Here is a 57,671-nt window from a genome sequence, read left to right as displayed (position 1 = left end):
GTCGGCAACGCGCTCTACCTTCAGGGCATCGTCATCCTCGTCTCGGTGGGCGGCCTCGTGGCGTGGACGCGCGTCGTCGCACGCCGTGGCGCCCTGTGGACCTGGCGGCTCGCCTTCGCGGTCCTCGCGGCCAGCTTCGCGGCCCTGTTCTTGGCCACCGACCTCGTCACCGCGATCGCCGCCGGGGTGCTCGTCGGGGCCGGATGGTCGGGAATGCTCGCGACGAACGACCTCATCGTCGCGCGTGTGCTGGACGCCGACGCGGCGCGCAACGGCGCGCACCGCGAAGGGCTCTTCCTGTCGGCGTTCGGCTTCTTCACCCGGCTGAACGGGATCGTGACCGGGCTCGCGCTCACGTCGCTGGGCGTCTTCTTCGGCTACAACTCGGGCGACGACCCCGGCGCCGACCCCGGGCTCGCGTTCCGGGTGTACTTATGCGTCTACCCGTTCGTGCTGACGACGATCGGCGCGGTCGCGGCGCGGCTCATCTCGGTCCCGATCGAGACGCCGCCCGAGGTGGAGCGCCCCTGACGGGCCCTATCTTCCCGCCATGCCGGTCAGCATGATGCCCCTGATGAAGTACTTCTGCGCCGCCAGGAACACCACGATGACCGGAATCAGGGCAAGGATGGACACCGCCATCATCAGGTTGTAGTCGTCGGCGTACTGGCCGCGGAACAGCGAGATGCCGAGCGGGATCGTGTAGTTCTCCGTCGACCGCAGATAGATCAGCGGGTCGATGTACTCGCCCCACGCCCCGACGAACGACAGCAGCGTCACGGTCGCGATCGCCGGTTTGGACAGCGGGATCATGACCCGCCACAGGATCCGCAGCTCCCCGGCGCCGTCGATGCGCGCCGCCTCCACCAGCTCCTGCGGAATCGTGGTGAAGAACTGCCTGAGCAGGAAGATGTACAGCGCGGTGCCGAAGAAGTTGGGCAGGAACAGCGGCCAGAAGGTGTCCACCAGGCCCAACTCGGAGAACAGGATGAACCTCGGCACGATGACCACCTGCGCCGGGATCATCATCGTGCCCAGCATCAGCGCGAAGGCCACGCCGCGCATGCGCGAGCGCAACCGCGCGAAGGCGTAGGCGGGCAGGATGCAGGAGATGAGATTGCCCACGATCGACAGCGCGGTCACCACCGTGCTGTTGAGCAGGAAGGTGTTGAACGGCAGGCCCATCCACGCGTCGGGGAAGTTGGACCAGGTGAAGACCTCCGGCCAGAACCTCGGCGGGAACTCCAACACGGCACCGGGCGGTTTGAGCGCGGTGGTGAGCATCCACAGCAGCGGAAGCAGACTGGCCGCCGAGCCCAGGACGAGAAGCGCGTAGGCCGTCATCCGCTGGATCCTGCGGATCCGCTCGGCCTGGTCGGGGGTCACGGGCCGCTTCTCCACCGGGCGGGCCTGTTCGGGCAGGACCTTGATTGCCATCTCGTGACCTACTTGACCTCGTAGTGGACCCAGCGGCGGGCGAGCGCGAACTGGATCAGGGTGAACACGATGACGAGGAAGAACAGCGCCCAGGCGATCGTCGAGGCGTAGCCCATCTCGAAGTACTTGAAGGCGTAGCGGTAGACGTACAGGCCCAGGACCAGGGTGGAGTTGGCCGGTCCTCCGTCGGTCATGAACAGGATGAGCTGGTAGGCCTGCAGGCTGCCGATGAACCCGACCACCAGGTTGAAGAAGATGACCGGCGAGACCATCGGGACCGTGACGTGCCTGAACCTGCTCCACCAGCCGGCGCCGTCGAGGTGCGCTGCCTCGTACAGCGAGACGGGCACGCCCTGCAGGCCCGCCAGAAAGATGATCATCGCGTTCCCTGTGGTCCAGGTCGTCATGATGACCAGGCCGGGAATCGCCCAGCTCGCGTCGGTCAGCCACCCGGGCCCCTGCACGCCCAGGAGGCCGATCAGGTAGTTGATCAGCCCGTAGTCGGGATGCAGCACGTGGATCCAGAGCAGGGCGGTGGCGATGCCCGAGATCACCGACGGCATGTAGATGATCGTGCGGAAGACCGCCTGCCCGCGCACCTTGAGGTTGAGCAGCAGCGCGGCGGCGAGGCTGTAGGCGACACCGGCCACGGCGGAGGCGGCGCCGAAGTACATCGTGTTCCGCGTCGCCATCCAGAAGTCGGGGTCACGCAGCAGTTGCACGTAGTTGTCCAGGCCCACCCACTGCGGGGACTCCAGCAGTTCGTAGCGGGTGAAGCTGAGCACCAGCGACACGATGATGGGCCCGCCGGTGAAGAAGACGAAGCCGATGCTCCACGGCAGGGCGAACAGGTGGAACCGGCGGGCCTCGCGCCGGACGAGCGGGGAGACGGCCATGATCAGGCGTTCTCCGCCAGCATCGGCGTGACGCGCTCGCTGATCTGTTTGAGCCCCTCGTCCACCGACAGCGACCCCGTCATGACCTGCTCCCAGATCGGCTTGGTCATGTCCTCGAGCTTGGGCGTCGCGGGCTGCCTGAGGACTCCGTCGCTGGTGCCGTACTTCTGCAGCGACTCCTTGGTGGTGTCGATGATGTCCTGGTCGAGCTTGAGGTCCCGGAGATTCTCCTCGAACGCCGACTGCCGCGACGGCGGGGTGTCGAGGAAGAAGCGGTGGCCGGCGTAGGAACGCAGGGAGTTGAGCACGATCCACGCGGCCTCGGGGTCGCGTGCCTTGTTGGTGATGCCGAAGGAGCTGCCCAGGATCGGGGTGAAGCGGCCCTCGGGACCGCTGGGCACGGTCGTCACGCTCCACTCGAACTGCTCGTTGGCCGGCAGGGTGAGCAGGTGGAGCAGGTTCCACGCACCGCCGACGTACAGGGCGGCCCTGCCCAGCATGAACGGGTCGATCTTCGCCGTCGCCTGCGTCTCGGCCAGGTCGGGCATCGCCTTGTCCTTGATCAGCAGGTCGATCCAGCGCTTGAGCACGTCGCGGCTGGCCGGCTCCTGGATCACGCACTTCCTCTCGTCGGCCGTCAGGTAGCGGCCGCCGTGGGGGAGCAGGAAGGAGGTGGTGAGGTCGGTGGTGGGTTTGGGCAGCGGCGTGAACCCGAAGATCTTCTGCGCGCCCGTGCCCGAGACCATCCCGCGTGCGGCCTCCATGAGCTTGTCCCAGGTCCAGGAGGAGTCGGGCACCTTGGCGCCCGCCTTCTCGAAGACCTCCTTGTTGTAATACAGCAGCTTGGGCGCCGAGTCGGTGCCCAGCGCGTAGAGCTTGCCGTCACGCTCCCAGTAGCTGAGCGCCGCTTCGGAGAAGTCGGCGCGGTTGAACTCGGGCGTGGCCGCGATGTAGTCGTCCAGCGGCAGGTACAGGCCGCTCTTGATGAAGCTCTGCCCCCACTGGAACTGCGAGTACATCAGGTCGGGCAGCACGCCGCTGGCGGCGCCCGTCAGGTACTTGGTGCGGAAGTCGTCGAACGGCGTGACCTCCACCTTGATCTCGATGTTGGGGTGCAGCTTCGGGAAGAACTTGGCGAACTGGGCCTGCCGCACCTCGTGCCGCTGACCCGGGATGATCGCGACGGTGACGGTGACCTTGGATTTGGGTTCCGGCACGTTGGTCTTGGGCCACGACAGCGAGTCGAAGAGCTTCTCCGCCTCGTCGTAGGGGAACAGCGCGCTCTCCGGCCGGTTCGGGTTGATCACCGCCGAGTCGCTCGACGCCGAGGAGGTCGGGCCCGCCTGGCGGGTGCGCTCGCCGCTCCCGCAGGCGGTGAGGGGGACGGCCGCCGCGGCCATGGCGGCGAGGCTGAGAACCTGGCGCCGGCTCAGGCCGGTGGTGTCCAGGCCGCGCAGGGGGTTGTGCATGGGGGGTATCGCCTTTCAGAGGAAGAGCTCGATCACCGGGACGGCCACGTCCGGCGGCTGAACGGGAAGCTCCAAGGTGAGGGTGCCTTCCGGGAGCGTGAAGAAGTTCACGTTCCCGTTGTCGACCTTCGGGTCGGGCGCCCACATCGAGATCTCTGACCCGTCGTTGAGCAACTGCGCGTAGCGGACCTTGCCCGCCAGCCCCGGCAGGTGCAGGTGCCGGTACGGCCAGGAGAAGACGTGCACGTAGAGCCGGTCGCCGCGCTGGGTGTAGCGGCAGTCCTGGGGAGCCTGGAACTGGCTGGATCCCGCGCCGTGGATCGACCGGCCGTGCAGCCGCATCCAGTCGCCGATCTCCCGCAGCGTCTCGAGCGCCCGAGGCTCGAACTCGCCCCGGCCGTTGGGGCCCACGTTGAGCAGGAGGTTGCCGTCCTTGGAGACCGAGTCGACCAGCATCCGGATGAGCATGCCGGGCGACTTCCAGGTGTGGTTGTCGCGGTGGTAGCCCCAGCTTCCGTTCAGCGTCTGGCACGCCTCCCAGAGCGTCGACAGCGGGGCGGGGGGCTGGAACTGCTCCGGCGTGGTGAAGTCGCCCGGCAGCTCCAGACGGTTGTTGAGCAGGATGTCCGGCTGGATGCGGCGGATCTTTTCCACCAGCTCTTCCGAACGCCACTCGGCCTTGCCCTTGCCGCCGAAGATGCGTTTGCCCTGCTTGATCCGGTTGGCGTAGGAGAAGTCAAACCACAGTGTGTCGAGGGGGCCGTAGCGGGTGAGCAGCTCCTCGACCTGCCCGTGCAGGTAATCCGCATATTTCGTGACATCTCGGTCGGGGAATGTGCCGCCCTCCACGTACGCCGGATGCAGCCCGTCGATCGGGAAGTCCGGGTGATGCCAGTCCAGCAGCGAGTAGTAGAACCCGACCCCGAGCCCTCTGCCCCTGAACGCATCGACGAACGGGCCGATCAGGTCCTTGCCGTGCGGCGTGCCGCTCACGCAGTAGTCGGTCAGAGCCGAGTCCCACAGGCAGAAGCCGTCGTGGTGCTTGGCGGTCAGCACCGTGTAGCGCATCCCCGCCCGCTGCGCGGCCTCCGCCCACGCGTCGGGGTCGTACAGATCGGGGTCGAAGCGCTCGAAGTAGCGCTGGTACTGCTCGTCGGTGAGGTGTTCGCGCTGCTTGACCCACTCGTGGCGGGCCGCCAGGGCGTAGAGCCCCCAGTGAATGAACAGGCCGAACCTGCGCTGCCGGAACTCGTCGATGCGGGAATTCGTCATCCGTGACACCCTCTGTCCTATGGGGCTAGCGCGAAAAGTTTCGCAACTCTCGACTTGCGGGTAACGTAGGCGAAACATCGGATGTGGTCAAGGGTTCTTGAGCCGGAGATCGGCTGACCTGCCCCGGCTTCCCTCCGCCGTCCTGGCATGGATTCGGCTGTTAGGGGCATACAGGGCAGAGCGGCTGCGCGATGTCGCCAGGTGTCCTGCGTCGCGCAGCCGAGTGTTGTACTAGCGGAATGACATCCGATGTTTCTGGTGTCAACGGGCACGGCAAGGTCGGCGGGATGATGCCCCGGGCCGGCCGTGGTATTCCGCCGGCTACCGGAAAACGGCACGCCGGATCGGTCCGAGCTTTACGGCGAAGGTCCCGTCAGGGGCCGGGTCGAGGCGGACCATTCCCGGCCCCGAGGAAATGCGCCCGCTCGCATTTCAGCGACGGGCGGGGAGGTTCACGCACCGCTTCCCCGGATTCGGACTCCAGGCGCGTGCGGGCTGCTCGGGGCGCCTTCGCCGCTGTGGCGGGGCGCGAATCCGGACTCATCTGTCTTTGACGGGAAATATGGCGGCGAGAGGATTAAGGATTCCGCCCGGGGCCGCGTTTCCCGGGCGGAATGATGTGGTCAGCCGTTCATGGTCTTGGTCAGGGAACGAGGACGCAGGTCGGTCCAGTTCTTCTCGATGTAGTCCAGGCAGGCGGCACGGGAGTTCTCGGGGAAAACGACGGTCCAGCCGATGGGGACGTCGGCGAAACAGGGCCACAAGGAGTGCTGGTTCTCGGCGTTGACCAGGACCAGGAAACGGCCCTCCGCGTCGTCGAACGGGTTGGTGGTCATGCTCGGTCCCTTCTGGGTTTGCGGGGTCGGCGGCCGGAGACCGGGTGACGCGTCACCGGGCCACGGCCAGACGGTAGGTCTCGTCGCTGGTGAGCAGGTTGCGATGGGTGTCCTCCGCGGTGATGACGCCGCCGTCCAGGACGAGGACCCGGTCGGCGGCGTCCAGGAAGGCCGGGCTGCTGGTGAGCACGATCGTGGTGCGGCCCCTGCGCAACTCGGCGACGTTGCGCGCGATGAGCTGTTCCGTCACCGCGTCGACGGCTGTCGTCGGGTCGTGCAGGACGAGGATGTCGGCGTCGGCGGCCAGGGCGCGGGCCAGCGACAACCGCTGGCGCTGCCCGCCGGAGAGGTTCGCGCCTCGGTCGCGGACGCCGTAGTCGAGTCCTTCGTGGTGGAGGGCGACGACGTCGGTCAGCATGGACGCCTCCACGGCCTCGGGGATCATCCGGCCGGCGCCCGCCGGGTCGATGTTCGTGCGCAGGGTGCCCGCGAAGATCTCCCCGTCGTACGGGTTCACCAGCAGGCGCTCGCGGACCGCCTCGATCGACAACTCCCGCGTCTCCTGCCCGCTGACCCGCACGACACCCTCATACGCGCCAGGCGGGACGTTCACGGCCAGGATCGAGGCGAGGTCGGCCGCCGCGCCCGGCTGGTAGGCGGCGATCGCCACGAACTCGCCCGCGGGCACGTGGAACTTCAGCTCACGCAGGGACCCGTACCGGACGCTGTCGACCTCCAGGTCTCCGCCCGCGGACGGACGCTCCCGCCCCGGGGTCATCACCGGCGGCGCGGCCAGCACCAGCGCCATCCGCTCGGCCGACGCGCGCGCGATCATCACGTACTTCGGCATCTCCGAGAACAACTTCAGCGGTTCCATGATGAACTGCGCCAGCCCCACGGCCATGACGAGCTGCCCGATGGTGATCCGGCCGTTGAAGGCCAGCCAGCCCGCCGCCAGGGTCACGGCCGTGGCGAGGACCGCGTTGAGCGCCAGCGCCGCGCCGGCGTAGGCGCCGTTCACCTTGGCGACGGTGACCGCCTGGCTTCTCGCCTCCGTGCTGACCTTCCGGTAGGACAGGAAGGCCGCGTGGTTGCCGCCGAAGCCGTGCAGCGGGCGCAGACCGGTGATCAGGTCGGCGACCTTCGCGCCCGCCCGCGCCACCCGGGCCTGCTGCTCGCGGGTGCCGGAGCCGATCCGTCTGGAGATCACGCTCAGGATCGACAGGATCGCGACGGTTCCCACGATCACCAGCAGGCCGAGCCACACGCTGGCCATGCCCAGCGCGACTGCCGTGATCAGCACCGCGACCAGTGCGCTGATCAGCAGCGGCACCACCTCGATGATGTCGGCGGTCTGGTCGGCGTCCTCGGTGGCGATGGTCAGGACCTCGCCCGACTTGAGGTCGACGTCCCTGGCCACCGGCTGGAGCCCGCAGGCCGCGACCCGCACCCGCCAGCGGTGCGCCTCGGTCGTGTTGGCCTTCTGCAGGATGCGCATCCCGAACCGCCACGACAGCGACACCGTCGTGATGATCACGGCGAGCGCGGCGACCGACAGGCCGAGCGAGGCGAGGCTGCGCTCGCGCATCGTGTGCTCGACGATCAGGCCGAGCGCGATGGGGAAGGCGGTCTCGGCGGCCTGGTACATGCCCATGAGGACGGTGCCCCAGGCCATGGCGCCCGCGTTGCGCCGCAGCGCGGTGCGCAGGATGCCGGATCCCGTGCGGTACATCTGCTGGTCAGGAGTTGTCATCGAGGTGCCGGGCAATCGCTTCCGGGGTCCGCAGGGTGAGAAGGTCACGAATGGTGATGACGGGGCCGTACTCGCGGCGGAGCAGCCCGATCAGCCGTACTGCCAGCATGGAATGCCCTCCCAGGGACGTGAAGTCGCTCACCGCGCTCACCTCGTCGTCGTCCAGGTCCAGCGCCTCGGCGAAGAACTCGCACACCAAGGTCTCGGTCTCGGTGGCGGGGCCGCGTTCGCCCGCCGTGGTCAGCGCGCCGAGTGGCCTGGCCTCCGGCAGCGCCTTGGCGTCGGCCTTCCCGTTCACCGTCAGGGGGATGGCGGCGACCTGGGCGTAGTGCGTGGGGCGCAGGTAGTCGGGCAGCCCGGCGCCCACCTCGGCGGCGACCCTCGCCAGGTCGGCGCCGTCCAGGACGAGGTAGGCGGCCAGCCGGTAGGCGCCGTCGACCTGCGGATCGGACTGGGCGAGCGCGGCGGCGAACCGCACCGCAGGATGCGCCTCGAACGCGGCCTCGACCTCGCCCGGTTCGACCCGGTGCCCCCGGATCTTGACCTGCTGGTCGGTGCGGCCCAGGTACATCAGGTTCCCGTCGGGCCGCCTGAGCACGAGGTCCCCCGTGCGGTACATGCGTTCTCCGGGTTCGCCGAACGGGCACGCGACGAACCGGTGCGCGGTCTGGGCGGGCTGCCCGAGATAGCCGCGCGCGATGCCGATGCCCGACACGTACAGCTCGCCCGGCACGCCGTCCGGCACGGGCCGCAGCCACGGGTCGAGCACGTACACGCCGGTGTTGTCGATCGCCACGCCCACCACCGGGTCCTGGCACTCGAAGGTGCCGACGCCGAGGGTGTTGATGGTGTACTCGGTGGGTCCGTACAGGTTGTAGCCGGCCGTCCCCTCGGTTCCGGCGAGCCGATGCCACAACGCCGGGGTGACCGCCTCACCGCCCAGCAGCACCAGCGCGGGCCGCCGCGCGGGGTCGTCGAGCAGCCCCTCGGCCACCAGCTGCTGCGCGTAGGTGGGGGTGACGTTGATGACGTCGATGCCGTGCTCCAGGCAGTACTCGACCAGGCGGGGCGCGTCGCGTCGCAGTTCCTCGTCGCAGATGTGCACCTCGTGACCGTCGGCGAGCCACAGGAGCTCCTCCCACGACATGTCGAACGCGAACGACACGGTGTGCGCGATCCGGAAGACCCGGTGGGCGTGCTCGGCCAGCACCGGCTCGAAGATCCGGCGCTGGTGGTTGACCAGCATGTTGGTGAGCCCGGCGTACTCGGTCACCACCCCCTTGGGCTTCCCCGTCGATCCGGAGGTGTAGATGGTGTACGCGGGGTGCCGCAGGCGGCCGGGGTCGTCCGGTGCGAACGTCGTGAACGGCTCGGCCTCGGGCAGGGGCCGGTCCAGCTCGATCAGGTCGCCGGTCAAACGGGGCGAGACGGCGCTCACGGTGAGGATCACATCAGGGCGGGCGTCCGCGACGATCGCGGCGATCCGCTCGTCCGGGTGGTCCAGCTCCAGCGGCACGTACGCGGCGCCGACGCGCAGCACGGCGAACAGCGCCACGATCGAGTCGAGCGACCGCGGGATCGCCAGCCCCACGGTCATCTCGGGGCCGATGCCGCGCCGGGCGAGCACACCCGCCACCGCGCGGCTGCGGTCACGAAGCTGGGCGAAGGTCATGGTCCGGCCGTGGGCGACGAGCGCGACCTGCTGGGGGCTGCGCTCCGCCGCCTGGTCGAAGCGGTCGACCACGGTGTCCGTGCCGACGTCCGTCCGGTCGGCCGGTTCGGGCTCCGGGCCGAAACCCCGCAGCGCGCCCACCGGGCCGCTCGCGCGGGCCAGGTCGTCGAGCATCCGCAGGTAGCCGTCCAGGAGACGACGGGCGCGTTCCGCGTCGTGGTCGCGATACTCCAGCTTGACCGTGAGCCGGTCGCCTGGTGTGACGACCCAGGTGAACGGGTAGTGCGTGGAGTCGTCGGCCCGCACCGAGGTGATGCCGTGCCTGGCGTTCATCGTGGCGAACGCGTCCATGTCCAGGAAGTTCTGGAGCACGAACAGGTTGTCGAACAGGAGGTCGTGGCCACTGGCCCGCTGGATCTCGCCGAGCCCCAGGTGCTCGTGCTCCATCGCCGCGACCCTGGCCGCCTGCACGGCCGACAGGTAGTCCCGCACCGTGTCGTCCGGTCGTGCCCGCGTCCACATGGGCACGGTGTTGAGCAGCACGCCGACGATCTCCGACAGGCCCTCGCCCTCCCTGCCGGAGACGGTCACGCCGAACACGGCCTCACCCCGGCCCGTGTGCGCGCCGAGCAGCAGGCCGAACGCGCCGGTCAGCACCGAGTTCAGCGTGACACCGTGGGTTCTGGCCGCCGCTCGCAGCAGATGCGACTGTTCGGCGGACAGCGTGCGCACGAGCGCGCGCGGCAGGTCGTCGGGAAGCGACGGTGACGGTCCGGCGAGCAGCGTCGGGCCGGGGAGGCCGGTCAGGTGCCGGGCCCAGAAACGTTCCGAGGCGGAGGAGTCCCTGGCGTCGAGCGCCCGTGCGTAGTCCTCGAAGCTCGGCGTGGCCGGGACCGGGGCGAGCGGCTCTCCCGCGAGGACGGCCTCATAGGCGTCGAACAGGTCCCGCAGCACGATCTCGCGTGACCAGCCGTCCCACAGCAGCAGGTGGTAGCTCAGCAGCAGGCCGTCGCGGTCGCCTGGCAGGCGCACCACGGTCAGCCGGATCAGCGGCGGCTCACCCGGGTCGAAGCCCGTGTCGCGGTCCCGCGCGCACAGGGCTTCGACCTCCGCCTCCGCCTCCGCCTCCGCCTCCGCCTCCGCCTCCGCCTCCGCCTCCGCCTCCGCCGACAGGACGACCGTGCGGACGGCGACCCGCCGGCCCGCTGCGAGGACCTGGACCGGGTTGCCGCCGGCGTCGGTGGTGAAGGCGGCGCCCACGACCGGGTGCCGGGCGATCACGTACGCCATCGCCTCGGCCAGGGCGTCGGCGTCCAGACGCCGGTCGAAGGCGAAGTAGCTCTGGGCGACGTAGTGCCCGGCCGGGCCCGTCAGCTGCGCCTGGAAGAACAGGCCCTTCTGGAGCGGGGTCACCGGCGCCGTCCGCTCGGCCGTCGCACAGGCGTCCGCGATCGCCTCCAGCGCGCGCCGCCAGTGTTCGGCGAGCTCGTCGGGGATGCCCTCGGCGAGGGTGAAGGTCGCGCGCAGGCTGCCGGTGGCCGCGTCGATCCACGCATTGACCTCGACGGCGTACGGGCTGCCCTGGTCGCCGCCGGTGATGTGCAGGGCTTGGGCTTCGCTGCCTCGGCCGAGGTAGTTGAACAGCACCTGCGGGCGCGCGTGCAGCAGCGGGGCCGTCTGCGGGTTGAGGTACCTGAGCCGGCCGTAGGCGACGTGCCCGCGCTCGTCCGGCTGGCGTTCGGCGAGCTCGCGCGCCGCCGCGACGGGGTCGGTGCGCGCGGTGAGCCGCACGGGGGCGATGGAGGTGAACCAGCCGACCGTGCGGGTGTAGTCGTGGTGTTCGAGCGCGGGGACCCGGCCGTGCCGCTCCAGGTCGATCGCGAGGTCGGTGGGGGAGGGCTGGAGGCGTGTCAGCGCGGTGCGCAGCGCGCCGCACAGCAACTCGGTGAGCCCGACGCCGAGCGTGGCGGGCGCGGTACGCGTCACGCGGGCGCTCACCTCGGGCGCGACCTCCACGGTGAGCTCGCGCAGGCCCTCCACCACGGGCAGCAGCGCGGGCGCTTCGAGCGTGGCGACCCAGTGGTCGAGGTCGTCGATCACGTGGGCGGACCGGGCCGTCAGCGCGTCGGCGTACTCGGCATAGGACGTGGTCGGCGGCGCCAGAGCCGCCCCGCGCATGGCGGCGGCCAGATCGTCCAGCAGGATCAGCCAGGACACCGCGTCGACGGCGAGGTGGTGCGCGGTGACCACCAGGGTCCGGCTCGCCGCCAGCCAGGAGAACGCGATCACCTCCCCGGCCTCGGGGTCGAGCCGTCCTGCGGCCTCGTTCGCGACGGCCGTCGCGTCGGTTCCGGCCGTTGTGGCGACGGTGACCTCGCGGGCGGGTTCCGCGCTCAGCGCCCACACGCCGTGCGCGACGCGCAGCCGCAGCCGCAGGGCCGGGTGCGCGGCCACGACGGCGTTCGCGGCGCGCTCTACGTCGGCGAACCCGGTCCCCTCGGGTGCTGCCAACGTCCTGGCCTGGGCGAACCTGGCGAGAGAGCCGCCCAGTTCCCGTTGCCGCAGGATGATCGGCGTCGGCGCCAGCGGGCCGTCCCCCGTAAGGACGGCCGTGGACGAGCGCGGCGTGCGTGTCTCCAGGTGCTCGGCGAGTGCTCGCGGCGTCCTGAGCAGGAACACCTCCCGTGGGGTGATCGGCAGGCCGAGCGCCCTGGCCCGGTTGACCACCGTGATGGCGACGATGCTGTCGCCTCCGGCCACGAAGAAGTCGGTCTCGCCGTCCACGTCGCCGCCGGGCAGCGCCTCGGCGAAGACACCGACCAGCGCGGCGAGCGTGGAAGCATTCGCGAGCATCGGGGCGTCGTCGCGCGCGGCGTGCTCGCTCAGGGCCGTGCGGTCCAGCTTGCCGTTGACCGTCAGCGGCAGCGCCTCGACCCGCAGCACCCGGCGCGGCACCATGTGCGCGGGCAGCTTCGCCGACAGCAGCCCGGTGACGTCGCGAGGCGCCTGGCCCACGACGTGCGCGACCAAGTGATCTCCAGCGGCGGACACGGTGACGGCCGCGTCGATCACGCCGTCGAGCTCCCTGATCGCTGTCTCCACCTCGCCGAGCTCGATGCGGAAACCCTTGAGCTGCACCTGGTCGTCGGCGCGCCCGGCGAACTCCAGCTCGCCGTCGAGCGTGCGGCGGGCCAGGTCGCCCGTGTGGTACATGCGCGAGCCGTCGCCGGCGAACGGGTCGGCCACGAACCGGCTCGCGGTGAGCCCCGGCCGGCCCAGGTAGCCGAGCGACACCTGGTCGCCGGCGACGTAGATGGCGCCCACCCGGCCGGGCGGCACCGGCCGGAGCCGGTCGTCGAGCAGGTAGGCGACCAGGCCGGGGATCGGGCCGCCGATCGGGCTGACGTCGTCGCGGAAGGCGAAGTCCTCGTCGGTCAGCACCCGGTGCGTGACGTGGACGGTGGTCTCGGTGATGCCGTACATGTTGACCAGCTCGGGCGAGCCGGTGCCGTGCCGCTCGACCCAGCCGCGCAGCCGCCTGAGGTCCAGCGCCTCTCCGCCGAAGATGATCCGGCGCAGCGCGGTGACCGGCTCGCCGATGTGCCGGTCGGCCTCCATGAACTGGTAGAACGCCGACGGGGTCTGGTTGAGCACCGTTACCCCGCGCTCGCGGACCAGCCGGTGGAAGTCGACAGGGGAGCGGGTCAGCCCGTACTCCGGCACCAGCAGTTCGCCGCCGTGCGCCAGCGCGCCCCACAGCTCCCACACCGCGAAGTCGAAGGAGTAGGAGTGGAACTGCACCCACACGTCGTCCGGGCCGAAGCCCATGCCGGGCTGGGTGTTCGCGAGCAGCGTCACCACGCTGGAGTGGGGGACGACGACCCCCTTGGGCCTGCCGGTCGATCCGGAGGTGTAGATCACGTACGCCGGGTCGTGCCAGTCGACCTCGGGCGCGGTGGTGTCCAGGGGCAGCTCGTCTCCCTGGGCGAGCACCCGGGCGGGCACGCCCGCCCTGGCCACCAGCTCCGTGAAACGATCGCGCTGGTCGCGGTCCACGAGCACGACCTGCGGGGCGGCGTCGGCCAGGACGTACTCCAGCCGTTCGTCCGGGTACGCCAGATCCAGTGGCACGTACGCACCGCCCGCGCTGACGATCGCGACCAGGGCGACGACCTGCTCAAGAGAGCGCGGGACGGCGACGGCGACCCGCTTGCCCGGCCCGACCCCGGCCGCGCGCAGCGCCGAGGCCAGCTCGTCCTTCGCCTGCGCCAGTTCCCCGTAGGTCAGCGACCGGGTGCTGCCGTCGAGACCGCACTGGGTGACGGCGGTGGCGGCCGGGTCGCGGCTCGCGGCGGCGTCGAACAGCCCGCCCAAGGTCGTCGGGGTGATCTGCGCGGGAGCGCGGGACACCAGGTCGTCCTGCCGGGCGAGCAGGCCGGTCAGGGCCGTGGCGAACGTGCGCAGGACCGCCTGGGCCTGCCCCTCGCGCAGCAGCTCGCCGTCGTAGATCAGGTTGAAGCGCGGACGGCCGTCGGGCGCGCGCTCCACCACCAGCGTCAACGGGTAGTGCGGGGCGCCCTCGTTCACGATGCCGGTGATGAGGAGTTCGTCGCCAGGCCCGCGCAGGCTTTCCACGTCGGTGGCGACGTCGAACACGACCAGGGTGTCGAACAGGGGGCCGCTGCCGGCCTGGCGGCCGATCCTGGTCAGGGAGACGTGCTGGTGCGCCAGCACCGCGCTCTGGTGCTCGCGCACCGAGGCGAGCAGTTCGCGCGCCGTGGTGGCGCCGTCCCACCGGACGCGTACGGGGATCGTGTTGATGAGCAGCCCCACCATGTCCTCGATGCCGGGCACGTCCGCCTCACGCCCGGACACCGTGGAGCCGAACACCACGTCCTTCCCGTGCAGGATGCCGCCCAGCGTCACCGCCCACGCGCTGTGCACGGCGACGCTCAGCGGCACGCCCGCCGACCGGACGGCCGCGTCGATGTCGTCGTCGGGCTCCACGGCGGTTTCCGCGAACCGGCCGGACGGGGTGTGCCCCTCGGCGACCAGTGAGGGGCCGGGTAGGCCGGCGAGCTGATCGCGCCACACCCGCTCGCTCTCGTCGTCGTCGCGCGCGGCGAGCCGGCGCACGTAGCCGGGGAAGCCGTCCTGCGGGTACCCGGTCCCCGGTGCGTGGTACTCGGCCAGCAGCGCGCGCAGCATCGGGGGCACCGACCAGCCGTCGGCGATGATGTGGTGCACGGTCTGCACCAGGACGTTCCCCCCGGAACCCGTGCGGATGAGGGTGTAGCGCATCAGCGGGCCCGTGGCCAGGTCGAACCCGGCCCTGCGGTCCCGTTCCGCGTGGTCGCGGATCTCGTCGGCGGTGATGCCGGGGCGATCCAGCGTCGTGAACGGCGCCCGCGCACCTTCCTCCAGCACCGAGACCACGCGGCCGTCTGCCAGCGCCACGAACCGCGCCGCCAGGTTCGGATACAGCGTGAGCAGCCGGGTGGCCGCCGCCGCGAGCCGGTCGGCGTCCACCGGGCCGTCGAGCGTCAGTAGCTGCTGTTCGACGTAACTGCCCGCCGAGTCGTCGTCGAAGACCGAGTGGAAGTACAGGCCCTCCTGCAACGGGGTCAGCGGCAGGATGTCCCGCAGCGCCGGGCCGTCCAGGGCGTCGACGTCGGCCTGCGTGAGCGGCACCGCGCCGAAGTCGCTGGGGGAGTGGCCGCCCCGGTCGAGCGCGGCCAGCCCGGTCAGGGCCGCCAGGAAGTACTCGCCGATCGTCGCGACGTCCTCCTGCGCGAACACCCCGTCCGGCCACGAGATGGCGGTGACCAGCTCGTACTCGCCGGTCGCGCCGGGTTCGGCGATCGCGTTGAACTCCAGGGCGCGCGGCAGGCGCATCCTCGGGTCGCGTCTTTCGCCCAACTGCCCCGTGGCGCCCGCGAGCTGCCAGTCGCCGGCCACCCCCGCGTCGAAGCGGCCCAGGTAGTTGAACAGCACCTGCGGGGCGGAGGCGTCGAATGCGACGCCGGTCAGGTACCGCAGCGCGCCATAGGACACGCCGTTGCCAGGCACCCTCGCCAGGTCCTCCTTGACCGCCTTGAGCGCGGAGGACAGGTACGCGGGGGCGGTGAAATCGGCCGCCGCGCCAGGGTCCACGGCCACCGGGAACAGGGTCGTGAACCAGCCCACGGTCCGTGACAGGTCCGGCTCGTAGCCGGCGTCCGCGACGAACCGTCCTTCGCGGCCGTGGCCCTCAAGCTCGATGTGCGCGAACGTCTGATCCTGCCCGAGGTCGCGGCGCCACCGGGCCAGGGCGACGGCGAGCGCGGTCAGCAGCACGTCGTTGACGCCCGCGTGGAATCTTGCCGGGATCTCGCCCAGCAGCGCGGCCGTGACCTCGGGGCCGGCCGAGACGGACACGACCCTCTCACGCGCGACGGTGTCGGATTCGGACAGCGGGCGCCTGCCCAACGGCCCGTCCGCGCCCGGCAGGGGACGAGCGAAGTAGCCCCGGTCCGCCTCGAACGCCGCGCGTTCCAGCAACTGCGTCCAGCGCCGGAACGACGTGCCGACCGGGGGCAGCTCGATCGGCGTGCCCGAGGTGAGCTGCCGCCACGCCGTGGCCAGGTCCTCCATCAGGACCCGCCATGAGACGCCGTCGATCACCACGTGGTGGACGACCACGACCAGTTGCCGTGCCGAGAGCCGCCAGACGGCCCGCAGCATCACGCCGCCCTCCGGGTCCAGCCCGTCGGTGGCGAGCCGCACGCACTCGTCGAGCGGCAGGTCGCTGCGCTGCCACCCCGCGACGGCCTGGCCGGCCTCCGGGATGTCGAAGCCCCAGCGCTCGCCGCGCACCAGCCTGGCGCGCAGCATGTCGTGCCGCCTGACCACGGCGGCGAGCAGCTCGTCGAGGGCGCCGGCGGTCAGGTCCGCCGGGGTGCCCAGCACCACCGACTGCACGAAGCCGTCGATGGCGTCCGTGGTCTGGCCGAGCCACTGCACGATGGGCGCCCCCACGACGGAACCGGTCGCCACATCCCCTCGGTCCGCGACGGAGACGTCATCACGGCTCGCCGCCGCCGCCAGCGCCCCCACGCTGCCACTGGCGAACACCCGCGCCGCCGTGACGTGCAGGCCCGCCTCGCGCAGCGCGCTCAGCAGCGAGATCGCCAGAATGCTGTCCCCGCCGAGCCTGAAGAAGTTCTGCTCGACGCCGACCTCGTCCAGCCGCAGTACCGACGCGACCGCCGCGCACACCACGCGCTCGTTCTCGGTGGCGGGCGGGACGAACGGCCCCGCCTCGGCCGCCGGCTCCGGCAGCGCGCCGCGGTCCAGCTTGCCGTTCGCGGTGAGCGGGAACTCCTTCATCACCACGACGCGCGCCGGCACCATGTACTCGACCATGTGCTCGGCGGCCCACGCCTTGACCTCGCCGGCCCGCAGGTCCTCGCTGCCCGCCGCCGGGATCACGTACCCGACCAGGTACGTGCCGCCCGCCGCGTTCTTCTTCGCGACGACACACGAGTGCCGCACCCCGGGGTGCTCCGCGAGACCGACCTCGACGTCCTCGATCTCCAACCGCATGCCGCGGATCTTGATCTGGTTGTCGGCCCGGCCGAGGAAGTCCAGCGACCCGTCCGGGGCGAAGCGGGCGAGGTCACCGGTCCGGTACAGCCGGGACCCGTCCGAGGCGAAAGGGTTGGCCACGAACCGGGACGCCGTCAGGCCGGGCGCGTTGACGTACCCGCGTCCCAGCAGGAACCCGCCCACGTACAGCTCGCCGCCGACGCCGAGCGGGACCGGGCGCAGCTCCTCGTCCAGCACGTACAACTCGGTGTTGGGGTTGGCCTTGCCGATCGACGTCGACAGGCGCTCGGCCGCGCCCCGGTAGATGACGTGCGAGACGCCGATCGTCGTCTCGGCCGGGCCGTAGCCGTGGTACATGGGGATGTCGAGCCGGGTGCGGAAGCGCTCGTACAGTTCCGGCGTCAGCACCTCGCCGCCGCACCACACGTGCCGCAGGCTGTCCAGACGCCCGGACTCGCCCGCGATCTCCAGCAGCACGTCCAGCATGGACGAGACCAGGTACGTGAAGGTGACCCGCTGCTCGGCGATCACGCTCAGCAGGTGGTGCGGGTCGCGTTCGCCGCCGGGCCGCAGGATCACCAGCCTGCCGCCGTACACCAGCGGCAGGAAGATCTCGTTGATGGAGATGTCGAACGACAGCGGCGCCTTGAACAGCGAGGCGTCGTCGTGGCCGAAACCCAGGATCTCCTTGCCCTGCCACAGCAGGCGCTCGCTGATCGCCTCGTGCCGGATCATCGCGCCCTTGGGCCGCCCCGTCGACCCCGATGTGAAGATCACGTAGGCCAGGCAGGGGCCGGGGACGGCGACCTCGGGGTCGTCGATGGGATGTGAACCGAACCGCCAGTCGTCGAGATCGAGGGCCACGGCTTCCGGTTCACCCGCGTCGTGCTCGCCGGAGTCGTTGAGCTGCGCCACGACCCCGGCGTCCTCGATGACGACCGCTCGGCGCTCGGCGGGCCACCGCGGATCGAGCGGCACGAACGCGCACCCCGCCTGCAGCACGCCCAGCAGGCCGATCACCATCTCGGCGGAACGGCCCAGCGAGATGCCGACGACCTGTTCGGCGGTGAGCCCGCGCCCGATCAGGTGGTGGGCCAGCTGGTTGGACAGCCCGGCCGCCTCACGGTACGTCAGCGACCGGCCTCCGTCGACGATGGCGACGGCGTCCGGCCTGGTCCGAGCCTGCTCGCGGAACATCTCCACGAGGGTCGGGCGGACCCGCTCGACCCTGTTGCCGTTCCACTCGGCCAGGGCGTCGAGCCGGGCCGCCACGCTGGAAGGGCCGATGGTGGCGATGGGCCGATCAGGGAAGTCGGCCAGATCGTCCAGCGCGAGCTGCGCGTCGGCGAGCGCGACGCCCTCGGGGACGGTGATGCCGCGGCCGTCCGCGCCGGCCTCCCAGCCGCCGACCCCGTCCCCGCCGTTGTCGGCCCAGCCGAGGACGTCGGCGAACAGGGTGGCGGGGGTGAGGTCGAGGCTGTCGGGGCTCTGGCCCGTCGCCCAGTAGGCCAGCCCGATGGCGCATGCTTGGGTGATGGTGTCGTCGGAGTAATCGCCGGTCCGCCTGCGCACGTCGGCCAGGCGCGCGGGAGAGAGCAGTACGAGACGAGTGCTCGGTTCCATCATCGAAGACTCAGCCGTCCCTTTCCAAGGATGAAGGTTCTTGCCATGCGCGCCACAACCGTGCGTACCGGCCGCCCAGAGCCACCAGTTCCTCGTGGGTTCCCTGCTCGACCACGCGGCCGGCGTCCAGCACGGCGATGCGGTCCGCCGCCATCGCCTGGGTCAGCCGGTGCGCCACGAACAGCGTGGTGCGGCCACGGCACGCGGCCGCCACGGCCCGCTCCAGTTCGGCGGCGCCCTGGCTGCCCGCCTCCGCGGTCGACTCGTCCAGCACCACCACCGGCGACCGGGCCAGCACCAGCCGGGCCAGGGCGATCTGGGCGACCTTGGTGCCGTCCAGGCGCTCGCCGCCCTCGCCGACCACGGTGTCCAGCCCGCCGGGCAGCGCCGCGACCCACGTCTCGGCGCCGACCTCGCGCAACGCCTCCATCAGCTCGGCGTCGCCCGCCTTCGGCGCGGCCAGCCGCAGGTCCTCGGCGAGCGCGCCGGAGAACACGTGCGTCTCCTGCGTCAGGATGCTCACCAAGGCCCGCGCGCCGGCCTCGTCCAGACCGGCCAGATCGGTCGACCCGATGCGCACCGACCCGGCCTGCGGGGTCCCGATGCCGGCGATCAGCGCCGCCAGGGTCGACTTGCCCGCGCCCGTCGCCCCCACCAGCGCGAGCGAACCGCCCGCCGGGATCGTCAGGTCGACCTCCCGCAGGACCGGCCGCTCGGATCCGGGATAGGTGAACGTCAGCCTCTCCACCGTCACCGGATACGGCCCGGCATCCGCCGGCGCGGCGGCCGCGTGACCCACCAGCCTGTCCTGCGTGGCCTCGCCCAGCACCCCGACCAGCCGGGTCAGGCTCGCGCCCGACTTCTGCGCCTCGTCGAAGGTGAACATGATGGAGCCCAGCGGATTGAACAGCCGGTGGAACAGCAGCGGGGCCACCGACGCCTCGCCCAAGGTGACGGCGCCGGCCTCCAGCAGGACGTACCCCACCACGATGATCAGGACGAGCCCGATGAACTCGGCGCGGTTCTCCCTGCCGACGAACCGGCCGAAGAAGCGGAACACCTCGACGCCGAGATCGCGCACCCGCCACGACTCGCTGGTGACCCGCTCGCGGAAGGATTCCTCAAGGCGGTAGGCCCGCACGGTGCCGATCCCGTTCAGGCCGCTGATCAACGCCTGCGCCCGATCGGCCTGGGCTTCGCGCTGCTTCCGGTAGAGCGGCGCGGACCGGGGGAGATACCAGCGCAGGGCCAGCGCGTAGGCGGGCAGCGCGCCGGCGCCCGCCAGGCCGAGCCGCCAGTCCAGCCCGAACATGCCGACCGTGGCGATGACGACCAGCACGCCCGACGCGAACACCGTGGGGATGGCCGTCCTGATGCCCTTGGACACCACGGCCACGTCGTCGCCGACCCTGGACAGCACGTCGCCCCGGCCGACCTGCTCGATCCGCGCGCTCGGCATGCCCAGCACCGCCCGGACGGCGCCTTCCCGCAGCCGCGCGAGCAGATCGGCGCCCAGTCGCCCGATCAGGTACGTCGAGGCCGCGGCGGCGGCCGTGCCGAGCAGCGCGGCGGCCACCATCAGCACCCCGACCGTGACCAGGATCGACGGGGACTCGCCCGCCATCACCCCGTCGACCACCTGGCCGAGCAGGAACATCGGCAGCACCTGGAGCGCCGCGCCCGCCACCGTGGTGAGCACGGTGGCGCCCGTCAGCCACGGCACCTCGCGGGAGTGCGCCGCGACCCATCGGGCGGCCTCGCGTCCGCTCGCCGTGCGCAGGATGGCCGTGCCGGCGGCGCTCACACCCGGACCATGGCAGGCCGGGGACAGGACATGGTCGCCTGCATCGCTACCCGGCCGACTTGACGAGCTCGTCGATCGCGTACGGCAGGGACAGCAGGGTGCTCTGCGACATGGCCGCGCCGACCGCCGGGCCCTCGCTGTCCAGCAGGAACGACACCTTGCCGTCCTTGACCGCGGGCAGGTTGGCGAACAACTCGAACTTCTTCAGCGCCTCCTGGTCCGCCTGGTCGGCGATGACGAAGATGCGGTCGACATCGATCAGGTCGATGCGCTCGGGGGACAGCACGGTGTAGAAACTGCCGCCCGCGATCTTGTCGATCTCCGCCGCGCCCTTGAAGCCGATGCCCGACACCAGGCGTCCGCGGACGTCGGTGGTGGTGAACGGCGCGACCGAGTTCTTGTACCAGGACACCGCGACGGCGGTGCGCTGCGCGAACTCCGGGTGCGCCTTACGGGCCGCTTCGAGCTTGTCCTGGATGTCCTTCACCAGCTTGGCGCCCTCGTCGGCCTTGCCGAGCGCCTTGGCGATGTGTACCGCGTTGTCCTGCCAAGGCGCGCTGAACGGCTCCGCCTCGCCCTTGGTGCGGCCCACCGTCGGGGCGATCTTGGAGAGCCGGTCGTAGGCGGCCTGGTCGATCTCGGAGTAGACCGCGATGATCAGATCCGGCCGCAGGGCGGCGATCTTCTCGTAGTTCGGGCCGGAGTCGCCGTTGTTCATGACGACCTCGGGACGGGTCTGGCCCCACTTGTCCTTCACCCAGGGCCACTGGGTGTTGACGTCGGGGGTCTTGCCCGGCGGGTTCGGATACTGGTCGACCATGCCGACCGGCTTCACGCCGAGCGCCAGGATGGCCTGGTCGTCGGTGTAGCCGACGGAGACGACCCGCTGGGGGGCCTGGGCGATCTGCGTGGACCCGAACGCGTGCTCCACGGTGACCGGGAACGCGCCCCCCGCGGTGGCCGCGGTGTTGGTGATCGGCTGGTCCGTCGAGCCTGAGCCGCATCCCGTGATGAGGCCGGCGCCGAGGATCGCGGCGGACAGCGCCGCTGCGAACCGCCGCACGGTCGTCGTGACTGTTGTTCGGTGGAGGAGCATCCGGAATCCCTTGCTTTCGTGCAATCCGCTGCGACCCTGACGTGAAGCAGAAAAACCGTAACACGTGCAGGTTAGGTTAGCCTAACCTTACATACGACGTTTGAGGTTCGCCCGCACCAGCAGGTAGACGAGGAAGGGTCCGCCGATCGCGGCGGTGACCACGCCGACCGGGAGGGTGAGCGGCAGCGCCGTGCGCGCCACCAGGTCCGCGCCGATCAGCAGCACCGCGCCCGCCAACCCGGAGGCCACCAGCGGCGGCGTCGGGTGCCGCGTCAAACGCATCGCCACCTGCGGCGCCACCAGCGCGACGAACGGGACGGGGCCCGCCGCGCTCACCGCCACACCGGCCAGCAGCACCGCGCACAGCAGCAGGACCGCCCGCACCATCGAGTGCCGGACGCCCAGGCCCGCCGCGACGTCGTCACCGAAGTGCAGCGGCCGCAGATGGAAGGCCACGCACGACACGACGACCATGAGGGCGAGCGCGCCCCACAGCGCCACCCAGACCTCGCCCCACGACCGGTTGTCCAGCGAACCGATCAGCCACGCCTGGGCCCTGGCCACGTCGCGGATGTCGGCCGTGGCCAGCAGCCAGGTCGTGATCGCCTGCGTCACGGCGCTCACCGAGATGCCGATGAGGATGAGCCGCAGGCCGTTGATCCCGCGCCGCCAGGCCAGGAAGTACACCAGCAGGCCGGTGCCGAGGCCGCCCGCGAGCGCCGCCGCGGACAGGCCCACGGAGTCGGCGATCGCCGCGGCGGCCCCGCCCGACACCGTCACCAGGAACACCGCGACCGCGCTCGCGCCCCCGGTGATCCCCAGAATGTCCGGGCTGGCCAGCGGGTTGCGCGCGATGGACTGCGTGATCGCCCCTGACACCCCCAGCGCGACCCCCACGACGAGCCCGGCCAGAGCGCGCGGCAGCCGCAGATCCATGATCACGAACTCGTCGACCCGCTCACCCTGACCGAAGAGTGTGGCGATCACCTGGGGCAGGCCGATGGGGAAGTCCCCGACGCCGATGGACAGGCAGAACACCAGGAAGGCCGCCGCCGCCAGCAGCAGCGTGACCGACACCATCCAGGGCCGCCACACGAACGACGCCCGGCCGACCCGCACCCCCGGCGTCACCGGCCGCTTCACCGCCGTCTCGTTCATACGGTCTTGAACTTTCCGCGCCACACCAGCGCCGCGAAGAACGGGGCGCCGGCCAGAGCGACGACGACACCCGCCTGCAACTCGCCCGGCCGGATCACCACACGCCCGACGATGTCGCAGACCAGCAGGACGACGGCGCCGAGCAGACCCGCGCACGGCACCAGCCAGCGATAGTCGGGACCGGTGAGATACCGGGCCACGTGGGCCACCATGAGCCCGAGGAACGCGATGGGGCCGCACGCCGCCGTCGTCGCGCCCGCCAGCAGGGTGATGGCGACGACGCCGACCGTCCTGCTGCGCGCGAGGTTCACCCCCAGCCCTCGCGCCACGTCGTCACCCAGGTTGAGCAGGTTCATGGTGGGCAGCGTGGTCAGCGCCAGCAGCAGTCCGGCCACGACGAACGCGGTCACCGGCCAGATGACCTCGAACCCGGCCCCGGCCACCGAGCCCGCGTTCCAGAAGCGCAGCGCGTTCAGCGACGCCTGGTCCGACAGCGAGACCGCGGTGGTCATCGCCGTCAGGAACACCGCGACCCCCTGCCCGGCCAGCGCGAGCGTCAGCGGGTTGCCCGCACCCCGGCCGAGGCTCGCCAGCCCGAACACGACGACGCCGGCCAGCGCGGCCCCCAGGAAGGCGAACCAGACGTACTGGAACGGACTGGCCAGCCCGAACAGGAGGATCACCGACACCACGGCGAACGAGGCGCCGGAGTTCACCCCCAGCAGCCCCGTGTCGGCGATCGGGTTGCGCGTGTACCCCTGGATCAACGCCCCGCTGACCCCCAGGGCGAGGCCCGCCACGATCGCGAGCACGGTCCTGGGCACCCGCACGGTCTGCACGATGAGCGCGATCTCGGTGAGCCGCTGGTCGGAGCCCGGGGCGGCGAACAACCCGTGCCACACCTCCGGGGGGCTCAACGCGCGTGCGCCGACGGCCAGCGACAGCGCCCCCGCGACCAGGAGAACCACCGCGAGCGTGCCCAGGCCCACCACCCGCCGCCGACGGGCCTGCGTGGCCACGGGCGCGGGACGTCTTTCCACAGTCGTACTCATCGACGTGCGTCGTTCCTCTGATCCACCAGGGGGTGCGGCCGGGAAGGACATCGCGAGCCGCGACATCAACTTAGGTAAGTCTATCCTTAGTTGCCGATCAACGGTAGGGAGGACCGCGTGGACGACACCTTCGCCAGGTTCGGGTTTCCCGGCGAGCCCGGCACCGACGACTTCTGGGCCGCGGCGGGGGCGCCCGCCTCGGTGCCCGCCGGCGACGGCTGGGCGACCCTGTTCCTGTGGCGCGGGTCCCCGGCCAGCGTCGGCTTCGAGAGCTGGTCGGCGCCGGTGCCCCTGCGCCGGTGGGGCGAGACGGACTGCTGGTACGCCGAGGTGGCCATGCCCGCGCGGCTGCGGGTGACCTACCAGTTCCTCACGGACGACGCCGCCTGCGCCGACCCGTTCAACCCGGCCGGCGCGGGCGGCGACCGGTCCATCGCCGCGACCCCGGACGCCCCCGCCCAGCCGCACTGGCCGCCCGTCGCCGCCGACGACGTGCTGCCCCTCCCGCGCACCCGCCTGCGCTGGACCAGCGGGCGGCTCGGCGGGCGGCGCACCGTGCGGGTCCACCCGGCGGGCGGCGGCGGGCCGACGGTCCTGCTGCTCGACGGGGACGACTGGCTGTACCTGCACCCGGCCATGACCGCGTTCGACGCGGCCGTCTCCTGTGGTGAGATGCCCGCCGTCACCCTCGTCTTCCTGCCGGCCAGGGACAGGGACGCCGAGTTCTGCTGCCGGCCCGAACTGTGGGCGGCGATCAGGGACGAACTGCTGCCGCTGGTGGCCGACAGCGGCGTGCCCGCCGACCTGGACCGGCTGGTGGTCGCCGGGCAGAGCCTCGGCGGGCTGAGCGCGATGTACGCGGCACTGGAGTTCCCCGATCTGGTCTGCGGCCTCGCATGCCAGTCGGCCTCGTTCTGGTGGACACCCGACGCCATGGACCAGGCCGACCCCATGGGCGGCCCGGTCGGCGGGGCCGTCGCCGCGCGCCTGCGCGAGCGCCCCGACCTGTCCGGTCTGCGGGTCGCCTTCGACGTGGGGGAGCACGAGAGGCGGATGTTGCCGCACTGCGAGCTGGTCGAGACCCTGGCGGAACAGGCCGGCGCGACCGTGCGGGTCTCGCGGTCGGCCTCGGGCCACGACCGGGCGGGCTGGCGGCACGCCCTGCTCAGGGACGTCGCCTGGGTGCTCGCCCGAGGCGAGGGGTGAGGGCCGTCACCCCTCGCCTCGGCGAACGTCAGCGCGACAACGCGTAGGCGCCGCTCAGCCGCATGGCCACCGCGTCGGCGATCTCCCCGGCCCGCACGGCGGTGTTGGACAGCAGCGTCGAGGTCAGGCCGTGGGTGTGCTCGGTGGCTCCTTGCACGTAGATGCCGCAGCGCAACTGCTCGGAAGTGGCGATCCGGTAGTCGCGCTCGATGCGCAGGGCGCCCGAGGGCAGCCGCTCGCAGTGCTCGCCCGTGACACCCAGCAGGGTCAGCGGGTCGCCGGGCCGGTAGCCGGTGGCGTAGACGAGCGCGTCGGCTTCCAGGACGGTCCTCTCCCCGGTGGGCAGGAACTCGACGGTGGCGCGCACACCCTCGGCGTCCCTGGCGACCTCGACGACCCTGGAGGCGTTGAGGATGCGCAGCCGCTGCTCGCCCCGCACCGTCTCCTGGTAGTGCCTGCGGTACAACTCGTCGATGAGGTCGAGGTCGACCACCGAGTAGTTGGTGGAGGTGTGGTAGGCGAGCAGGCTCTCCTTGACCGCCTCGGGCGCGCCGAAGTAGTGGTCGACCGCGACGGGGTCGAAGATGCGGTTGGCGAAGGAGCTGTCGTCGGCGGGGGTGTAGCCGTACTTGGAGAACACCGCGCACACCTCGGCGCCGGGGAAACGGCCGTGCAGGTGGTCGGTCACCTCGGCGGCGCTCTGGCCGGCGCCGACCACCACGAACCGGCGGGGGTCGCCGACCGAGGGGAGCCTGTCCAGGAGTTCCTCACTGTGCCAGACACGTTCGTCGCCGACCATCCCGTCAGGCAGCACGGGGACCAGGCCGACGGCGATGACCAGGTTGCGGGTGCGGCGGGTGCTGAGCTCGCCCGCGCCCCCGCGGACCGTCACGTCGAGGCACTCCACCGCGCCGTCCACGGTGACGGGGGTGACCGCGACGACCTCCGCGCCGTACTCGACCTGGTCGGCGAAGGGCGCCGCGGCCCATTCCAGGTAGTCGTGGAATTCCACGCGCGAGGGGAACATCGTCTTGTGGTTGATGAAGTCCAGCATCCTGCCGCGCGCCTTGAGGTAGGACAGGAAGCTGAACTCGCTGGTGGGGTCGCGCATGGTGACCAGGTCCTTGAGGAAGGAGACCTGCATCGTGGTGCCTTCGAGGAGCATGCCGCGGTGCCATCCGAAAGAAGGTTGCTTCTCCAGGAACACGGCGTCGATTCGCTCGCCGGTGCGCGCCTGGCGCTCGCGCAGCGCGATGGCCAGGGCGAGGTTGGAGGGGCCGAAACCGATGCCGACGAGGTCGTGGACGGGCTGCTCGGCAGTGGGCATGAAAGGCCTTTCGAGAGAGCGGTCCTGGGTCGCGGGCCATGGGTGGAATCAGAATCCAACTTAGGTTAGGCTCGCCTAATTAGGCGAGCCTAACCTTTACTCCACTCACCTCACAAGGAGAGCGCCGATGCGGGTCGTGATGTTCGGCTACCAGACCTGGGGGCATCGCACCCTCCAGGCTCTACTGAACTCCGGGCACGACGTGGTGCTGGCGGTCACCCACCCCGAGAGCGACCACGCCTACGAGAAGATCTGGAGCGACTCGGTGGCCGAACTGGCCGAGGCCAACGGCGTCCCGGTCCTGCTGCGCAACCGCCCCGACGACGACCTGCTGCTCACCCTCAAGGAAGTCGAGCCCGACCTCATCGTCGCCAACAACTGGCGCACCTGGATACCGCCCGAGATCTTCACCCTCCCGAGGCGCGGCATCCTCAACGTGCACGACTCGCTGCTGCCCGCCTACGCCGGCTTCTCCCCGCTCATCTGGGCGCTCATCAACGACGAGAAGGAGGTCGGCGTCACCGCCCACATGATGAACGCCGAACTGGACGCCGGGGACATCGTGGTCCAGCGCGCCATCCCGGTCGGCCCCGCCGACACCACCACCGACCTGTTCCACCGCACCGTCGACCTCATCGCCCCCATCGTCGCCGAGGCCCTCGACCTCATCGCCTCCGGACGCACCGACTGGACACCCCAGGACCGCTCGAAGGCCAGCTTCTTCCACAAGCGTTCGATCGAGGACGGCAACATCGACTGGACCTGGCCCGCCGAGGACATCGAACGGCTGGTACGCGCCCAGTCCGACCCCTACCCCAACGCCTTCACCCACTACAGGGGCGAACGCGTCCGCATCCTGAAGGCCTCGGTCTCCAAAGGCGTCTACGGCGGCACGCCTGGCCGGGTCTTCATCCGCGAGGGCGAGGGCATCGTCATCGTCGCCGGCGCCGAGGCCCGCCGGGGCCGCAGCCACGGCCTGGTGATAGAGCGGGTCCGCACCCAGGACGGAACCGACCTGCCGGCCGACGAGGTGTTCAAGGCCATGGGCGGCTACCTGTCCCGCCAACCGTGAGCGCCGGCACCGTCCACGGCGCGCTCACCAGTCGTGGACGGTGCCGTCCTTGAGCCGGTTGAACGGCAGGTACGCCGGCTGGTACGGAAAACGCGCCGCGGCCTCCTCATCGAGCTCCACGCCGAGCCCCGGCAGCTCGCCGGGGTGCAGGTAGCCGTCGGTGAAGCTGAACGACTGACGGAACACCTCGTTGGTCGCCGGGCCGTGCTGCATGTACTCCTGGATGCCGAAGTTGTGGATCGCCAGGTCCAGGTGCAGGGCGGCGGCCATGCCGACCGGCGAGATGTCGGTCGGGCCGTGGATGCCGGACTTGATCTGGTACTGGGCGGCGTAGTCGAGGAGCTTGCGCATGGCCGTGATCCCCCCGGTGTGGGTGACGGCGGAGCGGACGTAGTCGATGAGCTGTTCGCGGATCAGGGTCTGGTAGTCCCACACGGTGTTGAAGACCTCGCCGATGGCCAGCGGGGTAGTGGTGTGCTGCCGGACCAGGCGCAGCGCCTCCTGGTTCTCCGCCGGCGTGCAGTCCTCCAGCCAGAACAGGTCGTAGGGTTCGAGGGCCTTGCCGAGCTTGGCGGCCTGGATGGGGGTCATCCGATGATGCCCGTCGTGCAGCAGCGGCAGCTCGGGGCCGAACTCGCCCCGCACCGCCTCGAAGACGCCGGGCAGGTGGCGCAGGTAGGCGCGGGTGTCCCAGTCCTCCTCCGCGGGCAGCGCGGTGCGCTGCGCCGGCTCGTAGTCGTAGCGCTTGCCGCCGGCGCTGGGCTGGGCGGCCACACCGTAGACGGCGTTGATGCCCGGCACGGAGGTCTGCACCCGGATCGACCGGTAGCCCATCTCCAGGTGCCGGCGGATCGAGTCGAACAACTCCTGCGAGTCCCGGCCCGAGGCGTGCCCGTACGCCATGATCCCGTTCCTGGAGGCTCCGCCGAGCAACTGGTAGAGCGGCATCCCGGCGGCCTTGGCCTTGATGTCCCACAGCGCCACGTCCACGGCCGCGATGGCGGCCATGGTGACGGGCCCGCGCCGCCAGTACGCCGAGCGGTAGAGGAACTGCCAGGTGTCCTCGATGCGGTGCGGGTCTCGCCCGATCAGCAACGGGACGACATGGTCGGCCAGGTACGACGCGACCGACAACTCCCGCCCGTTGAGGGTGCCGTCGCCCAGCCCGGTGATCCCCTCGTCCGTCGTGATCTTGAGGGTGACGAAGTTGCGGTCGGGGCTGGTGACGACGACGTCCGCTGCGACGATCTTCACGCAGGTGCCTTTCTCGGAGGAGGGACGGTTCTTCGCGGCGTGGCGCTCACCATTCCGCGTAGGAGCCGTCCCGGTGCCGCCAGACGGGGCTGCGCCAGGCGTGTGCTCTCTTGCCGGCGGCGCGGACCGCCTGCTCGTCCACCTCGATGCCCAGGCCGGGCGCGGTGAGCCGCTCGATGTATCCGTCCACGAAGGTCAACGGGGCCTTGTCGAGGCAGTAGTCGAGCACCTCGGCGTCGAGGTTGTAGTGGATGCCGATGCTCTGCTCCTGGATCAGGTAGTTCGGCGTGGCGAAGCCGACCTGCAGGCACGCCGCGAGGGCGATCGGGCCGAGCGGGCAGTGCGGGGCGAGCTGCACGTCGTACACCTCGGCGAGCGCGGCGATCTTGCGTACCTCGGTGATGCCGCCCGCGTGCGAGAGGTCCGGCTGGGCGACCGCGATGCCGGCCTGGAAGACGGGCAGGAACTCCTGCCGGCTGTAGAGCCGCTCCCCGGTCGCCACCGGGACGGTGGTCGAGCGGACGAACTCGCCCATGAGGTGCGAGTTCTCCGGGACGACCGGCTCCTCCACGAACAGCGGCCGGTACGGCTCCAGCAGCGGCATCACCCGGCGGGCGTTGGCCAGGGTGAACCGCCCGTGCAGGTCGACGGCGACGTCACGCTCGTCGCCGAGCACCTCGCGGGCGGCGGCCACCCGGGCGGCCACGCCGTCCAGCTCGGCGACCGAGGCGGCCGGGCTCATCCTGCCGGAGGCGTTCATCTTCACCGCGGTGAGCCCGGCCTCGACCTGGGCGGCGACGTGGTCGCGGACCTCGCCGGGCTCGTCGCCGCCGACCCAGCCGTACACCCGGATCCGGTCGCGGACGGGGCCGCCGAGGAGCTGGTGCACCGGGGCGCCGAAGTGCTTGCCCGCGATGTCCCACAGGGCCTGGTCGAGACCCGCCACGGCACTGGCCAGGATCGGGCCGCCCCGGTAGAACGAGCCCTTGGTCAGCACCTGCCAGTGGTCCTCGATGCGCAGCGCGTCCCGGCCGATCAGCAGCTCCGCGAGCTGGTCCACGGCGGCGCGGACGGTTTCCGAACGCCCCTCGCAGGTGGCCTCGCCCCAGCCGACGATCCCCGAGCCGGTCTCCACCCGGACGAAGAGCCAGCGGGGGGCGACGAGGAAGGTCTCCACGCGCGTGATGGTCGTCATGGCGGTCAGCCCTTCGTCGCGCCGGCGGTGAGGCCGGAGACCACGTACTTCTGCACGAACAGGGCGATCAACATGATCGGCAGGGTGACCACGCTGGCCGCGGCCATCAGGCCGCCCCAGTCGATGCTGGCGTAGCCGACGAAGTCGAAGATCGCCACGGGGAGGGTCTTGGTGTCGGCGTCGGAGAGCACGAGCGCGAACATGAAGTTGTTCCACGAGAAGATGAAGGACAGGATCCCCGCGGTGGCGATCCCCGGCACGGACAGCGGCAGCATGATGCGGCGGAACGCGCCGATGTGGGTCAGCCCGTCGACCAGCGCCGCCTCCTCCAACTCCGCGGGCACGCTGTCGAAGTAGCCCATCATGATGTAGACCACCAGGGGCAGCGAGACGAACATGTGGCTGAGGATCAGCACCCCGAAGCCGCCGACCATCCGCAGGTTGGAGAAGACGTAGTACCAGGGCACCAGCAGCGAGACGCCGGGGATGACCCGGGCCATCAGCACCACCAGCGCCGACTTCTTCATGTTGAAGCGGCTCATCGAGTACGCGGCCGGCAGACCGAGGACCAGCGACGCCACGGTGGCCGCGAACGCCACCCAGAGGCTGTTGACGATGAACTCGACGTAGTTCGCCTGCTGGAGCACCTTGGCGTAGTTGTCCATGGTGGGGGAGAAGGCCAGCGCCTTGCCCGGGTCGTAGATGTCGACGTTGGTCTTGAACGACGCGGTGATCATCCACAGCAGCGGCGCGAGCAGCGAGAGCACCAGGAAGGTGAGCGCCGCCACCCGGAACACCTGGTACGCGGGACGGGGCCTCATCGCTGCGCCTCCTTGCGCCGGGCGGTCAGGGCCCACATCGCCCCGATGATGATCAGGAAGAAGAGGATGAGGACGGTGGAGGAGATGCCGTACTCGTTGTAGTCGAAGCTGAGCCCGTAGGCGTACACGTTGAGGGTCTCTACCTCGTGGAACGAACCGCCGCCCCGGCCCTTCGTGGCGTACAGGACGTCGAAGGTCTTCAGCGCGTCGATGCCGCGCAGCAGGATCGCCACCGTCACCGTGGGCATCAGCAGCGGCAGGGTGACGTGCCGGAAACGCTGCCAGGCGCCGGCGCCGTCGATCCGCGCCGCCTCCTGCGGCTCCTCCGACAGCGAGGTGAGCCCGGCGAGCAGGATCAGCGCCACCATCGGCGTCCACTGCCACACGTCGATGAAGATCGTGGTGGGCAGGGCCGTGTGCTGGCCGGCGAGCCACGGCTGCGGCGCGATGCCGACCCAGCCGAGGACCTGGTTGGCCATGCCGATGTTCGGGTCGAAGATGAGCCGCCACATCATGCCGACTGCGACCGGGGTGGCGACCAGCGGCATCAAGATGGCGACCCGGACCCACCTCTGCCCCTTGAACGGCCGCCAGAGCAGCAGCGCGATCGCCATCCCGAGGACCACCTCGAACAGCAGCGCGACGACGGTGAACGCGGCGGTCCGCCCGACTGCGGGCCAGAACCGGTCGGTGTCGGACAGGACGTCGAGGTAGTTCTGGACGCCCACGAACTCGCTCTCCGCGCGGACGGAACCCTCGGAGTCGGTCAGGCTGAGATAGCCGGTCCACGCCAGCGGGATCACGATCAGCGCGGCAACGAAGATCATCGCAGGCGCGGCGAAGAGCCATTTGCGGTGGTCGTTGGCCCAGCGCACCCAGCCGGGCGTTTCGGGGGCGGTGGGTGCGCCGCGCGGCGCCTTGGTGGTGGTCATCGTTGCCATGAGGTCTCCAGAGGGGTCGGCCCCGCCGCTTACTTGGCCTCGTCGTCCAGGAACTTCTGGAACGTGGCGTTGGCCGTGTCGGCCGCCGCGGCGGCGTCCTTGCCGGTGATCGCGTCGACGAGCGGCTGGCCGACGATCTCGCGGGCCTCGGCGACCTTCACCACCAGCGGCCGGTCATGCCCCACCCCGGCCTCGGTGCTGGCCGAGATGGCCTCCACCAGGTCCTTCGGGAAGGTCGAGGTGCCCTCCGGGTTGGCCCAGACGGAGGTGCGGGCGCCGGGGACGCCGGACTTCTGCTGGGCGAGCGTCTGCTCCTTGCCGGTGGCCCACTCGATGAACTTCCAGGCGTTGTCGGTGTTCTCTGAGCCGGAGTTGATGCCCAGCGCCCACGACGGGATGTTGTACGGCTTCGAACCGGCCGGGCCGGCCGGGAACGGGGCGAAGCCCACCTGGTCCGAGATCTTGGACTTGGCCGGGTCGGTGGCGTTCTTGTAGAGCGAGTTCGCCTCGGTGTAGAAGGCGGCCTTGCCCTGGGTGAAGATGGCCATCGCCTCGGGCCAGCCCATGTCGGTGCTGACGTTCGCCGGGCCGGAGTCCTTGATCAGCCCGCCGTAGAAGGCGTACGCCTGCTTGGCCGCCTCGCTGTTGACCGCGGCCTTGCCGCTGCCGTCGACGAAGTCGCCGCCGAAGCTGTAGAGGAAGCTGGAGAACTGGGTGACCGCCGGCGACTTGCCGGTACGGGCGACGAAGCCGGCGACGCCCGGATCGGCCGCCTTGATCTTGGCGGCGGCGGCCTTCAGCTCGTCGAGGGTCTTCGGCGGGGCGCTCAGCCCGGCCTTGTCGAGCAGGTCCTTGCGGTAGTAGAGGACCTCCTGCTCGGTGATGATCGGGATGCCGACCGGCTTGCCCTCGTGCGTGGTGGCCTTCACCGGGCCGGGCTGGAAGTCGCCGAAGTCCCAGTTCTTGTTGGAGGCCACCTGGGCCGCCAGGTCGGCCAGGTACGTGTTCCTGGCGAAGAGCTTCCCCTCCTGCAGGGGGCGGTACATCATCACGTCGATGTCGGAGGAGCCGGCGTTCAGCTTGACGTTGTACTGGTCGGAGAGCTGGTCCTCGCCGAGCTGGGTGACCTCGACCTTGAGCCCGGTCTGCTTCTCGAACTCGGGCAGCGCCTGCTTGATGTTCTCGGTCCACACGTGGTTGGCCAGGGTGACCCGGACCGTCTTGGACGCGCCCGCGTCGCCGCCACCGCCACAGGCCGTCAGGCCCAAGGCGGCGACCACGGCCAGAGATGTACCGAATACCGATCGAGGTCGCACGTCATCTCTCCTTAGTGTCCTGGCCGCCGTCCCCTGGAAGAGCGCCACCCTCGCGTAACATCCGCTTAATGCCGGGATGCTAGGGCAAAAAAGCTGACTTATTCAAGGGTTAGCCTTCAACTGATATGCTCTATGCCGTGAATCCATCCTCCCCAGGGGGCGCACGCACCCGGCACGCCCCTGCCGAGGTTGGGCTGCACGCACGCGTCCTCGACCGTCTCGGCACCGCCATCTGCAGCGGCGACGTGACCGCCGGCTCGGTCCTGAGCATCGAAGACCTGGTCGACCGCTACCAGGTCTCGCGCTCGGTGATCCGCGAGGTGCTGCGGGTGCTGGCGTCCATGGGGCTCATCGAGACCCGCCGCCGGGTCGGGATCATGATCCAGCCCGCCGAGATGTGGAGCGTCTTCGAACCGCGGGTCATCCGCTGGCGGCTCGCCTCCGACGGGCGGATGGCGCAGATGCGCTCCATCACCGAGCTGCGCACCGCGATCGAGCCACACGCCGCCGGCCTGGCCGCCGAGCGGGTCGACGACGACGAGGCGAGCGAACTGGTCGGGCTCGCGGCCAAGATGTGGGCCGCGGGGAAGGCCGGCGACGAATCGCGCTTCCTCGGCCTGGACATCGACTTCCACCGGCGGGTGCTGGCCGCCTCCGGCAACGAGATGTTCGCGAAACTGCAGCTGATCGTCGCCGAGGTGCTCGCCGGCCGGCACCACTACCACCTGATGCCCCACTACCCCGACGAGCGGGCGCTGCAGTTGCACACCGACGTCGCCCAGGCCATCCAGCGGCGCGACGGCGCGCGGGCCCGTGAGGCCATGGTGGGCATCATGGAGCAGGGGTTCGCCGAGATGAAGTCGATGTGGGAACGGGCCGCCGAACCGGGCGGCGTGTAAGCGCTGCTCCGGCTCTTCGCCTGCGCGGATCAGCCGGCAGCGGGACGCGGGGCGCGCAGGTGCGCCCGCTGCGCCAGCTCCTCCTCGCCGACGAACGTGAGCATCGGCTGACCCGGCTCACACAACATGAACACGACGAACTTGGCCGGCGCGTCCGGCAGGGCGTTGCCGTCCTGGTAGTGGATCACGTCGCCGCCCGGCTCCCAGAACGTCTTACCGGCCCTGACCACGCGCTCCGGCTCACCTTCGAGCTCGAACCGGACCGCGCCCTCGATCACGTAACCGAAAGCCGGCCCCGAGTGGCGGTGCGGAGCGGTGCCGGCGTGACCGGGAGGCCATTCGACCAGGACGGTCATCCCCGACGCATCATCGGGAATGAAGGGCGGCTTGACGTCCGCCAGCATCCTGGGCCCTGGCGTCGCCAGGCTCTCCTGCCCGGCGGCTCCGTCCGCTGAGTGCTTCTTCGCCACGGTACTGAACCTCCTGGCCTCTGATTACCCACATATGCCCTGGTCAGACCAGCCTGAGGGCAGACAAAACTCTGGGGCCCGGGGGGCAGGTGGTGTGCCCTGCCCGTACCCGGGCCCCGCGTTCACGTCGTCAAGAACAGCGCCGGTGACTGCTGGAGGCCGTAACCCAGGGCCTTACCCCAGATGCCGTCTCACGTGCCCCAGTCGTCGCCCGATGCAGTGCGGATGCCGCCTCCCGTGCCCCAATTGTCACCGGACGTCGTGCGGATGCCATCTCCCGTGCCCCAATTGTCGGCCGCCGCAGGGGTGGCGGTCAGGGCTGCTGCCGTGGCGAGCACGGCCACCGGGAGAGCGATTCTGAGTCGCTTCGCTGAGAAGATCATGATTCACGACGTTACCGACCATGCCAGCGCGATAGTTGTCGCTGAGTGACCACTTCCTTGACATCCCCGACACAACCCCGGCGTCCCTGCCGGTGTGGCACCGTTTAGTCCGTCGGTGACCGAGGGGCGGAAGTGAGGGGCGCGTAGTGCGGCTGTCGCGCAGCATCACCGGATGGGCGTTCCTGGGCGAGGTGGACGGTGTCCGGCATGCCGGCCTGGCGGTCGGACTGGCCGGCATCAGCCCGTTCACCACCGCGGGTGGGGCCGGGGGCAGCTTGTTCACCCGCGCGCAGGTGTGGGGCCTGCCGGTGCTCCTGTCCATGGATGAGCTGCCCTTCGGCCGCCCCGTCGATCCCCGGTGGTGTGTCACCCAGGACGACGCGGGCGCGCTGTCGGTACGCGGCCCCGATGGCGAGCACTTCGTGTACGACCTCGACCTGGAGGGCCCACCTGGCTGGCGCGAGGCGGCGGCTACCTCGGGCTCGGTCATGCTCGTCGTCTCCCATGTGCTGCCCGCCACGGACGATCCACTTGGCGCGCTCGCCCTCGAAACGCGTCAGGGGATGGTGTGCGCCGGCCCCGTGCGCTTCGGCGAGCCAGGGCCAGGCGACGAGCAGGACGGCAAGCCGACGATCGTGTTCCTCCTCGACCCGGTCGGCAGGCTGATGGAGCTGGCGCAGTACGTGTGCGAGCGGATCCTGTCGCTGGAGGAGGCGAAACGACGGGCGCGCGAGCTGGAGCAGACGCGGCAGGCCCTGGCGGAGCATCATGCGATGTCCGCCGAGGCGATGGTGGGTCTGCTGTTCAGGGATGAGTTCCTTGACCATCGCGGCCTGGTCGAGTTCATGTACGTCTACTGGCGGCTGGCCGCGGAGCTCGCCGACGCCTGCGGGGCCGAGTCCGCCTGGCGGGTTGCGGCGTTCCACGCCGTCGAGTCGGCCGTCCCGCTGCTGGCGGACCGGTGCGACCGCGCGGTGTTCGAGGAGTCGGACGCGGTGGCGGCGAGCCTGATCGACAGGCTGAGCGACTCCGCCGGCCTGGAGGCGGCGCTGCTGGCCGCCGCCCGCTTGCGGCTGGCCATCCGGGGGCCGGAAACCGCCGACGACTACGCCCGCGGGATGCGGACCACCTGGTCAGCCCGGCTGGAGGCGGAGCTGTATCGCACGTGGTTCACCGACGAGAACCCCTTCCAGGCCGAGTCTAACCGGCTGGTGGTGGAGGCGGGGCAGTTGGTGGTGCGGGCGCTGGAGTTGGACGGCGGGACACGGAAGGCCCACCTGCTGGTGACGTTGGCGCAGATCCTCGCGGACGAGGAGGGAGTCGACGGGTGCGTCGCCGGCGCCGCCCTGTCGGCGCTGCTCGGCTCCCCGGCCCTCAGCGAACCGGACCTCGCCCTGTTCCTGCTCCGCGTCGTTGACGGGGTGCCCAAGGAGACGGCAGACGGCCTGCTCACCACGGTGTTCGGCACCCCTTTGGCTGATTTCGTCGCCGCTCACGGCACCACCGTGACCGCGAAGGTGATCAGCCAAGGCGTCAACCTGGCCAGGGAACGCGCTGACCGGCCGCTGCTGCGCACCGTGCTGGAGTGGGCGGAACGGCTCGATACCCGCTGGGGCTCCGCCCACCGCAGGCAGCTGATCGAGGCCCGGCTCCACGTGCTGCCCGACGACCCCACCGACTGCCCAGGGCCCGACCAGGCGCTCGAAGTGTCGTTCCCGCAATCCTGGGCGCCGGCCCAGCGGTCGGCGGCGCTGCTGCACGCGGCCGCGCACGCTCGCGATCGGCCGGCGCTCGGGCTCGCCCTCCTGCGACAGGCGGGCGGCGGCGGCCGGAGCGACGAGGTCAGGTTGCTGACCGCGGACCTGTACTACCAGGCGGCCGAGATGGGCGAGCCGGTCGCCGGTCCTGTCCCGTTCCCTTGGGGTTACTACACCTACGCGGCACTCGGCTACGCCTCGCTCGGCTTCGAGGAACTGGCGTGCGCGAGCCTGCTGCCGTTCGTGCGGCACCTGGGCGATCTTCGCGGCGAAGAACTCAAGACAGCGTTGTACGCGATCATCGTGGACGTGCCGAACTTCGACACGAGCGGCGCGCCCGGACTCGGCGAGGTCCTGCGCGACCTCGTGCACTCGGCGGTCTGGCAGCTCGTCACGGAGAGTGAGACGCTGCCGATGCATCTGCTGCTCGGCCTGCACCAGGCGGGCAAGGGAGCGGAGCTGGGCGTGTGGTGGCGGATCGACGGTCCGCTCGCGCTGCCTGCGCATGTTCAGCATTTCATCGCCAAACTCCGCGATCTGGAGAAACCGGCCGCCTCCGCCGGCGCGTCGACGAACCTGCTCGACGTCCTGGACGCCGACCGGCGTCCCGTCGGCCACGACAACCCGCAGATCGCCCGGAACCTGCGGTGGCGCATCTCGTCGATGATCGACGACGAGATGCGTCGCCGTTCGGCGCCGCTCATCGACGACCGGCACCTGTGGGCGAAGGCGCACGAGTTGCTGGACGAACGGACCGTGCTGCTGACCTGGTTCCTGCCCTCGGGTGTGAGCGGCGCGGCCGTGCTGCTCGCGGTCACCAGGCAGGGCCGGGAACTCGTCGTGCATCTCGGCGACGGCGCGGATGGGAACAGCGACCGGCACCCGGTGGCGGACCGGGTCGAGGCGATCAGGACGGAGATCGAACGCGACCCGCTGTTCGCCGAGGTGACCCCGGAGGGCGCCCGGCTGCTGGAGTCGAGCGACCTGCCGCTCGGCGGCGCCGACCAGTGGGCCGAGTGGCGGGCCCGGGGCAAGGACCGCATCCTGGCCTGGCCGCACGGCGCGCTGCACTATCTGCCGATACCGCTGTGCCGCACCGGTGACCGCCTGATCGCCGACGACTGGACGGTCACCACCATCACCGGACTCGAAGCCCTCGCGCCCGCCGGCGTTCCCGTACGGGAGCGCCGCACCTTGGTGCTGGCCTCCGCCGACGGCGGCGTGCCCTACGGTCTGCACGCGGAACCGGCGCTGGAAGAGCACGCGCGCAGGGTCGCCGCGGAGGCCGTGACCGGGGCCGAGGCCACTCGTGACAGGCTGCTCGCCGCTCTGTCCACGGCGGACGTGGTCCACATCGCCGCACACGGGACGCTGGACCAGGACGCCCCCTGGATGCACTGCCTCTACCTCGCCCCGGACGGTGACGACGACGGCCGGGTCTTCGCCTACGACTTCCTCGGGGTCGATCTGCGCGGTGTCCGCTTGGTGACGCTCGCCGCGTGCGAGTCCGCACTGGGACGATTCGACCGCGCGGACAACCTCCGTGGCATCCCGTCGGCCCTGATCACCGCCGGGGCGCAGGCCGTGGTGGGGTGCTTGTGGCCCGTACGCCCGGAACCGGCCACATTCTTCTATCATCACCTGCACCATCGGATCGCGCACGGCGCGGATCCGGATCGCGCCTTCCGCGATGCCCAACTCGCCACCCGTGCCCGGTATCCCCAATATCGTGACTGGGGAGCGTTCACCTACCTGCATGGCCGGAACAAGGGAGCCGCAGTATGACCGAGGTCCGTTTGCACGATGTCGAACTCGTGCCGGAGCGGACGCTCGGCGGCCCCGCCGACGAGGAGACGCTGAGCGGCAGGCTCACTTTCGGCTGGGACCTGCTGCCCGCCGACCACGAGGGCGTGCCGGCAGAGTGGTTGTCCTATGTCAAGGCCACGCCCGAGCGCGAGTTCCGGCGGCTGGTGATGGTGTGCTCCTTCCGTCCGGAGACGACGGCGGCCCAAGGCGAGTTCCGCCATGCGTCCCTGGGCATCGCGCTGTCCACGCCGGACCCCCGGACGCGGCCCATCGCGCGGCTGATCGACCCCGGCGAACGCACCCGCCCGGTCGCCGGGTTCGGCACGGGCCTGAATGTCACCGTCAAAGCAGGTCTCCTGGACATAGGCCTGGAAAAGCCGCAGAGTGATGGGCCGGCCAGGCAGGAGTGGATCGTCCGCGGCCACGGGGCGTCCCAGCCGAACCCGCAGTGGGAGTTCCGCCGGGTCAAGCGTTTCCCCCTGGTCGGAGATCATCCGGTGGCCGCGCTGGTGGAGCTCGTGCCCGGCCGGCCGAACACGGCGCAGGTGCTGGTGGCGGCAGAGCTCGAACACCGCGCATGGGGGATCCGCCGCTACCGGGCACGTCTCGCGCCGCCGGCGCAGGCCATCGTGCTGGCAGAGTGACCCACCGTGGCGGAAAGCGTCAAGGAGAGCGGTACCAGCTCGGCAACCTCCCGTTTGGACGCCGGGCAGTAATCGCCCCGTCACCTTGTTGATCACCAGTGCTGAAAATTATGCATGGTAAGTCCGAAAAATGACACTACTAGTTATATTTAAACCATCCGATTAGCATCGGCGCTGACCGCATGGACACACAGCTGTCAACGCTCAGGGTGCGAGACCGCCGCCACTACAGCCGGTCTGGGAATGGCCACCCAAAGCTCTTTTCGCAGGCTTTTCCTTCCCCAGCAGAGGTGTTAATGGCATATCCGGTGGCACAGGTCGCGGTTGTCGGCGCGGGGCCGATGGAGCTCTTTCTCACGTGCGAGACGGCCCTCCACGACGTTCCCATGCTGCTCCGCGACGGGTCGCAGGAATCGCCGTGATGTCCGACACCCGGTGAGGCCCGACGGCTCCCGGTTCCACCACGCTCCGAGCCGCGGTGTGCCGCGCTCGAAGGAGGACCATGCGCACAACCGACATGTACCTGCGCAGTATCGGCGTCCATGTGCCACCAGTGGTCAGCATCGAGACGGCCGTCGCGGAGGGCCGATATCCGAGCGACGAGATGGACTACTTCCGCCTCGGCGGTGCGGCGGTGGCCGGCGACGTGCCGGCCCCGGAGCTGGCGCTGCGCGCGGCCCGGCACGCGTTCGAGCGCTCCGGCGGAATGTCGCCGCACGACCTGGACCTCATGCTGTACGCCGACGTCTGGCACCAGGGGCCCGAGGGCTGGGAGCCGCACTTCTACCTGCAGCGGCACCTGGTCGGCGGCGACGTCCTGGCCATGGAGCTGCGGGCCGGATGTTGCGGGCTGTTCAGCGCGCTGCGGCTGGCCGCCGGGTACCTGCGGCCGGGCGGCACGGCGCTGCTGGTCGGCGCCGACAACCACGGCACCCCGCTCGTCGACCGATGGCGGATGATCGAGGGCAACGTGATGGGCGACGCCGGGTGCGCGCTGCTGGTCACCACGGATACGGGCTTCGCGGAGCTGCGCTCGGTCAACGTGACCGTGCTGCCGGAGGCCGAGGCGGTCAACGACGGTGGCGTGCCGATGTTCCCGCCGGACGCGACCGTCGGCCGGACGCTCGACTTCGCCGCACGCAACCGCGAGTTCCGCAAGCGGATGCTGGACGGCGACGGCGCCGGCCTCATGCTGTCGATCCAGAGGACGCTGATAGAGCTGGTGGAGCGCACGCTCAAGGAGGCGGGCATCACGCTCGACGAGGTGGCGCGCGTGGCCTTCCCCCACGGGCGCTGGGACGAGCTGGAGCACCGGGCAGTGAACTGGTTCGGGCTGACCTTGGCCGACACCACCTGGGAGTACGGCGCCGGGATCGGGCACCTCGGGGTCAGCGACCAGTTCGTGGCCCTCGACCATCTGCTGGCCGTCGGGGCGCTGGCCCCCGGCGACTACGTGCTGCTCGTCGGGACGGGCGCCGGCACCACCATGGCCTGCGCCGTCCTGCGGATCCTCGACATCCCCGCCGCGTACGCCTCAGGCGGCCCCCGCTGAGCGGGCGTACGCAGCGACGATCAGTTCGGCCGGCTCGGGAGGCGGGCCCGGCGACCATCTGCCGATGTTCGGCTTCGGGCCAGGCGTGACCAGCTCGGGCGCCGTTGTGGAGATTCTCGAGTCGCCCGTGTGGGCGCGCGAACGGGGAGGCGATGTGTGATGGACCAGTCTGTGGAGATCATCGCGCTGATCGGGGTCGGCTGCCGCCTGCCCGGCGGCGTCGGATCGGCGGACGACTACTGGAACCTGCTGTGCGAGGGACGGGACGCCGGCGGGCCCGCGCCCGCCGACCGCTGGCGTGACTACGCCGACCGCGGCCCTGCTTACGCGGCGGCGGTGCGCCGCACCCTCGCGCACGGCAGCTTCCTGGAGGGGGTGGCCGACTTCGACGCGGAGTTCTTCGGGCTCTCGCCGCGTGAGGCGGAGCTGATGGACCCGCAGCAACGTCTGGTGATGGAGACCGCGTGGGAGGCGCTGGAGCACGCGGGGGTGTCGCCGGACGCGCTGGCCGGCACGGACGCGGGCGTGTACGTGGGCGTCTGCACCGGCGACTACGGGCATCGACTGCTGGAAGACCTGCCCGACATCGAGGCGTGGACCGGGATCGGGGCCGCCACCTGCGCGGTGGCCAACCGGGTGTCGTACGCGCTCGACCTGCGCGGCCCGAGCCTGGCGGTGGACACGGCGTGCTCGGCGTCGCTGGTCGCCGTCCACCTGGCCGTGCAGGCGCTGCGGGCCGGGGAGACGGACGTGGCGCTGGCCGGCGGGGTCAACCTCATCCTGTCGCCCGGCGAGACGCTGACCCTGGACGCCGCGGGCACGCTGGCCCCGGACGGGCGGAGCAAGTCGTTCGACGCCGCCGCCGACGGGTACGGGCGGGGCGAGGGCGCCGCGGTCGTGGTGCTCAAGCGGCTCGCCGACGCCGTGCGGGACGGGGATCGGGTCCTGGCCACCATCCGTGGCAGCGCCGTCAACCAGGACGGACGCACCGCGGGCATCATGGCGCCGTGCGGCCAGGCGCAGGAGCACGTCATGCGCCGCGCGCTGCGGCAGGCGGGCGTCGATCCTGGCACGGTCGGCTACGTCGAGGCGCACGGCACCGGCACCGCGGTCGGCGACCCCCTCGAAGCGGGCGCGCTGGGCGCCGTGTACGGGGCGGGCAGGCCGGCGGAGCAGCCGTGCCTGATCGGTTCCGCCAAGTCCAACATCGGTCACCTTGAGGGTGCCGCCGGCATCGCCGGCCTGGTCAAGGCGGTCCTGGCGCTCGAACGCGGCGAGCTCCCGCCGAGCAGGCTCGACACGCCCACTCCGGCCGTCGACTGGGAAGGCGCCGGGCTGCGGGTGGTCGACGCGCCGACGCCGTGGCCCGCCTCCGCGCATCCGCGCCGGGCCGCGGTCTCCGCCTTCGGCTACGGCGGCACCGTCGCCCACGTCGTCCTCGAACAGGCGCCACCGGCAGGGCCGCCCGCCGAAGGGGCCGCGGGCCGGCTGTATCCGGTCTCCGCCGCGTCGCCGGCGGCGTTGCGGCAGGCCGCGGGCAACCTCGCCGGCGTCGCCGGCCGCCTGCCGGCCGCCGACGTCGGGCACACGCTCGCGCTGCGCCGGGCTCACCTGCCGCACCGCGCGGTGGTGGCGGCGGAGAACCCGGCCGCGCTGGCCGACCGGCTGCGCGCCCTGTCGACCGGTGCCCCGCACGAGGCGGTGACCACCGGGAGGGTGCTCGTCGACCCCGGTCCTGGGCCGGTGTTCGTGTTCTCGGGACACGGCTCGCAGTGGGCCGGCATGGGCCGGGAGCTGCTGGCGACCGAGCCGGTCTTCGCCGCGGTGATCGACGAGCTGGAGCCGGTGTTCGCCGCCGAGATCGGCTTCTCGCCCCGGGAGGTGCTCACCGAGGATGAGCTGACCGAGGTGGACCGGGTCCAGACCATGATCTTCGCGATGCAGCTCGGCCTCGTCGAGCTGTGGCGTGCGTACGGGGTGCGTCCGCACGCGGTCATCGGCCATTCGGTCGGCGAGATCGCCGCCGCCGTGACGGCCGGGGCGCTGAGCCGCCAGGACGGCGCCCGGCTGATCTGCCGCAGGTCCCGGCTGCTGCGTCAGGTCGCAGGTCGCGGTGCGATGGCCATGGTGCAGCTCCCGTTCGCCGAGGCGGCGCGGCTGCTGGGGGAGCGCACCGACGTGGTGGCCGCGATCGCGTCCTCGCCCTCCTCGACGGTCGTCTCCGGAGATCCGGACGCCGTGGACGGGGTGCTGGCCGGCTGGATCGAGGAGGGGATCCCGGCCCGCCGGGTCGCCTCGAACGTGGCCTTCCACGGGCCGCAGATGGATCCGCTCCTGGCCGGCCTGACCGCCGCCGCGGGCGACCTGACGGTCGGCGCCCCCGGCATCCGCCTCTACTCGACCTCGCTGGACGATCCGCGGGCGAGCCCCGGCTTCGACGGCGCCTACTGGGCGGCCAACCTGCGCCGGCCGGTGCGCCTGGCTGACGCGGTCGCCTCGGCCGCGGCCGACGGATACCGCGCGTTCGTCGAACTCTCCCCGCACCCGGTGGTCACCCACTCGGTGCTGGAGACGCTGAGCGCGGACGGGTACGAGGACGTCTTCGTCGGCGCGTCGTTACGGCGCAACCGTCCCACGCGGGCCGCCCTGCTGGCCGGTGTGGCGGCGGCGCACTGCGCGGGCCTCGATGTGGACTGGCGCCGGCTGCAGCCGGCCGGCGGGCCGGTCGTCCTGCCCGCCTACCCCTGGCAGCGCCGCAGGCACTGGCGTGCGCCGTCGGCCCCGGACACCGCCGGTCGCGGCCACGATCCGGACACGCACACGCTGCTCGGCGACGGCATCGACCTCGCCGGCACCGACGTACGGCTCTGGCGGACCAGCCTGGACGACCAGACCCGGCCCTATCCCGGCAGCCACGCCATCGAGGGCGTGGAGATCGTGCCTGCCGCGGTGCTGGCGGCGACCTTCTTCGCCGCCGCAGGAGGTCAGGCGCTCGGCGAGGTGACGATGTCGGCGCCGCTGCTGACCGCCGACCGCCGCGAGGTCCAGGTGGTGCGGCAGGGCGCCGGGCTGCGGCTGGCCGCCAGAGCCGCGGGCGAACCGGACGCCGCCTGGCAGATGATCGCCACCGCCACGGTGCCCGCCGCACCGGGCAGGGCGCCGGCCCCGCCGTCACGACCGCTCACACCGGCGGAGCCGGACCTGGTCACGCAGCGGCTCGCCGCCGTCGGCGTACCGGAAACCGGGTTCGACTGGACGGTCGAGGAACTGCTGCTCGGCCACGGCGCGCTGCGCGCCCGGGTGCGGTGCGGGCCGTCCGCCACGTGGGCGCCCATCCTGGACGCGGCGATGTCGGTGGCGCCGAGCGCGTTCCCCGGCGACCCGGTGCTGCGCATGGTGACGCACGTCGATCGGCTCGTCACGGTCGCAGAGCCGCCGAGCACGGTCGACATCGAGGTGTGGCTAGACCCCGAGCGCGCCGACACGGTGCGGGTACGGGTGAGCGACGGCGACGGCGCCGTCGTCGGCTGGCTGTCGGGACTGCGGTACCCGGTGATCGACGCGCCGGCCACCGGGGAGAACGGCGCAGAAGGCGTGCGACCCGCCGAGTCCATCACCCACCTGGAGCCGGAGGAGCTGCGCGCGTTCCTGATCGAGGAGGTCGGCGCGCAGATCGCCAAGGAGATGCGGCTGGCCCCCGCCGACCTGTCGCCGCACCGGCCGCTGGTCGAGCAGGGGCTGGACTCGGTGCTGACGGTGGTCGTCCGGCGGCGGCTGGAGAAACGGTTCCGCTGCTCGCTGCCGACGACCCTGCTGTGGCGCCGGCCCACCGTCGCCGCGGTCTCCGACTACATCGCCGGGCTGGTGTCCACCTCGAACGGCAACGGAAGCGCGAATGCCGGCTGAGGAAGTCGTCGCCGGCTCGTCACTGCCGTGCGCGGGTTGGGCGCTCTCAGTCCATGAAAACGCTCCACGCGACGGCGTTGAGGTTGTCGGTGAGGAAGATGTCGTGCCCGCCGAGGCGCTTGTCCCACAACGCCGGCATGAGCTCCGCCGCGCGTGCGACGACCGCGTCCATCCAGACCTTGAGCCGGGCCTGCCGATTGTCGTCCGGCACACCGGCAGCGGCGGCGGCCTCCCTCAGGTCCACCTCGCGCAGCGCCTCGGTGGCGGATGTTCGCATGTCGCGGATGTACTCGCGATTGGTCTGTACGTCCTCAGGGGTACCGAAGAGGGCCATGTGGCCCGAGACGACGGTTTCGAAGTCGTATTCCAGCATGAGGTCCATGGCGTTGAAGTACGCGGGGACATGAGGAGAGAAGAGAAGACGAAAGAACGGCGCGTTCTTGACGGTGAAACTGTCGATCGCCGTCAGGATCTTCTGTTCCGGGAGGTAGATGAATAGATTGCCGGGCTGATGCCAATCACCCTGGTACTCGAGGACGAACCGCTCTCCGTCGATGTTCAGCTCGCTTCTCCTCCCGCTGAAGGTTTCGTTCGGCGCAGGCCGATCGTCGTCGTGTGCCTCCTTGATGAACGCGGCGGTGCGGTCGTGGGCGATGATCTTCAAGCCGTCGCGTGCCAGCAGGTGCGCGGAGCCGATGTGGTCGGCGTGCGCGTGGCTGTAGATGAGGTGAGTGATCGGCTTCGGTGTGACCTCCTCGATCCCCATCAGCAGTTTTCCGCCCAGGTCCGGAGGGGCGTCCACGACGACGACGCCCTTCTTGGTCACCAGGAACATGGTGTTCACCAGCCCACTGGTGATGCCGTAGACGCCGCCACCCAACTCCGTGAGGAGATAGCCGGAATCAGGGATTTCCGGACCTCGCGCGAACTCCGGCACAGGTGCGAATTCCTTCATGGGAATCTCCTTCGTGGCGGCCTGCCTGCGACCGCTCTGCCCACCTGCCCCACACTGCCGGCCAGCCGGAACACTACGGAGTAAAGGTTTGCTGGTTGATTGTCCAATTTCTCCAGGAAGAGCCGCGATCATTGAAGCCGTGACCCGGCAGGCCGCCCACGCGCAGCGGCGGGACGGTCTGCCGGGCCGGATGAGGTCAGGAGACGGGTTCGATCCATACGTTACGGAAACGGGGGTTCTCGCCGGGGTCGCCGTGGTCCTGGAGGCGGATCCCGCCCGACGCCGCGCTCTCCGGGATGTTGTCGCCGGTGCCGCCGTCGATGGCCACGTCGTCGTGCACCACCACGCCGTTCCAGACGACCGTCACCCGCGCGTTGTCGACCTTCGCTCCCGCGCTGGTGTAGCGGGCCGCGCGGAAGGTGATCTCGTAGGTCTGCCACGTTCTCGGGGCGGTGGCCATGTTGCGGTCGGGCGCACGCTTGGAGTAGATCGCACCCGCCTCGTTGGCGGCCGGGGTGGTGTCACCGTAGGACTCGAGGACCTGCACCTCGTAGCGTTCCTGGAGGTAGACGCCGCTGTTGCCGCGCTGCTGCCCGGTCACGTCCGGCGGGTAGTCCGGTTCGTACCATTCGACGTGGAGCTTGAAGTCGCCGAACGTCTGCCGGGTGCGGATGTCGCCGCCGTAGGACTCCATGGAGCCGTCCGCGATCGGCCAGGTCGCCGCCCCGCCGGCGCGTTTCTCCCACGCCGCCAGGCTGGACCCGTCGAACAGCGTGATCCGCTGCGCCTTCGACATGGTGATGTGGTCGAGGTTGAGTTGTCCCGTGTCGCCGGAGTCGTACCTGTAGGCGATCTTGTTCGAACCCGGTTTCAGGGTGAGCGCCTCGGTCTGGACGGCCCACGCGTCCCAGCCGCCGGTGGCGGCCAGTCGCACCTGCCTGACCTTGTCACCGTTGACGTACACGCTCACCGACGTGCCGGCGCCCGCCGCGTAGCGGAGCCCGACATTGTGCGGGCCGGGGGAGTCCGCCCGTACGGTGAACGTCGTGCTCGCGCCCACGGTCGTGTAGCCGTCGACGAAGCCCTTGCCGGTGTAGCCCTGATGGTTCGCGCTCACCTTCGCGCCACCGCTCAGCGCGGCGTTCTCCGCCTCGATCACCGGTCGCGCGGCCACGGTGATGGAGTCCAGGTTGACGTGACCCGTGTCGCCGCTGTCGTACTTGTAGGCGATGGTGTTGGCGCCTGCCCGCAACGCGAGCGGTTCGACCCGGGTGGCCCACTGCTCCCACGTTTCCGTAGAGGCCAGCGGTACCTGCCTGATCTTGGTCCCGTTGACGTACACGCTCAGCGACTTGGTGCCGGGCGCGGGGTTCGGGCCGTTGGAGTAGCGCAGGCCCACGTGGTAGGTGCCGGCCTCGGCCGCCCGGACGGCGAACTGCGTTGCCGCTCCCACGGCCTGGTAGTTGTCGACGAAGCCGGATCCCGAGTAGCTCTGATGGTCGGTGTTCAGCTTCGCGCCGCCGCTGTGTGACGCGCTCTCCGCCTCGTAGGTGGTGTCCGTCGCCGGGGCGCCGACCATCGAGTTGAGCGTGTACCAGGCTTCGGTGCTCCACAGCGACTGCCCTGACGCCGAGCTGAACGGACGCGGTGAGCGCAGGTGCACCACCCGCCCCGGCTTCAGACCCGCGATCTTGAGCGTGACCTTCTTCCCGCCGGAGGTCAGCTTCGCGGAGGTGACGGTCAGCGGCTCCTCGTCCACCTTGGGGCCGCCGTAGGTGGAGGCCGCGACGTACCGCCACTGAGTGGCCTGGTACCTGGCCGCCAGCGAGGCGGCGGTCTCCGCCGACAGCGGCTGGGTGTACTCCAGTTCGAAGCCGCCCTCCACCGCGCGCATCTTCAGGATGTCGAACGCCTTGTCGTCGCCGGGGGCAAGCTTCTGCAGGCCGTAGGTGAGCTTGCCCGGCTGGCCCCAGTTTCCGCCGGCGCCCAACCCCCCGGCGTAGATGGCGCCGTCAGGCCCCAGGCTGATCCGGTTGACCCCTGCCTCGAGCCCCTGAGTCAAGCGGAAGACCGCGCCCTGGTACTCGCCGTTGACCTTCTCGACGTAGGCCCGCTGGATCCCGCCGTAGGTGACGTCCCCGAACAGCAGTTGCCCCGCGAACCTGCCCCGCTTCATGAGCAGCGGGGTGCTGGGGGAGTTGGCGATCTCGTTGTGCGGCAGCCACAACACGGGCGGGCTCACCAGGTTGCCGTCGAACGGGCCGTCAGGATTGGTGTAGTGGTTGAAGAACCGGTCCTTTTTGATGTGCACCAGTTTCGAGGCGGGCAGCCAGCCGCCCTGGTTGTCCGTGACGAACAGCTCACCCTCCGGACCCCAGCCGAGTCCGTTGGGCGTGCGCAGACCGCCGGCGAGGTACTCGATCTTGCCGGTAGCCTTGTCGACCTTGATGGTCGTGCCCCTGTCCCGCGCCGGCTGAGGGTCGGTGGTGGCGCCGCCGTAGTTGATGGCGACGGAGAGGTTGATGTAGAAGTGGCCGTCACGGTAGAGCATCCCGAACGCGAACTCGTGGAAGTTGCCGCCGAACGGCCAGGTCGCCACGGTCCTGAGGTTGTCGGCGACCTCGTCGCCGTCGGTGTCGTTCAGCTCCACCAGCCGGGACTTCTCCGAGACGTAGAGTTTGCCGTCCACGTACTTGATGCCCATGGGCTCCTGCAGCCCACTGGCGATCTTCTTGGCGGTCACCTGCGCGGGTGAGGTCTTGCCTGTGACGTTGTCCAGCAGGTAGACCTCGCCGAGCTTGGTTTCCGAGCCGCCCCACGTGGCGATCGCCAACCGGTCGTCGGGCAGCCAGTCCATCGCGGTCACCTGCGGCTGGAAGCCGTTGGGTCGCAGGTCGGTGAGCGTGAAGTCCGGGTGCACCGACGCCAGCGGCAGCCCGTCGCCGGGGGAGTCGGCGCCGCTCTCGCACTCCTTGCGCCCGGGAGCGGTGACCCGCACCACGTCCGCGTCCGTGCTCAGCACCGAGGTCGGCACGAGGGTGAACTCGGAGGTCCCGGGTGGTTTCCACTCCAGCTTGAGCTGCTGGCCGTACAGGTGCTCGAAGTGGTCGATGCGCAGCGCGTGGTAGCCGGGGCTCAGAGTGATCATGCCGTCCAAGGCGATCGGCGCGTGCCGCCCGTCGTTGGTGATCACGACGGTGTCGTCGATGCGCAGCCGGGAGCCGTCGTCGCTGGTGAGCCGGAACTCGTAGGTGCCTGCGGCGGGGATGGCGATGTTGCCGATGACCTCGGTGGCGAACATGTCGGTCAGACCGAAGTCGGCGTCGGAGGTCCAGTCGATCGTGGGCATCAGTTTGTCCACGTTGGGGGTCTGGCCGGGCTTGAGCGTGCAGAGCTTGGACAGTTCGATCTGGACGTCGTAGGTGCGCAGGGTGACGCCCGGCTCTTGCGGCGGTACCGCCGCCTGCGCCTGAGCGGGCACGACCAGGCCTGACAGTGCGGTGATCAGTAAGACGGATAACAGGAGTAATTTCCGCATGACCAATCCCATCTCGGTGAGGGTGCCGCGTTCGGCGTGGGTGCGGGCGGCATCGCCGGGACGGGTGCGATCCATCGGCGGATGCCGGGTCTTCTTCGCTGGAACGTGAACGGGTTAACGCTGCTCTGCGCCGTAATATAAAGCGATATCTTCCACTTGCCCATAGTCTTTCGCCGAAAATCGAAGAAAGTCAGGACTTGTCGGGCGGAAAGGGCTGGCCGTGACCGCCCCAGCCCACGGCAGGCCGCCCCCGGCCGTAGAGTTGTACTGCGGTGCCTGTCCTGCGTGTGGTCCTTCCAGCCGCAGCCGGCCTACACCTGCCGGCGGCGGTCACGTCCCTGCCGCGCTATCCCCACGACGCGGCGCTCATCGGCACTTTGATCCTGCTCGCCATCGTGATCGCCATCGTGATCGCCATCTGGCGACGCAGGTAAAGGCACCGCCAAACTCTGGCCGCCTCCTGCCGCATCATCAGGCAGGTTCGAGGCGGTCGGCCAGGCGGCGGAGGGTGATCGCGAACCGGCCGCGGAGGCGCGGAAAAGCAGGCCGGCGCGAGCGCGGCGGGATCATGCGTAACCGTGCGGCCTCGGCTCGCCGCTCAGCCAGATCCGCGCGGACGAGCTCTTCATACATGTGATGCATGGAAGGCTCCTCAGGGTTCTTCGGGGAATGCGTGGTAGAAGATGAAGATCGGGCGAGTGTCCGGCGGAGCCTCGCTCGATTCGACGCGCGATCTGGTCAGCTCGCGCCACGGCTTCAACACGGCCTGGAGCTGGTCGTCGAGCTGCGCGAGCTCATCCTTGGTGAGCCGTAGGTGGTGGCTGCCTCCGAAGGCCACGTTCTGCCAGTCTTCGGGAAGCGTCATGCGCGTGCGTTCGAAGTCGCGCAGCCGCTCGAACTGGTCGATCACCCACTGTGATGTCCACGCCTGCAACGCGGCTCTGTCCTCCGGGGCTTCGAAGTCCTTCACCAATGCCCACCCGTTCAAAGCTGCCCGCACCCAGCGTTCCCGGCTGTCCCGGGCGAGCTCCGGCACGTCCTCGATCAACCCATGTTTCTGCAATTGCCGCAGGTGATAGCTCACCTGACCGGGATCGGCATCCATCCGCCTGGCGAGCTCGCTCACCGTGACCGGGCCAATTCGGAACAGGAGGCTGAAGAGCTTCATCCGAAACCGGCTGGCCATGACCTTGAGCACGTCCACGTCATCGATCTCTCGCATGGCCACGACGGTAAGACCAGCAGGTGAAGATGCTCAAGACATCTACTGGATCTTGAAATCACGCCGAGTTCGCCGGGGCGGCGAGCGCAGGCGCGGCAGCGCCTTGACCCTGACGCGACGTCAACGTCTTGACTGGCACCAGGCGGGTGACCGCCCGCTGCCCGCCAAAGGAAAGGCACCGAAGACGATGACTCTTCCGTACGACCGTCCCGACCCCCTCACGCCGCCTCCCGAGTACGCGGCCCTGCGCGAGAGCACCCCCGTCGCCCAGGTGAAGACCCCCGGCGGTGGCCTCGCCTGGCTCGTCACCTCCTACGACGCCGTCGCCGCCGTCCTGGCGGATCGGCGGTTCGGGCTCGCCCCGCCCGGGATCGAGCACCCAGGCAACGACACGCTCTTCCAGGACGGCGAGGCGCACGGGCGGCTGCGGCGGCTGGTGTCGAAGGCGTTCGGGCCGCGCGGGATCGATGGGCTGCGCGATCGGGTCGGGCGGCTCGCGGACGACCACGTCGCCGCGATCGCCCGGAGCGGGCCGCCGGCCGAGCTCGTGGCGGACGTGGCCGGGCCGGTGTCGATCGCGGCGATCAGCGAGCTGCTCGGAGTGGAGATCGACGACCGCGAGCACTTCCAGGCCGTGGCCGGGGCCGCCGGCGGGGTCGACTTCGTCTTCGGCGGCGAGGAGGAGATGGCCCGGGGCGCGCAGGCGTGGGAGAGCCTGGCGGCGTACGCCGCCACCCTGGTCGAGGCCAGGCGCGAGAACCCCGGCGATGACCTGCTCAGCTCCCTGATCAACGTCCGGGACGCCGAGGACGGCAGGCTCAGCGACGACGAGCTCGTCGCCATGGCCGCCACCATCGTCTCCGCCGGATACCTGTCGGCCCGCAACGCCATCTCCGCGGCCGTGCTCAGGCTGCTGAGCGATGGACGCCTGGCGGCGGCCCCCGAGCAGCTCGGCGCGACCGTCGAGGAGGTGCTGCGCCTGCAGTCCGGGCAGACCGGCGAGCCCTTCCCCCGCTTCGCCCAGACCGACGTCGAGCTGGCCGGGACCCGGATCAGCGCCGGTGACCTGGTGCTGGTACGGCTCGAGGCCGCGCACCGCGACCCCGGGCACTTCGCCGATCCCGACGCGTTCGTGCCGGAGCGGACGTCGAGCCCGTCGCTGGTGTTCGGGCACGGCGTGCACTACTGCCTCGGCGCGCCGCTGGCCCGTCTCGAGGTCGCGGCCGTGATCGGGGCGCTGGCCCGGCGCCTGCCCGGTCTGCGCCTGGTGGGCACGGCCGAGAGCGTCGAGTGGGTCCACGACGGGGTCGACGCCGGCCCGAAGGCCCTTCACCTCACCTGGTGAAGCGGCGCCCGGGGTGGCCGTGCGCGGTGTCTGGTCCATGTCCTTCGCGCGGACGGCCACGGCGCCGGCGCCAAGCCGGATGGCGGCCACGAGCATTACGCCAGGCGAGCGCGAGGCGCCCTAACTCTTCTCGCCGAGCAGCCGGGTGGCCAGCGCCCGCAGTTCGCGGTCCTCGGCGAGCCGATGGGTTTTCGACGCTGCCGGGGTCAGTACAGGCGGCGCATCGACTACACGCGTGGAGGACGACATGGCGCAGGACCTCTTTGCCGGTATCCCCGTCACCGACTATGCCGCGGCGTTGCCATGGTACGAGCAGCTCTTCGGCAGGCAGCCCTCGTTCCTGCCGAACGACATCGAGGCGGTATGGGAGGTGGCAGACAACCGTTACGTCTACATCGTCCAGGAGCCGGAACGGGCGGGGAACGCCCTGGTGCTGTCGTTCGTCGACGACCTGGACGACCGGGTCGCCGAGATCTCCCGGCGGGGCATCGAACCTGCCAGGCGCGAAACGTTCGACGGTGGCGTGACCAAGGTGACCTACCGGGACGCGGAAGGCAACGAGATCAGCTTCGGCGGCGTGCTGACGGCCGGCCCGGGAGGTGCCGGAAAAGGCCCCTGAGCAGGTGTCCGGTCGTTGCGATCATGCGAGGGACGAGGTGGACCCGAAGATGGCGTTGTGGCCGTGCTCGGGTCCCCAGGTCCTGAGGGCAGATGGCGCTCCCGTGCGTGACGGTCAGTGACTCGATGAACCCAGATGGGCGCGCTCTCCCTGCGCCCCGAACATGACGAGCAGTTCCGCGGGCTGGCTGTCGGCGCTGCCGATCCAGTGCGGTATGCGGGTGTCGAACTCCGCGGCCTCGCCGACGCCGAGCCGGAACTCCTGCTCGCCGAGCACGAACCTGACGTGTCCGTTGAGGACGTAGAACCACTCGTATCCCTCATGGGTCTGCGGTTTCGTCGTGGAGGCCCGCCCGGCCGGGGGATAGATCACCTTGTAGGCCTGGACACCGCCGGCCCGCCTGGTCAGCGGCACCATCACCAGCCCGGACCGCCGCACCGGTCGCAGGTGGATGCGTGGGTCGCCGGTGGGCGGCGCCGCGACGAGGTCATCGAGCGGGACGCCGTGCGCCCGGGCCAGCGGCAGTAGCTGCTCCAGCGTGGGGCGGAGCCTGCCGTTCTCGAGCCGCGACAGGGTGCTCGCCGTGAGGCCGGTTTCTTCCGCCAGCGCTGCCAGCGTGGTGTTGCGCGCCCGGCGCAGGGCACGCAGACGCGGCCCGACACCCACCAGAACGTCTCCTTCGGGGTTGTTCATGCTCCGATGATGCGGATCCGCAATTTTTCTTGCAAGTCGGAAACGTCAGTGGCGATGCTGTCCGTACATCACCGACGCCGAAGGGGGCAACTCTGATGGATTCCACCCGGCACCGACGTCCCGACGCCGAGCGGTTCTGGGAGCGGCATTACCGCACCCGGCGCACCTGGGGCACACGCGTCAACCCGCTGCTCGCCGAGATCGCCGCGCCGCTGCGCTCCGGCACCGCCCTGGATCTCGGCTGCGGCGCCGGCGGCGACGCCATCTGGCTCGCCCGGCAGGGCTGGCACGTCACCGCCGTGGACATCTCCACCACCGCCGTCGAACGGGTACGGGAACGCGCCCGCGATCTCGGCGTCGCGGACCAGGTCGCCACCGAACAGCACGACCTGGCCAGAAGCTTCCCGTCCGGCGAGTTCGATCTCGTCTCCGCCCTGTACTTCCACACCCCGTTCCCGTTGCTCCGCAGCCGAGTGCTGCGCACCGCCGCACGTGCCCTGCGCCCCGACGGTTTGCTGCTGATCGTCGACCACGGCTCCACCGCGCCGTGGTCATGGAACCAGGACCCCGACATCCACTACCCGACCCCCCACGAGATCGCCGCAGAGCTTGATCTCGACCCCGCGCACTGGTCCGTCGCGCGCGCCGACACGCCCCGCCGCCTGGCCACCGGACCCGCTGGTGAGACCGCCACCGTCATCGACAACGTCCTGCTCGTCCGGCGAAGTGCCGGATGACCCCCTCGACCACCCGACCTCGGAACTGGAGTGACCCCATGCCGGCAAACCGCAGGACACGCACGAAGGACACCACGCCTCCGCGGACCGGCGCCGAGGAGAAGGCCACCTTGCGGGGCTTCCTCGACTATCTGCGGAACGCGGTCGCGGACAAGGTCGCGGGCGTGCCGGAACCGCAGGTCCGAACGGGCGGCGTGCCCTCGGGCACCAACCTTCTCGGGCTGCTCAAGCATCTGGTGTGCGTCGAGCGGTTCTACTTTCTCGGCCAGGACGTCGGCGACTGGCGCGCGACCATGCGGCCGTCCGCGGAGGACACCGTGGACGGCGTGCTCGCCGACTACAGGAAGACCGTCGAGCGAGCGAACCAGGTCATCGACGCCTGCCCGGATCTGGCCCTTCCCGCCCCGCGACCCCCGCGCCCGGGGCCGGCACCATCGATGCGATGGGTCCTGGTGCACATGATCGAAGAGACCGGCCGGCACGCCGGCCACGCCGACATCCTCCGCGAGCAGATCGACGGGTCCACCGGCCGCTGACCGGTCGGTGGGGCGGATCGAGGTCAGTACACGTCCGTCGCGTAGCGTCCCGCCTTTCGCATCTCCTCCAGCCACCCGCTGCCGTCCCGGTCGTCCGGGATCGTCGCGCCGATTCGCCGGAGTGTCTCTTCGACGGCCGGTCCCATGCCCGTCGCATCGCCGCAGACGTACACGTGCGCCCCGTCGCCGATCAAAGCGCGTACGCGCTCGCGCCGTTCCCACAGCCGGTGCTGAACGTAGCGGAGATCACCATCGGCCGGCCGGGAATACGCGCAGTGGACGTCAAGGCGCCCGGCTTGCACGTGCTCGGCGAACTCGGCGGCGTAGAGGTCGTCCCATTCGGGTGTCGGCAGCCGAAGAACAGCACCGTGGGCCCCACGTCCTGTCCGGCTGCCGCGGCGACCATGCGTGCCCGGATGAAACCGCGGAACGGAGCGATGCCCGAGCCGGCGGCGATCATGATCACAGGGGTGCCGGTGTCGGCCGGTGGGCGGAACGCGTCCGAAGGTGAGGTGACGGTGGCGACAATACGATCGCCGGGCCGCACGCGCTGAAGATAGCTCGATGCCGTACCGCGGAAAGCGCCTTCGCCGGACAGCGCCGGCCCTTCCAGCACCGACACGGTCAGAGCCACCTCACTCTGTTCTTCGGCGGCGGAGCTGATCGAGTACTGACGCGGCCGGGGCGCCGGCAGGAGTTCGAGCGCGAGGGCAAGGTCCACCTGGCACGAGGCGAACATTTCGAGCAGGTCGATCAGCGTCAGTCCACGGCGCAGCACATGCTCGCCGTGTTCGTCACCGGCGAGGCGTTCGAGCTCGGCTCGTTCCGGCGGGCAGCCGGTCGTCGGTGCCAGACGGGCCACGACGCCGGGAGAAGCGGGGGCCGCCAGATCAACGTACCGGGTCAGCAGGTCGTCCACACGCAACGCCTGCCCAAGGGGGACAAGTCCTTGGGGCGCACTCGATTCGATCGTGCACATCCGGTCCGCGCGCATACCGAGGCGCTCGATCATCCTGGCGACCAGGCTGGGGTCGTTCTGGGGAAGGACCGAGAGGTAGTCGCCGGTCCGATAGTGCGTGCCGTCGGGAAGGCGGATCTCCAGATGGCGCTGCTCAGCGCGAAGATGTCGCCGTACCTGCGGTGATACTCCTCGGCGAAGTCGATGTCCGTCTTGGCGGACGCGGTCAGCACCTCGGTCAGATTGCCCAGCATCGGCAGGGCCTTCGGGCCTGGCATGGCAGAGACGCCGAACGAAGAAGCATGTCAGCGCGGACATCCGGCGCGAACGGCTGGTGGCCGCGGCGCTGCGCGTGATGAAACGTGAAGGCATCGCCGCGGCGACGACCCGTGCGATCTGCGCGGAGGCGGACATGCCTCACGGCGCCTTCCACTACTGCTTCCGCTCCAAGCAGGAGCTTTACGCCGCCCTGCTGTCCACCGACATCAACATCGACCTGGACGCTGCCTGGCCCGCCGTCTCCCCCCAAGCAGACCCCGCCGAGAACGTCAGGACGCTGTTGCGCGCCTACTGGTCAGCCGTGGAGACCGACCCCACGATGCAACTCGTCCTGGACGAACTGGTCAACCTCGCCCTGCGGGAACCGGAGCTGAGCGAGTTGCCGACCTGGGGACACCGGGCCTATCTCGACAAGACCGTGTCTTACCTGGAGCGCTTCACGGACGAGGCCCGCCTCGAGTTGACCATCGGCACACGGGCTTTCGCCGAGATGATCATTTCGGCGCTCAGTGGAGTCATCTCTTCCTGGCTCGCCCACCGTGACAACGACACCGCCGTCGAGACCCTCGACAACTTCGCCGTCCTCTTCGCCACCCTCACCCGCCCTTCGCCGTAAGGCATGAACAGAGGACGTGGCTCCCGATCGGCCCGGCTCCTCATCCGCTGGTCTGCGCGTACTGTGCCACGCCTTCGCCCAGTGACCAGTCGATCGACGTGTTCTCGTGGATCATGACGAGAACGTTGCGCGGCTCGAGGTCGGCGTACTCCTTGGCGAGATCGGCGATCCTGCGATAAAGAGCCAGTTTCTGATCATCGGTGCGTCCGGAACGCATGGTGATGGACGCGAACACGATGTCGTCGTCCCGGTGTATGCCGAAGTAGTCGTCGTAGCGGAGCATGCTCCTCGTGCCGTCGTGACTGGTGAGCACCTGGAACAGGTCGTCTCGCGGGATGCCGATGGCGTCGATCAGGGCCTCGTGCACGGCCCGTCCCACGGCCTCCAGTCGCTTCCGGTCCGCGTGAAGCGCGTCGATGCGAACAAAGGGCATCCGTTCGTCCTTTCGCGTGATGGGTCTCAGCGGGCGCGTCCGGCAAGCATGCCAAGTGCGCCGTCGACGGCCTGCCCGTATACATCAGCGTCGTCGGCGGCACGGGCGATCACATATCCACCCTGCAGGACCGCGACGATCGCGGTGGCCGTGGCCGCCGGGTCAAGCGCGCTGTCGAGCTCGCCCTTCGCCTGTGCTTCCGCGACGAGCCCGGCGATTCGGGCTCGCAGCCAGGCGAAGAACTCGTCGACAGGACGGCGCAGTGCGGGATCCGCCATCACGTCCGGGTCCTGCGTCAGGCGGCCCACCGGGCAGCCCCGTAGAGCGTCCCGCTCGCGGCGCGGCCGCACTACCTTGTCGAGTGGAGCGTAAGGAGTTAGGCGTTCCCGGTCTCACCTCGGCCTCTGCTGAGGCGTTCCCCGGATGCCCGCGCCTGCCGGGGCCGCCGGCCGGTGACGGGTGTCGTGGAGGGAACGGACAGGTTGGCGTGCGCGAGGATGGCGGTGGTCAAGGCCTCCGCGAGTTCGGTAGGGGCGCGCGGGTTGGTCAGCAGGACGAGGTCGACTTCGCCCAGCTTGGGCAGCCCTGCGCCTTCCGGGAGCTCGACCAGGTCGGCGGGCAACAGGCTGCGGGCGAAGATCGCGACGCCGAGGCCGGCGCGGGTGGCGGCCAGCACGGCGTTGAATCCTCGCGCCGTGCAGACCACACGGTGTTTGACGCCGGCCTGCTCCAACGCCTGCACCGCCAGCGCCCGGCTCGGGCTGGGCGCCTGGTACACGATCAGCGGCACCCGCCGTCCCTGATCCCACCGTAGGCCGGTGCCCTCGGCGGCAGCCCAGACCAGGCGGTCCCGACGCACCTGCCGGCCGCGCCCCTCTCCGGCGGCGGTCTGGAGGAAGGCGACGTCGACGTGGCCGGATTCCACTCGGCGTTGCAGTTGCGCGCCCTGCTGGGCCACGGTGAGGTCCAGAGTGACACCGGGGTTGAGGTGCCGGAAGTCCCGCAGGATCCGCGGCACCTGGCTCAGTGCGAGATCGTCGGTCACGCCGAATCGCAATCGGCCGCGCACTCCCGCGCCGGTGAAATAGTCCGCCGCCTGAGAGTGGGCGGCGAGGATCGAGCGGGCGAAGCCGACCATCGCCTCTCCGTCGACGGTCAACGTCACGCTGCGGGTGTCCCTGACCAGCAGAGGCCGGCCAACCGCTTGTTCGAGCTTGCGTATGTGTTGGGACACCGTGGGTTGACCGAGGCCCAGCGCCGCCGCCGCCCGCGTGAAGCTGAACGACTGCGCCACCGCCAGGAACGTCCGTACCTGCTCCGGGGGAAACATCACGACCCGACGCTATGGCAGCCCATCACAATTCACAATAAGACTTATTTGATCAATTCCCTTTCTAAATTGATCTCGGCCCCCAACGATGGAGACACAGCCCCCGTTGACCTCGATGACTCACGAGGTGGTCGTCCCTCCTGATCGGTTTCGACTGATGGAGGTTTCCGCCTGATCGTCCTGTTCAACCCGGGCGAGTGGTACGG

The 57,671-nt window shown here is 70.3% G+C and carries 44 protein-coding genes (1 of these 44 running past the window's edge); 14 read left to right on the top strand and 30 right to left on the bottom strand.

The window, feature by feature from the left end; translation table 11 throughout:
• Nucleotides 1-531 carry the end of an MFS transporter gene (locus ACFOY2_RS50765; protein WP_379535380.1) on the top strand. Its footprint begins 807 nt before the window's first position, so 531 of the gene's 1,338 nt are visible here — the last part of the coding sequence; its start codon lies off the left edge, out of view; the stop codon is at nucleotides 529-531.
• A 6-nt stretch (nucleotides 532-537) separates the two neighbouring features.
• On the opposite strand, the gene ACFOY2_RS50760 is transcribed toward ACFOY2_RS50765, so the two are convergent.
• The 11 genes from ACFOY2_RS50760 to ACFOY2_RS50710 all read right to left on the bottom strand — a co-directional run bounded on the left by ACFOY2_RS50760 (nucleotide 538) and on the right by ACFOY2_RS50710 (nucleotide 23,643).
• On the bottom strand, nucleotides 538-1,437 hold the full coding sequence (locus ACFOY2_RS50760; RefSeq protein ID WP_379535379.1) for a carbohydrate ABC transporter permease: 900 nt from the start codon (nucleotides 1,435-1,437) through the stop codon (nucleotides 538-540).
• A gap of 8 nt (nucleotides 1,438-1,445) precedes the next feature.
• On the bottom strand, nucleotides 1,446-2,333 hold the full coding sequence (locus tag ACFOY2_RS50755; protein WP_379535378.1) for a carbohydrate ABC transporter permease: 888 nt from the start codon (nucleotides 2,331-2,333) through the stop codon (nucleotides 1,446-1,448).
• 2 nt (nucleotides 2,334-2,335) lie between these two features.
• Entirely contained in the window at nucleotides 2,336-3,802 is a 1,467-nt protein-coding gene (locus ACFOY2_RS50750) for an ABC transporter substrate-binding protein (protein ID WP_379535377.1), read from the bottom strand.
• Nucleotides 3,803-3,817: 15 nt separating this feature from the next.
• Entirely contained in the window at nucleotides 3,818-5,074 is a 1,257-nt protein-coding gene (locus ACFOY2_RS50745) for an alpha-L-fucosidase (protein WP_379535376.1), read from the bottom strand.
• Between the two features lie 623 nt (nucleotides 5,075-5,697).
• Entirely contained in the window at nucleotides 5,698-5,910 is a 213-nt protein-coding gene (locus ACFOY2_RS50740) for an MbtH family protein (RefSeq protein WP_379535375.1), read from the bottom strand.
• Between the two features lie 52 nt (nucleotides 5,911-5,962).
• Entirely contained in the window at nucleotides 5,963-7,663 is a 1,701-nt protein-coding gene (locus ACFOY2_RS50735; RefSeq protein ID WP_379535374.1) for an ABC transporter transmembrane domain-containing protein, read from the bottom strand.
• Nucleotides 7,650-18,548: an amino acid adenylation domain-containing protein gene (locus ACFOY2_RS50730; RefSeq protein ID WP_379535373.1), complete on the bottom strand. Its 10,899-nt coding sequence runs from the start codon at nucleotides 18,546-18,548 to the stop codon at nucleotides 7,650-7,652. Before ACFOY2_RS50730 ends, ACFOY2_RS50735 begins: the two co-directional genes overlap by 14 nt.
• A gap of 7 nt (nucleotides 18,549-18,555) precedes the next feature.
• Nucleotides 18,556-20,349, bottom strand: coding sequence for an ABC transporter ATP-binding protein (locus tag ACFOY2_RS50725; protein ID WP_379535372.1), 1,794 nt, complete (start codon nucleotides 20,347-20,349; stop codon nucleotides 18,556-18,558).
• A gap of 46 nt (nucleotides 20,350-20,395) precedes the next feature.
• Entirely contained in the window at nucleotides 20,396-21,445 is a 1,050-nt protein-coding gene (locus ACFOY2_RS50720; RefSeq protein WP_379535371.1) for an iron-siderophore ABC transporter substrate-binding protein, read from the bottom strand.
• Between the two features lie 87 nt (nucleotides 21,446-21,532).
• Nucleotides 21,533-22,603, bottom strand: coding sequence for a FecCD family ABC transporter permease (locus ACFOY2_RS50715; protein ID WP_379535370.1), 1,071 nt, complete (start codon nucleotides 22,601-22,603; stop codon nucleotides 21,533-21,535).
• Nucleotides 22,600-23,643, bottom strand: coding sequence for a FecCD family ABC transporter permease (locus ACFOY2_RS50710; protein WP_379535369.1), 1,044 nt, complete (start codon nucleotides 23,641-23,643; stop codon nucleotides 22,600-22,602). The genes ACFOY2_RS50715 and ACFOY2_RS50710 overlap by 4 nt, the downstream gene beginning before the upstream one ends.
• Before the next feature lie 129 nt (nucleotides 23,644-23,772).
• Here ACFOY2_RS50710 and ACFOY2_RS50705 point away from each other — a divergent pair, with 129 nt between their 5' ends.
• On the top strand, nucleotides 23,773-24,861 hold the full coding sequence (locus ACFOY2_RS50705) for an alpha/beta hydrolase-fold protein (RefSeq protein ID WP_379535368.1): 1,089 nt from the start codon (nucleotides 23,773-23,775) through the stop codon (nucleotides 24,859-24,861).
• Between the two features lie 28 nt (nucleotides 24,862-24,889).
• Here ACFOY2_RS50705 and ACFOY2_RS50700 read toward each other — a convergent pair whose 3' ends face one another.
• Nucleotides 24,890-26,188 (bottom strand): lysine N(6)-hydroxylase/L-ornithine N(5)-oxygenase family protein, encoded by a 1,299-nt coding sequence (locus tag ACFOY2_RS50700; RefSeq protein WP_379535367.1) that lies wholly within the window; start codon nucleotides 26,186-26,188, stop codon nucleotides 24,890-24,892.
• Between the two features lie 127 nt (nucleotides 26,189-26,315).
• Here ACFOY2_RS50700 and ACFOY2_RS50695 point away from each other — a divergent pair, with 127 nt between their 5' ends.
• Nucleotides 26,316-27,260 carry a methionyl-tRNA formyltransferase gene (locus ACFOY2_RS50695; protein ID WP_379535366.1) on the top strand — a complete coding sequence of 315 codons (945 nt, stop codon included), beginning with the start codon at nucleotides 26,316-26,318 and terminating at the stop codon, nucleotides 27,258-27,260.
• Nucleotides 27,261-27,284: 24 nt separating this feature from the next.
• Here ACFOY2_RS50695 and manD read toward each other — a convergent pair whose 3' ends face one another.
• Genes manD through ACFOY2_RS50670 form a run of 5 tightly spaced genes read right to left on the bottom strand, consistent with a single transcriptional unit; the run spans nucleotide 27,285 to nucleotide 32,787 of the window.
• Nucleotides 27,285-28,514: a D-mannonate dehydratase ManD gene (manD, locus tag ACFOY2_RS50690; RefSeq protein ID WP_379535365.1), complete on the bottom strand. Its 1,230-nt coding sequence runs from the start codon at nucleotides 28,512-28,514 to the stop codon at nucleotides 27,285-27,287.
• A 46-nt stretch (nucleotides 28,515-28,560) separates the two neighbouring features.
• Nucleotides 28,561-29,709 carry a galactonate dehydratase gene (gene dgoD / locus ACFOY2_RS50685; protein WP_379535364.1) on the bottom strand — a complete coding sequence of 383 codons (1,149 nt, stop codon included), beginning with the start codon at nucleotides 29,707-29,709 and terminating at the stop codon, nucleotides 28,561-28,563.
• 5 nt (nucleotides 29,710-29,714) lie between these two features.
• Complete coding sequence (locus ACFOY2_RS50680; protein WP_379535363.1) at nucleotides 29,715-30,530, bottom strand: carbohydrate ABC transporter permease; 816 nt, start codon at nucleotides 30,528-30,530, stop codon at nucleotides 29,715-29,717.
• On the bottom strand, nucleotides 30,527-31,471 hold the full coding sequence (locus ACFOY2_RS50675) for a carbohydrate ABC transporter permease (protein WP_379535362.1): 945 nt from the start codon (nucleotides 31,469-31,471) through the stop codon (nucleotides 30,527-30,529). The genes ACFOY2_RS50680 and ACFOY2_RS50675 overlap by 4 nt, the downstream gene beginning before the upstream one ends.
• A gap of 29 nt (nucleotides 31,472-31,500) precedes the next feature.
• On the bottom strand, nucleotides 31,501-32,787 hold the full coding sequence (locus tag ACFOY2_RS50670) for an ABC transporter substrate-binding protein (protein WP_379535361.1): 1,287 nt from the start codon (nucleotides 32,785-32,787) through the stop codon (nucleotides 31,501-31,503).
• 137 nt (nucleotides 32,788-32,924) lie between these two features.
• On the opposite strand from ACFOY2_RS50670, the gene ACFOY2_RS50665 reads away from it, so the two are divergent.
• Complete coding sequence (locus tag ACFOY2_RS50665) at nucleotides 32,925-33,686, top strand: FadR/GntR family transcriptional regulator (protein WP_379535360.1); 762 nt, start codon at nucleotides 32,925-32,927, stop codon at nucleotides 33,684-33,686.
• Nucleotides 33,687-33,715: 29 nt separating this feature from the next.
• Here the strand turns inward: ACFOY2_RS50665 and ACFOY2_RS50660 are convergent, their stop codons facing one another.
• Nucleotides 33,716-34,156 carry a cupin domain-containing protein gene (locus ACFOY2_RS50660; RefSeq protein ID WP_379535359.1) on the bottom strand — a complete coding sequence of 147 codons (441 nt, stop codon included), beginning with the start codon at nucleotides 34,154-34,156 and terminating at the stop codon, nucleotides 33,716-33,718.
• Between the two features lie 191 nt (nucleotides 34,157-34,347).
• Nucleotides 34,348-34,539 carry a hypothetical protein gene (locus ACFOY2_RS50655; RefSeq protein WP_379535358.1) on the bottom strand — a complete coding sequence of 64 codons (192 nt, stop codon included), beginning with the start codon at nucleotides 34,537-34,539 and terminating at the stop codon, nucleotides 34,348-34,350.
• A gap of 146 nt (nucleotides 34,540-34,685) precedes the next feature.
• On the opposite strand from ACFOY2_RS50655, the gene ACFOY2_RS50650 reads away from it, so the two are divergent.
• The 4 genes from ACFOY2_RS50650 (at nucleotide 34,686) to ACFOY2_RS50635 (ending at nucleotide 44,204) form a co-directional block, all read left to right on the top strand.
• Entirely contained in the window at nucleotides 34,686-38,081 is a 3,396-nt protein-coding gene (locus tag ACFOY2_RS50650; RefSeq protein WP_379535357.1) for a CHAT domain-containing protein, read from the top strand.
• Nucleotides 38,078-38,746, top strand: a complete 669-nt coding sequence (locus ACFOY2_RS50645) for a hypothetical protein (RefSeq protein WP_379535356.1) — start codon at nucleotides 38,078-38,080, stop codon at nucleotides 38,744-38,746. The genes ACFOY2_RS50650 and ACFOY2_RS50645 overlap by 4 nt, the downstream gene beginning before the upstream one ends.
• A gap of 502 nt (nucleotides 38,747-39,248) precedes the next feature.
• Nucleotides 39,249-40,298, top strand: coding sequence for a ketoacyl-ACP synthase III family protein (locus ACFOY2_RS50640; protein ID WP_379535355.1), 1,050 nt, complete (start codon nucleotides 39,249-39,251; stop codon nucleotides 40,296-40,298).
• A gap of 159 nt (nucleotides 40,299-40,457) precedes the next feature.
• A complete protein-coding gene (locus tag ACFOY2_RS50635; protein WP_379535354.1) occupies nucleotides 40,458-44,204 on the top strand; it encodes a type I polyketide synthase in 3,747 nt (1,248 codons plus the stop codon).
• 46 nt (nucleotides 44,205-44,250) lie between these two features.
• Here the strand turns inward: ACFOY2_RS50635 and ACFOY2_RS50630 are convergent, their stop codons facing one another.
• Both ACFOY2_RS50630 and ACFOY2_RS50625 read right to left on the bottom strand, forming a co-directional pair.
• Entirely contained in the window at nucleotides 44,251-45,159 is a 909-nt protein-coding gene (locus ACFOY2_RS50630) for an MBL fold metallo-hydrolase (protein ID WP_379535353.1), read from the bottom strand.
• A 196-nt stretch (nucleotides 45,160-45,355) separates the two neighbouring features.
• Nucleotides 45,356-48,772: a family 16 glycoside hydrolase gene (locus ACFOY2_RS50625; protein ID WP_379535352.1), complete on the bottom strand. Its 3,417-nt coding sequence runs from the start codon at nucleotides 48,770-48,772 to the stop codon at nucleotides 45,356-45,358.
• Between the two features lie 197 nt (nucleotides 48,773-48,969).
• Between ACFOY2_RS50625 and ACFOY2_RS50620 the strand changes: the two genes are divergently transcribed.
• On the top strand, nucleotides 48,970-49,131 hold the full coding sequence (locus tag ACFOY2_RS50620; protein WP_379535351.1) for a hypothetical protein: 162 nt from the start codon (nucleotides 48,970-48,972) through the stop codon (nucleotides 49,129-49,131).
• Nucleotides 49,132-49,168: 37 nt separating this feature from the next.
• On the opposite strand, the gene ACFOY2_RS50615 is transcribed toward ACFOY2_RS50620, so the two are convergent.
• Together ACFOY2_RS50615 and ACFOY2_RS50610 are read right to left on the bottom strand one after the other, a co-directional pair.
• On the bottom strand, nucleotides 49,169-49,339 hold the full coding sequence (locus tag ACFOY2_RS50615) for a hypothetical protein (protein ID WP_379535350.1): 171 nt from the start codon (nucleotides 49,337-49,339) through the stop codon (nucleotides 49,169-49,171).
• A 10-nt stretch (nucleotides 49,340-49,349) separates the two neighbouring features.
• Nucleotides 49,350-49,919, bottom strand: coding sequence for an ArsR/SmtB family transcription factor (locus ACFOY2_RS50610; RefSeq protein ID WP_379535349.1), 570 nt, complete (start codon nucleotides 49,917-49,919; stop codon nucleotides 49,350-49,352).
• Between the two features lie 187 nt (nucleotides 49,920-50,106).
• On the opposite strand from ACFOY2_RS50610, the gene ACFOY2_RS50605 reads away from it, so the two are divergent.
• Both ACFOY2_RS50605 and ACFOY2_RS50600 read left to right on the top strand, forming a co-directional pair.
• The gene (locus ACFOY2_RS50605; protein WP_379535348.1) at nucleotides 50,107-51,264 is read left to right on the top strand and encodes a cytochrome P450; all 1,158 of its coding nucleotides are present in this window, start codon (nucleotides 50,107-50,109) and stop codon (nucleotides 51,262-51,264) included.
• Nucleotides 51,265-51,511: 247 nt separating this feature from the next.
• Nucleotides 51,512-51,883, top strand: a complete 372-nt coding sequence (locus tag ACFOY2_RS50600) for a VOC family protein (RefSeq protein WP_379535347.1) — start codon at nucleotides 51,512-51,514, stop codon at nucleotides 51,881-51,883.
• Nucleotides 51,884-51,997: 114 nt separating this feature from the next.
• Here the strand turns inward: ACFOY2_RS50600 and ACFOY2_RS50595 are convergent, their stop codons facing one another.
• On the bottom strand, nucleotides 51,998-52,576 hold the full coding sequence (locus ACFOY2_RS50595) for a helix-turn-helix domain-containing protein (RefSeq protein WP_379535346.1): 579 nt from the start codon (nucleotides 52,574-52,576) through the stop codon (nucleotides 51,998-52,000).
• Nucleotides 52,577-52,671: 95 nt separating this feature from the next.
• Here ACFOY2_RS50595 and ACFOY2_RS50590 point away from each other — a divergent pair, with 95 nt between their 5' ends.
• On the top strand, nucleotides 52,672-53,313 hold the full coding sequence (locus ACFOY2_RS50590; protein WP_379535345.1) for a class I SAM-dependent methyltransferase: 642 nt from the start codon (nucleotides 52,672-52,674) through the stop codon (nucleotides 53,311-53,313).
• 38 nt (nucleotides 53,314-53,351) lie between these two features.
• The gene (locus tag ACFOY2_RS50585; RefSeq protein WP_379535344.1) at nucleotides 53,352-53,849 is read left to right on the top strand and encodes a DinB family protein; all 498 of its coding nucleotides are present in this window, start codon (nucleotides 53,352-53,354) and stop codon (nucleotides 53,847-53,849) included.
• Between the two features lie 23 nt (nucleotides 53,850-53,872).
• On the opposite strand, the gene ACFOY2_RS50580 is transcribed toward ACFOY2_RS50585, so the two are convergent.
• The 3 genes from ACFOY2_RS50580 to ACFOY2_RS50570 are packed head-to-tail and all read right to left on the bottom strand — an operon-like array spanning nucleotide 53,873 to nucleotide 55,085.
• Nucleotides 53,873-54,043, bottom strand: a complete 171-nt coding sequence (locus tag ACFOY2_RS50580) for a hypothetical protein (protein ID WP_379535343.1) — start codon at nucleotides 54,041-54,043, stop codon at nucleotides 53,873-53,875.
• On the bottom strand, nucleotides 54,040-54,873 hold the full coding sequence (locus ACFOY2_RS50575; protein ID WP_379535399.1) for a hypothetical protein: 834 nt from the start codon (nucleotides 54,871-54,873) through the stop codon (nucleotides 54,040-54,042). The genes ACFOY2_RS50580 and ACFOY2_RS50575 overlap by 4 nt, the downstream gene beginning before the upstream one ends.
• Complete coding sequence (locus ACFOY2_RS50570) at nucleotides 54,858-55,085, bottom strand: hypothetical protein (RefSeq protein WP_379535400.1); 228 nt, start codon at nucleotides 55,083-55,085, stop codon at nucleotides 54,858-54,860. Before ACFOY2_RS50570 ends, ACFOY2_RS50575 begins: the two co-directional genes overlap by 16 nt.
• A gap of 56 nt (nucleotides 55,086-55,141) precedes the next feature.
• Here ACFOY2_RS50570 and ACFOY2_RS50565 point away from each other — a divergent pair, with 56 nt between their 5' ends.
• Entirely contained in the window at nucleotides 55,142-55,702 is a 561-nt protein-coding gene (locus tag ACFOY2_RS50565) for a TetR/AcrR family transcriptional regulator (RefSeq protein WP_379535342.1), read from the top strand.
• A gap of 40 nt (nucleotides 55,703-55,742) precedes the next feature.
• Here the strand turns inward: ACFOY2_RS50565 and ACFOY2_RS50560 are convergent, their stop codons facing one another.
• The 3 genes from ACFOY2_RS50560 to ACFOY2_RS50550 are packed head-to-tail and all read right to left on the bottom strand — an operon-like array spanning nucleotide 55,743 to nucleotide 57,465.
• Nucleotides 55,743-56,135 (bottom strand): tautomerase family protein, encoded by a 393-nt coding sequence (locus ACFOY2_RS50560; RefSeq protein ID WP_379535341.1) that lies wholly within the window; start codon nucleotides 56,133-56,135, stop codon nucleotides 55,743-55,745.
• Nucleotides 56,136-56,161: 26 nt separating this feature from the next.
• Complete coding sequence (locus tag ACFOY2_RS50555; protein WP_379535340.1) at nucleotides 56,162-56,485, bottom strand: TetR family transcriptional regulator C-terminal domain-containing protein; 324 nt, start codon at nucleotides 56,483-56,485, stop codon at nucleotides 56,162-56,164.
• Between the two features lie 26 nt (nucleotides 56,486-56,511).
• A complete protein-coding gene (locus ACFOY2_RS50550; RefSeq protein WP_379535398.1) occupies nucleotides 56,512-57,465 on the bottom strand; it encodes a LysR substrate-binding domain-containing protein in 954 nt (317 codons plus the stop codon).
• Nucleotides 57,466-57,671: the final 206 nt, after the last annotated feature.

Source organism: Nonomuraea purpurea, assembly GCF_042650645.1.
Classification (GTDB): Bacteria; Actinomycetota; Actinomycetes; order Streptosporangiales; family Streptosporangiaceae; genus Nonomuraea; species Nonomuraea purpurea.
Note: the sequence above shows the minus strand (reverse complement) of the source record. Positions and strands in the feature narration are given on the sequence as shown.

Bases quoted from the DNA above. Each gene is read 5' to 3' on its own strand.
- ACFOY2_RS50615 (WP_379535350.1), bottom strand. From the start codon at position 49,339: ATGCATCACATGTATGAAGAGCTCGTCCGCGCGGATCTGGCTGAGCGG.
- ACFOY2_RS50720 (WP_379535371.1), bottom strand. From the start codon at position 21,445: ATGCTCCTCCACCGAACAACAGTCACGACGACCGTGCGGCGGTTCGCA.
- ACFOY2_RS50590 (WP_379535345.1), top strand. From the start codon at position 52,672: ATGGATTCCACCCGGCACCGACGTCCCGACGCCGAGCGGTTCTGGGAG.
- ACFOY2_RS50640 (WP_379535355.1), top strand. From the start codon at position 39,249: ATGCGCACAACCGACATGTACCTGCGCAGTATCGGCGTCCATGTGCCA.
- ACFOY2_RS50600 (WP_379535347.1), top strand. From the start codon at position 51,512: ATGGCGCAGGACCTCTTTGCCGGTATCCCCGTCACCGACTATGCCGCG.
- ACFOY2_RS50675 (WP_379535362.1), bottom strand. From the start codon at position 31,471: ATGGCAACGATGACCACCACCAAGGCGCCGCGCGGCGCACCCACCGCC.
- ACFOY2_RS50745 (WP_379535376.1), bottom strand. From the start codon at position 5,074: ATGACGAATTCCCGCATCGACGAGTTCCGGCAGCGCAGGTTCGGCCTG.
- ACFOY2_RS50610 (WP_379535349.1), bottom strand. From the start codon at position 49,919: ATGCGAGAGATCGATGACGTGGACGTGCTCAAGGTCATGGCCAGCCGG.
- ACFOY2_RS50645 (WP_379535356.1), top strand. From the start codon at position 38,078: ATGACCGAGGTCCGTTTGCACGATGTCGAACTCGTGCCGGAGCGGACG.
- dgoD (WP_379535364.1), bottom strand. From the start codon at position 29,709: ATGACGACCATCACGCGCGTGGAGACCTTCCTCGTCGCCCCCCGCTGG.
- ACFOY2_RS50750 (WP_379535377.1), bottom strand. From the start codon at position 3,802: ATGCACAACCCCCTGCGCGGCCTGGACACCACCGGCCTGAGCCGGCGC.
- ACFOY2_RS50655 (WP_379535358.1), bottom strand. From the start codon at position 34,539: ATGATCTTCTCAGCGAAGCGACTCAGAATCGCTCTCCCGGTGGCCGTG.
- ACFOY2_RS50740 (WP_379535375.1), bottom strand. From the start codon at position 5,910: ATGACCACCAACCCGTTCGACGACGCGGAGGGCCGTTTCCTGGTCCTG.
- ACFOY2_RS50550 (WP_379535398.1), bottom strand. From the start codon at position 57,465: ATGTTTCCCCCGGAGCAGGTACGGACGTTCCTGGCGGTGGCGCAGTCG.
- ACFOY2_RS50625 (WP_379535352.1), bottom strand. From the start codon at position 48,772: ATGGATCGCACCCGTCCCGGCGATGCCGCCCGCACCCACGCCGAACGC.
- ACFOY2_RS50560 (WP_379535341.1), bottom strand. From the start codon at position 56,135: ATGCCCTTTGTTCGCATCGACGCGCTTCACGCGGACCGGAAGCGACTG.
- ACFOY2_RS50630 (WP_379535353.1), bottom strand. From the start codon at position 45,159: ATGAAGGAATTCGCACCTGTGCCGGAGTTCGCGCGAGGTCCGGAAATC.
- ACFOY2_RS50755 (WP_379535378.1), bottom strand. From the start codon at position 2,333: ATGGCCGTCTCCCCGCTCGTCCGGCGCGAGGCCCGCCGGTTCCACCTG.
- ACFOY2_RS50570 (WP_379535400.1), bottom strand. From the start codon at position 55,085: ATGCCAGGCCCGAAGGCCCTGCCGATGCTGGGCAATCTGACCGAGGTG.
- ACFOY2_RS50760 (WP_379535379.1), bottom strand. From the start codon at position 1,437: ATGGCAATCAAGGTCCTGCCCGAACAGGCCCGCCCGGTGGAGAAGCGG.
- ACFOY2_RS50735 (WP_379535374.1), bottom strand. From the start codon at position 7,663: ATGACAACTCCTGACCAGCAGATGTACCGCACGGGATCCGGCATCCTG.
- ACFOY2_RS50680 (WP_379535363.1), bottom strand. From the start codon at position 30,530: ATGAGGCCCCGTCCCGCGTACCAGGTGTTCCGGGTGGCGGCGCTCACC.
- ACFOY2_RS50700 (WP_379535367.1), bottom strand. From the start codon at position 26,188: ATGCCCACTGCCGAGCAGCCCGTCCACGACCTCGTCGGCATCGGTTTC.
- ACFOY2_RS50715 (WP_379535370.1), bottom strand. From the start codon at position 22,603: ATGAACGAGACGGCGGTGAAGCGGCCGGTGACGCCGGGGGTGCGGGTC.
- ACFOY2_RS50730 (WP_379535373.1), bottom strand. From the start codon at position 18,548: ATGATGGAACCGAGCACTCGTCTCGTACTGCTCTCTCCCGCGCGCCTG.
- ACFOY2_RS50605 (WP_379535348.1), top strand. From the start codon at position 50,107: ATGACTCTTCCGTACGACCGTCCCGACCCCCTCACGCCGCCTCCCGAG.
- ACFOY2_RS50585 (WP_379535344.1), top strand. From the start codon at position 53,352: ATGCCGGCAAACCGCAGGACACGCACGAAGGACACCACGCCTCCGCGG.
- ACFOY2_RS50695 (WP_379535366.1), top strand. From the start codon at position 26,316: ATGCGGGTCGTGATGTTCGGCTACCAGACCTGGGGGCATCGCACCCTC.
- ACFOY2_RS50635 (WP_379535354.1), top strand. From the start codon at position 40,458: ATGGACCAGTCTGTGGAGATCATCGCGCTGATCGGGGTCGGCTGCCGC.
- ACFOY2_RS50595 (WP_379535346.1), bottom strand. From the start codon at position 52,576: ATGAACAACCCCGAAGGAGACGTTCTGGTGGGTGTCGGGCCGCGTCTG.